Annotated in this window: 56 protein-coding genes and 1 pseudogene (2 of these 57 cut by a window edge); 30 read left to right on the forward strand and 27 right to left on the reverse strand. The window is 60.6% G+C overall.

The genetic code is table 11. The features are described 5' to 3' along the window. On the forward strand, positions 1-142 hold the end of the coding sequence (locus tag ACMXYJ_RS30020; RefSeq protein ID WP_140683271.1) for an ABC transporter permease. 785 nt of this gene lie to the left of the window's left edge; 142 of the gene's 927 nt are visible here — the last part of the coding sequence; its start codon lies off the left edge, out of view; the stop codon is at positions 140-142. 82 nt (positions 143-224) lie between these two features. Here ACMXYJ_RS30020 and ACMXYJ_RS30025 read toward each other — a convergent pair whose 3' ends face one another. After that, entirely contained in the window at positions 225-647 is a 423-nt protein-coding gene (locus ACMXYJ_RS30025) for a hypothetical protein (protein WP_415758043.1), read from the reverse strand. An 82-nt stretch (positions 648-729) separates the two neighbouring features. Here ACMXYJ_RS30025 and ACMXYJ_RS30030 point away from each other — a divergent pair, with 82 nt between their 5' ends. From ACMXYJ_RS30030 to ACMXYJ_RS30040, 3 genes are all read left to right on the forward strand, one after another. Further along, a complete protein-coding gene (locus ACMXYJ_RS30030) occupies positions 730-1,080 on the forward strand; it encodes a MerR family transcriptional regulator (protein ID WP_415760825.1) in 351 nt (116 codons plus the stop codon). Positions 1,081-1,105: 25 nt separating this feature from the next. Next, positions 1,106-1,792: an SDR family oxidoreductase gene (locus ACMXYJ_RS30035; protein ID WP_415758044.1), complete on the forward strand. Its 687-nt coding sequence runs from the start codon at positions 1,106-1,108 to the stop codon at positions 1,790-1,792. 301 nt (positions 1,793-2,093) lie between these two features. After that, entirely contained in the window at positions 2,094-3,452 is a 1,359-nt protein-coding gene (locus tag ACMXYJ_RS30040) for an 8-oxoguanine deaminase (protein WP_415758045.1), read from the forward strand. Positions 3,453-3,575: 123 nt separating this feature from the next. Here the strand turns inward: ACMXYJ_RS30040 and ACMXYJ_RS30045 are convergent, their stop codons facing one another. Continuing rightward, positions 3,576-4,664: a calcium:proton antiporter gene (locus tag ACMXYJ_RS30045; protein WP_415758046.1), complete on the reverse strand. Its 1,089-nt coding sequence runs from the start codon at positions 4,662-4,664 to the stop codon at positions 3,576-3,578. A 285-nt stretch (positions 4,665-4,949) separates the two neighbouring features. Here ACMXYJ_RS30045 and ACMXYJ_RS30050 point away from each other — a divergent pair, with 285 nt between their 5' ends. From ACMXYJ_RS30050 to ACMXYJ_RS30060, 3 genes are all read left to right on the forward strand, one after another. Next, a complete protein-coding gene (locus ACMXYJ_RS30050) occupies positions 4,950-6,032 on the forward strand; it encodes a BMP family ABC transporter substrate-binding protein (protein ID WP_415758047.1) in 1,083 nt (360 codons plus the stop codon). Positions 6,033-6,176: 144 nt separating this feature from the next. Further along, positions 6,177-7,142, forward strand: a complete 966-nt coding sequence (locus ACMXYJ_RS30055) for a 2-oxoglutarate and iron-dependent oxygenase domain-containing protein (protein ID WP_415758048.1) — start codon at positions 6,177-6,179, stop codon at positions 7,140-7,142. Between the two features lie 82 nt (positions 7,143-7,224). Next, positions 7,225-8,178, forward strand: a complete 954-nt coding sequence (locus ACMXYJ_RS30060) for an adenosine deaminase (RefSeq protein WP_415758049.1) — start codon at positions 7,225-7,227, stop codon at positions 8,176-8,178. Positions 8,179-8,230: 52 nt separating this feature from the next. On the opposite strand, the gene ACMXYJ_RS30065 is transcribed toward ACMXYJ_RS30060, so the two are convergent. From ACMXYJ_RS30065 to ACMXYJ_RS30075, 3 genes are all read right to left on the reverse strand, one after another. Further along, positions 8,231-9,613, reverse strand: a complete 1,383-nt coding sequence (locus ACMXYJ_RS30065) for an MFS transporter (protein ID WP_415758050.1) — start codon at positions 9,611-9,613, stop codon at positions 8,231-8,233. Between the two features lie 127 nt (positions 9,614-9,740). Then, positions 9,741-10,475: an ArsR/SmtB family transcription factor gene (locus ACMXYJ_RS30070; protein WP_415758051.1), complete on the reverse strand. Its 735-nt coding sequence runs from the start codon at positions 10,473-10,475 to the stop codon at positions 9,741-9,743. 316 nt (positions 10,476-10,791) lie between these two features. Continuing rightward, positions 10,792-11,721 carry a LysR family transcriptional regulator gene (locus ACMXYJ_RS30075; protein WP_033059503.1) on the reverse strand — a complete coding sequence of 310 codons (930 nt, stop codon included), beginning with the start codon at positions 11,719-11,721 and terminating at the stop codon, positions 10,792-10,794. 119 nt (positions 11,722-11,840) lie between these two features. On the opposite strand from ACMXYJ_RS30075, the gene ACMXYJ_RS30080 reads away from it, so the two are divergent. From ACMXYJ_RS30080 to ACMXYJ_RS30090, 3 genes are all read left to right on the forward strand, one after another. Next, positions 11,841-12,134: a putative quinol monooxygenase gene (locus ACMXYJ_RS30080; RefSeq protein WP_095127279.1), complete on the forward strand. Its 294-nt coding sequence runs from the start codon at positions 11,841-11,843 to the stop codon at positions 12,132-12,134. A gap of 34 nt (positions 12,135-12,168) precedes the next feature. Then, positions 12,169-13,182 (forward strand): zinc-binding alcohol dehydrogenase family protein, encoded by a 1,014-nt coding sequence (locus ACMXYJ_RS30085; protein ID WP_415758052.1) that lies wholly within the window; start codon positions 12,169-12,171, stop codon positions 13,180-13,182. A gap of 149 nt (positions 13,183-13,331) precedes the next feature. Then, positions 13,332-13,502, forward strand: a complete 171-nt coding sequence (locus tag ACMXYJ_RS30090) for a hypothetical protein (protein ID WP_415758053.1) — start codon at positions 13,332-13,334, stop codon at positions 13,500-13,502. A gap of 8 nt (positions 13,503-13,510) precedes the next feature. Here the strand turns inward: ACMXYJ_RS30090 and ACMXYJ_RS30095 are convergent, their stop codons facing one another. Together ACMXYJ_RS30095 and ACMXYJ_RS30100 are read right to left on the reverse strand one after the other, a co-directional pair. Then, positions 13,511-14,707 (reverse strand): multidrug effflux MFS transporter, encoded by a 1,197-nt coding sequence (locus ACMXYJ_RS30095; RefSeq protein ID WP_415758054.1) that lies wholly within the window; start codon positions 14,705-14,707, stop codon positions 13,511-13,513. A gap of 94 nt (positions 14,708-14,801) precedes the next feature. Then, positions 14,802-14,999: a heavy-metal-associated domain-containing protein gene (locus ACMXYJ_RS30100; RefSeq protein WP_046044719.1), complete on the reverse strand. Its 198-nt coding sequence runs from the start codon at positions 14,997-14,999 to the stop codon at positions 14,802-14,804. 147 nt (positions 15,000-15,146) lie between these two features. Here ACMXYJ_RS30100 and ACMXYJ_RS30105 point away from each other — a divergent pair, with 147 nt between their 5' ends. From ACMXYJ_RS30105 to cueR, 3 genes are all read left to right on the forward strand, one after another. Then, positions 15,147-15,530, forward strand: coding sequence for a hypothetical protein (locus tag ACMXYJ_RS30105; RefSeq protein WP_046044720.1), 384 nt, complete (start codon positions 15,147-15,149; stop codon positions 15,528-15,530). 184 nt (positions 15,531-15,714) lie between these two features. Continuing rightward, positions 15,715-18,108: a heavy metal translocating P-type ATPase gene (locus ACMXYJ_RS30110; RefSeq protein WP_415758055.1), complete on the forward strand. Its 2,394-nt coding sequence runs from the start codon at positions 15,715-15,717 to the stop codon at positions 18,106-18,108. Further along, a complete protein-coding gene (gene cueR / locus ACMXYJ_RS30115) occupies positions 18,105-18,518 on the forward strand; it encodes a Cu(I)-responsive transcriptional regulator (protein ID WP_415758056.1) in 414 nt (137 codons plus the stop codon). The genes ACMXYJ_RS30110 and cueR overlap by 4 nt, the downstream gene beginning before the upstream one ends. On the opposite strand, the gene ACMXYJ_RS30120 is transcribed toward cueR, so the two are convergent. Further along, positions 18,472-19,686 carry an MFS transporter gene (locus ACMXYJ_RS30120; protein WP_415758057.1) on the reverse strand — a complete coding sequence of 405 codons (1,215 nt, stop codon included), beginning with the start codon at positions 19,684-19,686 and terminating at the stop codon, positions 18,472-18,474. The two genes, cueR and ACMXYJ_RS30120, sit on opposite strands and share 47 nt — an antisense overlap. A 217-nt stretch (positions 19,687-19,903) precedes the next feature. Beyond that, entirely contained in the window at positions 19,904-20,797 is an 894-nt protein-coding gene (locus ACMXYJ_RS30125) for a PA4780 family RIO1-like protein kinase (protein ID WP_129438758.1), read from the reverse strand. 615 nt (positions 20,798-21,412) lie between these two features. On the opposite strand from ACMXYJ_RS30125, the pseudogene ACMXYJ_RS30130 reads away from it, so the two are divergent. Together ACMXYJ_RS30130 and ACMXYJ_RS30135 are read left to right on the forward strand one after the other, a co-directional pair. Continuing rightward, a pseudogene (locus ACMXYJ_RS30130) lies at positions 21,413-22,297 on the forward strand (cache domain-containing protein); the annotation flags it as partial. Positions 22,298-22,498: 201 nt separating this feature from the next. Next, positions 22,499-23,203, forward strand: coding sequence for a methyl-accepting chemotaxis protein (locus ACMXYJ_RS30135; protein WP_415760826.1), 705 nt, complete (start codon positions 22,499-22,501; stop codon positions 23,201-23,203). A gap of 192 nt (positions 23,204-23,395) precedes the next feature. On the opposite strand, the gene ACMXYJ_RS30140 is transcribed toward ACMXYJ_RS30135, so the two are convergent. After that, a complete protein-coding gene (locus ACMXYJ_RS30140; protein ID WP_415758058.1) occupies positions 23,396-24,187 on the reverse strand; it encodes an AraC family transcriptional regulator in 792 nt (263 codons plus the stop codon). An 84-nt stretch (positions 24,188-24,271) separates the two neighbouring features. On the opposite strand from ACMXYJ_RS30140, the gene ACMXYJ_RS30145 reads away from it, so the two are divergent. Beyond that, positions 24,272-25,300: a bile acid:sodium symporter family protein gene (locus tag ACMXYJ_RS30145; RefSeq protein ID WP_415758059.1), complete on the forward strand. Its 1,029-nt coding sequence runs from the start codon at positions 24,272-24,274 to the stop codon at positions 25,298-25,300. Here ACMXYJ_RS30145 and ACMXYJ_RS30150 read toward each other — a convergent pair. Further along, positions 25,287-26,564, reverse strand: coding sequence for an acetyl-CoA C-acetyltransferase (locus ACMXYJ_RS30150; protein WP_415758060.1), 1,278 nt, complete (start codon positions 26,562-26,564; stop codon positions 25,287-25,289). The genes ACMXYJ_RS30145 and ACMXYJ_RS30150 overlap by 14 nt on opposite strands. 202 nt (positions 26,565-26,766) lie before the next feature. On the opposite strand from ACMXYJ_RS30150, the gene ACMXYJ_RS30155 reads away from it, so the two are divergent. Next, entirely contained in the window at positions 26,767-28,119 is a 1,353-nt protein-coding gene (locus tag ACMXYJ_RS30155) for a 3-oxoacyl-ACP reductase (RefSeq protein ID WP_415758061.1), read from the forward strand. A 2-nt stretch (positions 28,120-28,121) separates the two neighbouring features. Next, entirely contained in the window at positions 28,122-28,976 is an 855-nt protein-coding gene (locus ACMXYJ_RS30160; RefSeq protein ID WP_415758062.1) for a MaoC family dehydratase, read from the forward strand. 46 nt (positions 28,977-29,022) lie between these two features. Here ACMXYJ_RS30160 and ACMXYJ_RS30165 read toward each other — a convergent pair whose 3' ends face one another. Both ACMXYJ_RS30165 and ACMXYJ_RS30170 read right to left on the reverse strand, forming a co-directional pair. Continuing rightward, entirely contained in the window at positions 29,023-29,436 is a 414-nt protein-coding gene (locus tag ACMXYJ_RS30165) for a response regulator (protein WP_095127291.1), read from the reverse strand. An 84-nt stretch (positions 29,437-29,520) separates the two neighbouring features. Next, complete coding sequence (locus ACMXYJ_RS30170; protein ID WP_415758063.1) at positions 29,521-29,718, reverse strand: Flp family type IVb pilin; 198 nt, start codon at positions 29,716-29,718, stop codon at positions 29,521-29,523. 324 nt (positions 29,719-30,042) lie between these two features. Here ACMXYJ_RS30170 and cpaB point away from each other — a divergent pair, with 324 nt between their 5' ends. The 8 genes from cpaB to ACMXYJ_RS30210 are packed head-to-tail and all read left to right on the forward strand — an operon-like array spanning position 30,043 to position 37,545. Then, complete coding sequence (cpaB, locus tag ACMXYJ_RS30175) at positions 30,043-30,990, forward strand: Flp pilus assembly protein CpaB (protein WP_415758064.1); 948 nt, start codon at positions 30,043-30,045, stop codon at positions 30,988-30,990. Between the two features lie 21 nt (positions 30,991-31,011). Further along, complete coding sequence (locus ACMXYJ_RS30180) at positions 31,012-32,283, forward strand: type II and III secretion system protein family protein (RefSeq protein WP_415758065.1); 1,272 nt, start codon at positions 31,012-31,014, stop codon at positions 32,281-32,283. Beyond that, positions 32,280-33,476 (forward strand): AAA family ATPase, encoded by a 1,197-nt coding sequence (locus ACMXYJ_RS30185; RefSeq protein WP_415758066.1) that lies wholly within the window; start codon positions 32,280-32,282, stop codon positions 33,474-33,476. Before ACMXYJ_RS30180 ends, ACMXYJ_RS30185 begins: the two co-directional genes overlap by 4 nt. Then, entirely contained in the window at positions 33,473-34,753 is a 1,281-nt protein-coding gene (locus ACMXYJ_RS30190; protein WP_415758067.1) for a CpaF family protein, read from the forward strand. Before ACMXYJ_RS30185 ends, ACMXYJ_RS30190 begins: the two co-directional genes overlap by 4 nt. A gap of 10 nt (positions 34,754-34,763) precedes the next feature. Then, complete coding sequence (locus ACMXYJ_RS30195; protein WP_415760827.1) at positions 34,764-35,648, forward strand: type II secretion system F family protein; 885 nt, start codon at positions 34,764-34,766, stop codon at positions 35,646-35,648. Then, positions 35,645-36,535, forward strand: coding sequence for a type II secretion system F family protein (locus ACMXYJ_RS30200; protein WP_415758068.1), 891 nt, complete (start codon positions 35,645-35,647; stop codon positions 36,533-36,535). Before ACMXYJ_RS30195 ends, ACMXYJ_RS30200 begins: the two co-directional genes overlap by 4 nt. A 10-nt stretch (positions 36,536-36,545) precedes the next feature. Next, positions 36,546-37,256 carry a hypothetical protein gene (locus ACMXYJ_RS30205; protein ID WP_415758069.1) on the forward strand — a complete coding sequence of 237 codons (711 nt, stop codon included), beginning with the start codon at positions 36,546-36,548 and terminating at the stop codon, positions 37,254-37,256. Between the two features lie 13 nt (positions 37,257-37,269). Next, positions 37,270-37,545 (forward strand): DUF3613 domain-containing protein, encoded by a 276-nt coding sequence (locus tag ACMXYJ_RS30210; RefSeq protein WP_415758070.1) that lies wholly within the window; start codon positions 37,270-37,272, stop codon positions 37,543-37,545. Between the two features lie 65 nt (positions 37,546-37,610). Here the strand turns inward: ACMXYJ_RS30210 and ACMXYJ_RS30215 are convergent, their stop codons facing one another. Continuing rightward, positions 37,611-38,393, reverse strand: a complete 783-nt coding sequence (locus tag ACMXYJ_RS30215; RefSeq protein WP_415758071.1) for a response regulator — start codon at positions 38,391-38,393, stop codon at positions 37,611-37,613. Between the two features lie 113 nt (positions 38,394-38,506). Then, complete coding sequence (locus tag ACMXYJ_RS30220) at positions 38,507-38,977, reverse strand: prepilin peptidase (RefSeq protein ID WP_415758072.1); 471 nt, start codon at positions 38,975-38,977, stop codon at positions 38,507-38,509. Positions 38,978-39,052: 75 nt separating this feature from the next. Between ACMXYJ_RS30220 and ACMXYJ_RS30225 the strand changes: the two genes are divergently transcribed. Together ACMXYJ_RS30225 and ACMXYJ_RS30230 are read left to right on the forward strand one after the other, a co-directional pair. Continuing rightward, on the forward strand, positions 39,053-39,493 hold the full coding sequence (locus ACMXYJ_RS30225) for a TadE/TadG family type IV pilus assembly protein (RefSeq protein ID WP_415758073.1): 441 nt from the start codon (positions 39,053-39,055) through the stop codon (positions 39,491-39,493). Further along, complete coding sequence (locus ACMXYJ_RS30230; RefSeq protein ID WP_415758074.1) at positions 39,490-42,243, forward strand: ATP-binding protein; 2,754 nt, start codon at positions 39,490-39,492, stop codon at positions 42,241-42,243. The genes ACMXYJ_RS30225 and ACMXYJ_RS30230 overlap by 4 nt, the downstream gene beginning before the upstream one ends. On the opposite strand, the gene ACMXYJ_RS30235 is transcribed toward ACMXYJ_RS30230, so the two are convergent. From ACMXYJ_RS30235 to ACMXYJ_RS30255, 5 genes are all read right to left on the reverse strand, one after another. Beyond that, positions 42,213-44,195, reverse strand: coding sequence for a pilus assembly protein TadG-related protein (locus ACMXYJ_RS30235; protein ID WP_415758075.1), 1,983 nt, complete (start codon positions 44,193-44,195; stop codon positions 42,213-42,215). The genes ACMXYJ_RS30230 and ACMXYJ_RS30235 overlap by 31 nt on opposite strands. A 156-nt stretch (positions 44,196-44,351) precedes the next feature. Beyond that, entirely contained in the window at positions 44,352-44,909 is a 558-nt protein-coding gene (locus tag ACMXYJ_RS30240) for a DUF4136 domain-containing protein (protein ID WP_415758076.1), read from the reverse strand. Between the two features lie 54 nt (positions 44,910-44,963). After that, on the reverse strand, positions 44,964-45,578 hold the full coding sequence (locus ACMXYJ_RS30245) for a DUF4136 domain-containing protein (protein ID WP_415758077.1): 615 nt from the start codon (positions 45,576-45,578) through the stop codon (positions 44,964-44,966). A 12-nt stretch (positions 45,579-45,590) separates the two neighbouring features. After that, a complete protein-coding gene (locus ACMXYJ_RS30250; protein ID WP_415758078.1) occupies positions 45,591-46,340 on the reverse strand; it encodes a methyltransferase in 750 nt (249 codons plus the stop codon). Further along, complete coding sequence (locus ACMXYJ_RS30255; RefSeq protein WP_129438809.1) at positions 46,340-46,642, reverse strand: MazG-like family protein; 303 nt, start codon at positions 46,640-46,642, stop codon at positions 46,340-46,342. Before ACMXYJ_RS30255 ends, ACMXYJ_RS30250 begins: the two co-directional genes overlap by 1 nt. Before the next feature lie 162 nt (positions 46,643-46,804). On the opposite strand from ACMXYJ_RS30255, the gene ACMXYJ_RS30260 reads away from it, so the two are divergent. Beyond that, the gene (locus ACMXYJ_RS30260; RefSeq protein WP_415758079.1) at positions 46,805-47,098 is read left to right on the forward strand and encodes a hypothetical protein; all 294 of its coding nucleotides are present in this window, start codon (positions 46,805-46,807) and stop codon (positions 47,096-47,098) included. 158 nt (positions 47,099-47,256) lie between these two features. Then, positions 47,257-48,606, forward strand: coding sequence for an MATE family efflux transporter (locus tag ACMXYJ_RS30265; RefSeq protein WP_415758080.1), 1,350 nt, complete (start codon positions 47,257-47,259; stop codon positions 48,604-48,606). Here ACMXYJ_RS30265 and ACMXYJ_RS30270 read toward each other — a convergent pair. From ACMXYJ_RS30270 to ACMXYJ_RS30300, 7 genes are all read right to left on the reverse strand, one after another. Then, entirely contained in the window at positions 48,600-49,475 is an 876-nt protein-coding gene (locus tag ACMXYJ_RS30270; protein ID WP_415758081.1) for an alpha/beta hydrolase, read from the reverse strand. The two genes, ACMXYJ_RS30265 and ACMXYJ_RS30270, sit on opposite strands and share 7 nt — an antisense overlap. An 18-nt stretch (positions 49,476-49,493) precedes the next feature. After that, entirely contained in the window at positions 49,494-50,276 is a 783-nt protein-coding gene (locus ACMXYJ_RS30275; RefSeq protein ID WP_415758082.1) for a DUF4123 domain-containing protein, read from the reverse strand. Further along, the gene (locus ACMXYJ_RS30280) at positions 50,273-51,601 is read right to left on the reverse strand and encodes a contractile injection system protein, VgrG/Pvc8 family (RefSeq protein WP_415758083.1); all 1,329 of its coding nucleotides are present in this window, start codon (positions 51,599-51,601) and stop codon (positions 50,273-50,275) included. Before ACMXYJ_RS30280 ends, ACMXYJ_RS30275 begins: the two co-directional genes overlap by 4 nt. Before the next feature lie 232 nt (positions 51,602-51,833). Next, positions 51,834-53,747 carry an arginine decarboxylase gene (speA, locus tag ACMXYJ_RS30285; RefSeq protein WP_415758084.1) on the reverse strand — a complete coding sequence of 638 codons (1,914 nt, stop codon included), beginning with the start codon at positions 53,745-53,747 and terminating at the stop codon, positions 51,834-51,836. A gap of 214 nt (positions 53,748-53,961) precedes the next feature. Beyond that, complete coding sequence (locus ACMXYJ_RS30290; protein WP_007907444.1) at positions 53,962-54,333, reverse strand: translation initiation factor Sui1; 372 nt, start codon at positions 54,331-54,333, stop codon at positions 53,962-53,964. 193 nt (positions 54,334-54,526) lie between these two features. Further along, entirely contained in the window at positions 54,527-55,084 is a 558-nt protein-coding gene (locus tag ACMXYJ_RS30295) for an NUDIX hydrolase (protein WP_415758085.1), read from the reverse strand. A 3-nt stretch (positions 55,085-55,087) separates the two neighbouring features. Then, a protein-coding gene (locus ACMXYJ_RS30300; protein ID WP_415758086.1) for a DUF2333 family protein crosses the window boundary here: on the reverse strand, positions 55,088-55,337 show its 3' end. It continues 818 nt past the right edge of the window; only the last 250 of its 1,068 coding nucleotides appear in the window; the start codon falls outside the window, past its right edge; its stop codon occupies positions 55,088-55,090.

The following is a 55,337-nucleotide window of genomic DNA, read 5'->3' on the forward strand; positions in this document are numbered from 1 at the left end:
GCTGGCGATTCCGTCGAGCCTGCTGGCGATGCTGCCGTATGTCGCGACCATTGTGGTGTTGGTGCTGCTGTCGCGGGATGCGGTGCGTACGCGGTTGTATGCGCCGGTGTCGTTGGGGCAGCCGTGGCAGGCCGGGCATTAGAGGTTGCCTGCGCTGGCCTCATCCCGAGCAAGCTCGGTCCCACAGGGTTCTGCGGCGACCAATAATCCTGCGGGCAACTCGGTCACTGTGGGAGCGAGCTTGCTCGCGATGACGCCTGCACTGGCAACACCTGAGCGACGCCCCACGCCAATTCAAAGAACAGGAAAATCACCAATAGCGAGTTCCCGCCATGGAGCAAGGCATACAGCTGCCAAGCCGAAAACAGAAATCTACCGACCGCGTCATACCGCCCAAACACCTGCTGCGGATCACGGATCCGCAGCACCGCCCACACGCAGACAATCGACCCCAACAGATTGGCCATCAGCATGTGCATCGGCTCAAACGGCGGCAGCTCGCCAGGCAAGTTGAACGCCTGACTGACACTCAACAAAACTCCATGCAACGCCGCAAAACTCCACGGCGTGACAAACGCCACCATGACGATCAAGTCATACCAGGCGCTACCCTTCACCAACCGGCGATATTGCGTTGAAGTCCACATCCGTTTTGCTCCATAAATTCAGGGAGCAACAAGGCTAAAGCCTGGAGTATGCTCCAGGGTCAAGCCCTCTCGAGATGTCATGATGCGCATCGGTGAATTAGCCCAGGCCAGCGCCGTCAGCCGCGACACGCTGCGCTTCTATGAGCAACGCGGGTTGATTGCGGCACAACGCAGCGCCAACGGTTATCGCGACTATCCGGCGGACATGGTGCAACTGGTGCAGTACATCAAGACCGCTCAGCGATTGGGCTTTACCCTCGGCGAGATCGGCAACAGCGTCGCCGCGATAGGGCAATCGCCCGATCCGGACAGCGCCGTCACGCAGTTGCTGCAAGACAAACTCAAACTGATCGAAACCCGAATGGAAGAACTCGGCGCGCTGCGTCAGGAGTTGCAGCAACGGCTCGGTCAACGTTGTCCATTAAATCCGTGATCCTCATTTTTCAAGGAAGCCACTTATGTCTACGGCAAAAACCGCACTCATCATCGGCGCCTCCCGAGGCTTGGGCCTCGGCCTGGTGAAAACCCTGCTGGCCGACGGTTGGCAGGTCACCGCCACCGTGCGCAACCCGCAGAACGCCGAAGCCTTGCAGGCCTTGGGCAAGGTGCGGATCGAAAAACTCGACATGGACGATCAGCAAGCGGTCATCGCTCTAAGCCAGCAGCTGAAGGGCGAAGTGTTCGACCTGCTGTTCGTGAATGCCGGGGTCAAAGGCCCGGAAGTTCAAACGCCGGGCGGCGCGACGCTGACCGAGGTCGGCCAACTGTTCTTCACCAATGCGGTGGCACCGATCAATCTGGCCCAGCGTTTTGTCGGGCAGATCCGTCCGGATACCGGCGTGCTGGCGTTCATGAGTTCGGTGCTGGGCAGCGTGACCATGCCGGACGCACCCGAGCTGGCGTTGTACAAGGCGAGTAAAGCGGCGCTGAACTCGATGACCAGCAGCTTCGTCACTCAGTTGGGCGAGCAGAAACTCACCGTGCTGTCGCTGCATCCGGGTTGGGTGAAGACCGACATGGGCGGTGAAGGCGCTGACATTGATGTGGAAACCAGTACGCGCGGGTTGGTCGATCAGGTGAAGGCGTATACCGGCAAGGGCGGGCATCATTTTGTGAATTACCGGGGTGAAACTATTCCCTGGTAAACCCCACCGTCCCCCTGTAGGAGTGAGCCGGCTCCGGGCGGCGTTCCGACGATAGCGGACTGTCAGTTGGCATTAGTGTTGTCTGACACACCGCTATCGTCGGAACGCCGCCCGGAGCCGGCTCACTCCCACAAGTGATCATTCCACACAGGGATTTTTGTTGTCCTGTCGGGCCGGGCTTGCCCACCGAGCTTTTTTGAATGAAACTCCGCACCTCGTCCCCGCGACGACCCTGGATCAGCAGACAGGGTAATCACTGAGCTGGCTAACCTGAACCCAACTTTCAGAGGAGCCGGCCAACATGCCTGCGACCCGTACCTGGTTAAAAAACCCCCTCGCGATCTTCACTGCCAATGGCCTCGATGCCCGTGGCGGCCTGGTGCTGCAAGACGGTTTGATCGTCGAAGTGCTCGCCGCCGGCCAGCAACCGTCCGCACCCTGTGGACACGTGTTCGATGCCCGCGAGCATGTGATCCTGCCGGGACTGATCAACACCCATCATCACTTCTATCAAACCCTGACCCGCGCCTGGGCGCCGGTGGTCAATCAGCCGTTGTTCCCGTGGCTGAAAACCCTCTACCCGGTCTGGGCTCGCCTCACCCCTGAAAAACTTGCCCTCGCCAGCAAAGTCGCGTTGGCCGAATTGCTGCTGTCTGGCTGCACGACCGCGGCCGATCACCATTACCTGTTTCCGCAGGGCCTGGAAAACGCGATCGACGTGCAAGTCGAAAGCGTCCGCGAACTGGGCATGCGCGCCATGCTGACGCGCGGTTCCATGAGCCTCGGCGAAAAGGACGGCGGCCTGCCGCCGCAGCAGACCGTGCAGGAAGGTGAAGTCATCCTCGCCGACAGCCAGCGCTTGATCGCCGAGTACCACGAGCGTGGCGACGGTGCGCAAATCCAGATCGCCCTGGCGCCCTGCTCACCGTTCTCGGTGACCCCGGAAATCATGTCCGCCAGCGCCGAACTGGCGAACAAACTCGACGTGCGCCTGCACACCCACCTGGCCGAAACCCTCGACGAAGAAGACTTCTGCCTGCAACGTTTCGGCTTGCGCACTGTGGATTACCTGGACAGCGTCGGCTGGCTCGGCCCGCGCACCTGGCTCGCTCATGGCATCCACTTCAACCCGGACGAAATCGCTCGCCTCGGCGCCGCCGGCACCGGCATTTGCCATTGCCCGAGTTCGAATATGCGCCTGGCTTCCGGCATTTGCCCGACACTGGACCTGACCGCCGCCGGCGCGTTGCTAGGCTTGGGCGTGGACGGTTCGGCGTCCAACGATGCGTCGAACATGATGCTGGAAACCCGTCAGGCGCTGTACATTCAGCGGCTGCGTTATGGCGCCGAAAAGATCACGCCGGAACTGGTTTTGGGGTGGGCGACCAAGGGTTCGGCGAGTTTGCTCGGGCGTACCGATATCGGCGAACTGGCGGTGGGCAAGCAGGCGGATCTGGCGCTGTTCAAGCTCGATGAGCTGCGGTTCTCCGGCAGTCATGATCCGGTGTCGGCGTTGCTGCTGTGCGGCGCTGATCGGGCGGATCGGGTGATGATCGGCGGCAAGTGGCGAGTGATCGATGGACAGGTTGAAGGGCTGGATCTGAAAGGCTTGATTGCCGATCACAGCCAGGCGGCTCGGCAGCTGATCGCCGGTACCTGACACACAAAATCTTTACTGTGGGAGTGAGCCTGCTCGCGATGACGGAGTGTCAGTCAACATTGATAGTGTCTGACGCACCGCTATCGCGAGCAGGCTCACTCCTACAGGGGTTTTGTGATGGGTTCAGAGGCCCAGCAGCGACAACATGATGAATGTCGCAAACAGCACAAAGTGGGTCATGCCTTCGATGGCATTGGTTTCGCCATCGTTGAGGTTGATCGCGCTGACGATCAGCGTGAGGAAGATCATCACGGTCTGCACCGGGGTCATCGCCATCTGGAACGGCTGACCGGTATAGAGCGCCATCGCTTCCATCACCGGCACCGTCAGAATCACCGTCGACAACGACGCGCCCATGGCGATGTTGACCACCGACTGCATGCGGTTCGCCAATGCCGCCCGCAACGCGGTCAGAATCTCCGGCGCCGCCGAGATTGCCGCCACCAGGATCGCCGTGATCACCGGCGGTGCGCCCGTCCCTTCCAGACCCAGGTCGAGGGTTTTGGACATCACTTCGGCCAAGGCGCCGATCACCACCACGCCAAACACCAATGTCCCGATACTCAGCCCCAGATTGACCGGTTCAGGTTCTTCCTCCGAGACTTTCTTGCGACGTTTTTCCGGGTAGCTGTAACTGAAAAAATAACTGTGCGGCCCGACCTGCATGCGCAGGAACAGGGTGTAGAGCACGACCATCGCTCCAATGGTGAACGCCGAATAGAGTTTCCAGCTGGCCTCGGGAATGAACTCCGGCACCACCATGGAAACGCCCATGGCGGTGAGGATCATCACGCTGTAGCTGCGCGCCGAGTCGTCGTTGTAGGACTGTTCGCCGTGCTTGAGCCCGCCCATCAATGCGGCGAGGCCGAGAATGCCGTTGATGTCGAGCATCACCGCCGAATAAATCGTGTCGCGCACCAGGGTCGGCGAGGCTTCGTTGCTCATCATGATCGCCAGAATCACCACTTCCACCAGCACCGCGGCCAGGGTCAGGATCATCGTGCCGTAGGGGTCACCGACTTTTTCGGCCAGCAGCTCGGCGTGATGGGCGACGCGCATGGAGGCAACGACGATGAAGGCGATCAGCACCAGACCGGCGGTCAACGCGATGGGCTGGCCGCTGTGCAGCATCCAGTGTTCCAGCGGATAGGCAACGACGGCGGCGAGCAGGGCCAGCAGCAGAAACTTTTCTTGCTTGAGGAGTGTGAGCATCGCGGGCCTTTTTTGCCGTGTGAAGCGAAACCAGGGGGATGAGCTACTGACTGTGGGGCGGCGCTAACGTTTCGTTACACCTTAGCGCACCAGTGGATGGCAGCCGTGTCAGGCCATGCACTTTTATCGGCCTCAAGGGACTCATCGCGAGCAAGCTCGCTCCCACATTGGAATGCGCACCCTTGCTCGCGATGGCCGTGACACGGTCTCAAGCCATTTGTTGTCTTGTTGGTCAGTAATTTGCATTGGCCTTACCAACCTCACAACAACATGGAGTTCGAATTCATGCACAAACGTCCGTTGAAGAAGCTGCTTTGCGCCGTCGCCGCAGCCATCGGTCTGAGCGCCAGCCTGACCGCCAGTGCCGCCGAACCGCTGAAAGTCGGCTTCGTCTACATCGGTCCGATTGGCGACCACGGCTGGACGTATCAGCATGAACAGGGGCGCAAGGCGCTGGCGGAAAAATTCGGCGACCAGATCACCACCAACTATGTGGAAAACGTCGCTGAAGGCGCCGACGCCGAGCGGGTGATCCGCAACATGGCCAAGGACAAGTACGACCTGATCTTCACCACCTCTTTCGGCTACATGAACCCGACCCTGAAAGTCGCCAAACAATTTCCCAAGGTGACCTTCGAACACGCCACCGGCTACAAGCAGGACAAGAACCTCGGCACCTACCTGGCGCGCACCTATGAAGGGCGCTATGTCGGCGGTTTTCTCGCGGCGAAGATGACCAGGACCAAGAAGATCGGTTACGTCGCGTCTTTCCCGATCCCGGAAGTCATCCGCGACATCAACGCCATTCAGCTGGCCCTGAACAAGTACAACCCCGGCACCGAAATCAAAGTGGTGTGGGTCAACTCCTGGTTCGATCCGGGCAAAGAAGCCGATGCCGCCAACGCGTTGATCGACCAGGGCGTGGATGTGGTATTCCAGCACACTGACAGCCCTGCACCGATCCAGGCCGCTGAACGTCGCGGCGTGTACGCCGTGGGTTACGCTTCGGACATGGCGCACTTCGGGCCGAAAGCGGTGCTGACGTCCATCGTCAACGACTGGGGCCCGCACTACATTCAGGCGACCCAAAGCGTGCTCGACCACACGTGGAAATCGCAGGATTACTGGGGTGGTTTGAAGGAAGGTACGGTTGAGTTGCCGATCAGCGATCTGGTGCCGGCACCGGTGAAAGCCGAGGCAGAGCAGATCATTGCTGACATCAAGAGCGGCGCATTCCACCCGTTCACCGGGCCGATCAAGGATCAGGCGGGCACAGAGAAAATCGCGGCAGGCGCGACGGCGAGCAATGCGGAGCTGGCATCGATGAACTACTACGTTGAAGGCATGAAGGCTGAGATACCGAAGTAATCCCCGAGCCAAACACAAATCCCCTGTGGGAGCGAGCTTGCTCGCGATAGCGGTGAGACAGGCACCAATGATGTCGACTGACACTCCGTCATCGCGAGCAAGCTCGCTCCCACAATGGATCTTCAGCGTTTTTGAGGACTGCGCATGAACCAACTCCCGATCATCGACATCAGCCCGCTCTACAGCGAAGACGCAAGTGACTGGCAATCAATCGCCACGCAAATCGACCACGCCTGCCGCGAGTGGGGCTTTTTCTACATCAAGGGTCACCCGATCAGCGCCGCACGCATTAACGCCGTGCTCGAAAACGCCCAACGTTTCTTCGCCCTGCCCGCCGCCGAAAAACTCAAGATCGACATCACCCAAACCCGCCACCACCGCGGTTATGGCGCCATCGCCACCGAACAACTCGACCCGGGCAAACCCAGCGATCTGAAAGAAACTTTCGACATGGGCCTGCACCTGCCGGCCGATCACCCTGAGGTGCTGGCGGAAAAACCGCTGCGCGGCCCCAACCGTCATCCGTCGATGCCCGGCTGGGAATCGCTGATGGAGCAGCACTACATCGACATGCAGGCCCTGGCACAAACCCTGTTGCGGGCCATGACCGTGGCGCTGGGTATCGAGCGCGACTTTTTCGACACCCGTTTCGTTGAGCCGGTCAGCGTGCTGCGGATGATTCATTACCCACCGCGCCACACCGCCAGTTCCGAAGAGCAGCAAGGCGCCGGCGCCCACACCGATTACGGCTGCGTCACCCTGCTGTATCAAGATGCCGCCGGCGGCCTGCAAGTGCGAAACGTTAAAGGCGAGTGGATCGATGCACCGCCGATCGACGGCACGTTCGTGGTCAACCTCGGCGACATGATGGCGCGCTGGAGCAACGACCGTTACCTGTCGACGCCGCACCGGGTGATCAGCCCGCTGGGCGTGGACCGTTACTCGATGCCGTTCTTCGCCGAGCCGCACCCTGACACGGTCATCGAATGCCTGCCCGGCTGTCAGGATGAACGGCACCCGGCAAAGTATCCGGGCACCACCTGCGCCGAATTCCTGCTCTCGCGCTTCGCCGATACCTACGCCTATCGACGGGAACAGGAAGCGCTGTGATGAACCGGCTGGTCAGGTTTTGCTAATTGTTTCCACGGGCATCTGTAGAATGCTCGCCATCTGCACCTGATGAGAAAAGACTATGTACGACTGGCTGAACGCCCTGCCCAAGGCAGAACTGCACCTGCACCTTGAGGGTTCGCTGGAGCCTGAGCTGCTGTTCGCCCTGGCCGAACGCAACAAGATCGCCCTGCCGTGGAGCGATGTCGAAACCCTGCGCAAGGCCTACGCCTTCAACAACCTGCAAGAGTTTCTCGACCTGTATTACCAGGGCGCCGACGTGTTGCGCACCTCTCAGGATTTCTACGACCTGACCTGGGCTTACCTGTTGCGCTGCAAGGCGCAGAACGTGATTCACACCGAACCGTTCTTCGACCCGCAGACTCACACCGACCGTGGCGTGCCGTTCGAAGTGGTGCTCAATGGCATCGCCGCCGCACTGAAAGATGGCGAGCAGCAACTGGGCATCACCAGCGGTTTGATCCTGAGCTTCCTGCGCCACTTGAGCGAAGAAGAAGCCGAGAAAACCCTTACCCAGGCGCTGCCGTTCCGTGACGCGTTTGTCGCCGTCGGTCTGGACAGTTCGGAAATGGGTCACCCGCCGAGCAAGTTCCAGCGCGTGTTTGACCGTGCCCGTCACGAAGGCTTCCTGACCGTCGCCCACGCCGGTGAAGAAGGCCCGCCCGAGTACATCTGGGAAGCCCTCGATTTGCTGAAAGTCCAGCGCATCGACCATGGCGTGCGCGCCATCGAAGACGAGCGCTTGATGCAGCGGATCATCGACGAACAAATCCCGTTGACCGTGTGCCCGTTGTCGAACACCAAACTCTGCGTGTTCGATCACATGTCTCAGCACAACATTCTCGACATGCTCGAGCGTGGCGTGAAAGTGACCGTGAATTCGGATGACCCGGCGTACTTCGGCGGTTACGTCACCGAGAACTTCCATGCGCTGTATACCCATTTGGGTATGACCCAGGATCAGGCCAAGCGATTGGCGCAGAACAGCCTGGATGCACGGCTTGTGAAACCGTAGGACTCACCACATAACCACTGTGGGAGCGAGCTTGCTCCCACAGGGTTTGTGTTTAGCCAACGGCTACCGGTTCAGTCAGCTCCTCCAGTGTCTTGCCCCGGGTCTCCATCCCGAACACCCACACCACCCCCGCCGCAATCGCAAAACACATCGCCCCCAACGCGAACACCCCGCCCTGCCCGGTTATCGGGAACACCAGCCCGGTCACCATTGGCCCGAGCAACGAACCCACGCGGCCAATCGCCGACGCGAAACCCGAGCCCGTGGCCCGCGCCGATGTCGGGTACAACTCCGGCGTGTAGGTGTAAAGCACCGCCCACATGCCGAACAGGAAAAACTGCATCAGCAGCCCCGACGTAATCAACAGGCTGACGTTGCCGCCAAACACTGCGCTCTGACCATAAAGAAACGCCATCACCCCGCCGCCGAGCAACGTCACCACGCACACCGGTTTACGTCCCCAACGCTCCACCAGCCAGGCGGCCATCAGGAAACCGGGAATCCCGCCAAGGGAAATCAACACCGTGTAATACACCGACTGAGTCACGGCAAAACCCGACTGCTGCAGCAAGGCACTGAGCCAGGACGTCAGGCCATAGAACCCCAGCAAGGCGAAGAACCAGACGCTCCAGATCATCATCGTGCGCTGGCGATACAGCGGCGACCAGATCTGCCGCAACGCGGAAAAGAAATGCCCCGGCGTACTCGCCACTCTCGGCAGGCGGATCGGCTCAGGCAGATCCGAACGTCCCAGAGATGCCTGGACCCGATCTTCGATGCGCAGCAAGACCTTGTCTGCCACGTCATGGTGCCCGGCCTGTTCCAGCCAGCGCGGTGATTCTGGAATGAAAAAGCGAATCGCCAGGACAAACACCGCCGGCACCGCCAACACCAGGAAGATGTCCCGCCAGCCAATCACCGGCAGCAGGAAGTACGACAGTACGCCGGCGGCGACGAAGCCCAGCGGCCAGAAACCGTCCATCAATGCAATGTAGCGCCCGCGTCGTTTGGCTGGAATCAGCTCCGAGAGCATCGACTGAGCAATGGGAAACTCCATGCCCATGCCGATCCCCAACAGGATTCGAAACAACGTCAGCGTTTCGACGTTCTGCGCCGTGGAGCACAGATAACTGGCGATCCCCCACAACACGATGCTCCACTGGAACACCGGTTTGCGCCCGAAGCGGTCGGCCAGCATGCCGGACAGCGACGCCCCCACGACCATGCCGAAAAAGCTCGAGCTGGCCAGCAACCCGGCCTGCGCCGTGCTCAGGCCAAACTCGGTTTTGATCGAGCCGAGCAGGAAAGTCATCATCGCCAGGTCCATGGAATCGAAGAAAAACGCCAGGGCAATGATGATGAAAATGATTCGGTGATAACCGCTGATGGGCAGCCGTTCCAGTCGTTCTGCCGCGCTGAAGCTTCGTGTTTCCATGCCACATTCCCCCAATCCGAAAGACCCTGGACGAGTGTGCGCGATAGCTGCTGGGGGTTACTGCTGGATGCGACCTGTTCGCAGCTCTGAACGACGCCCGAAGCTTCGGACGTCGATCTCGATGCGTCTACAACGCCATTTCCAGCTCGGTTTCTTTGGCGAATCGATGGATTTCACGCTGCCCCGTGGCGGTAATCTGCAAGGCTCGAGAATCGTTGGGCAGGCTCAGCCAACCTAATTGCATGAACAATTGCAGCAACGCCGCCCCCAGAGATCCGCCCATGTGCGGGCGTCTTTCGCTCCAGTCCGGACAAGCGCAGGCGACCCGGCTGTTGCGATGAGCCAGCGCCTGGATGAACACCCCCCGCGTCGCCAATTGCGTGGCGCCCTTGTGGGTGATCATGACCCGCTGATCGAACTGTTCGATCCAGCCCGCATCCAGCAACCGCTGGTAAAGATCGGCGGCAAGGGTGCCGCCCAAGTGGTCGTCGCAAAGCCTGGCGCGCAAGAGTGACGAAGGTGCCGTCTGAGGTTTGGCGAGGGGGGGCGTGCGCTTGAAAACGTCCGGGACTTCCCGAGGCTTACTGGCCAGGGTGGCGCTGGCCAGTGCCTCTATCGCGGCACCCACTTCAGGCGCGGCAAGACGGAAGAACCGCTTGCGGCCGCGGAACTCGACTTTCAACAGACCTCCGGCGGACAAACGCCCCAGATGCGCACTGGCCGAAGACGGTGACAGGCCGGCCAACAAGGCCAGCTCTTCGGTTTGCCGCGCCGAGCCGTCCATCAAGGCCCACATCATTGCGCTGCGCTTTGGGTCAGCCAGCAACGTGGCGATCTGGCTGATGCAAGGTGCATGTTCCATGTATTCACTCCCTGTTGAATCGTTTCGTCTACTGCTCAGAGACATCTTGACCAGTAATGTGTCGTCGGCCAAGGCGTGGAAACCGCCATAACCCGGGCAAAGCCGTCAATCGCATAGGCCATTGCTTCGCAGGTTTCGCAAAGCCGCGGCGATTGACCCTGGGGCCTGGCTGACTCGGACGTGGACTCGCCAATGCGAGATCGACGGTGCGTACATGAGGCGAGCGCTAGTATATGCAGGTTAACCGCCGGTTCCTGCCCTTGGGAAACCGTTGGTGGTGATAGTTCCTGAGTGAAATTTCGCTATTTGCCTGCGACTAATGATCGGTACCCGATAACGTCGGAAATTGACTACTCAACCGGGCGCATCGACTGGCGAGCATTTCCCGCAAAAGGTTCACTGGCTTACTCAATTGTGCGCGATGGGCGCACAACAAATTCAGCGGTGCGCGCTCACAGAGCAGTTCCGGCATGAGCACTTTCAATCGACCGGCCAGCACATCGGCCGCGACATCGAGCCAGGATTTGTAGGCGATTCCGGCACCCGCCACGGCCCACAACCGAACAACATCGGCGTCATCGCTGAAACGATCGCCGCTGACGGTCAGGCTGACCTCGCGTTTGCCGTCGTGGAAACTCCAATGGTCGTGGACCCGGCTGCCGAGCATAAATAGCAGGCAGTTGTGCTGAGCCAGTTGCTCCAGTTGCCGAGGCTCGCCATGCCGGGCCAGGTAACTCGGGGCGGCACAGAGCACGCGGCGGTTCTGCGGAGCAATGGGCAGCGCCACCAAGCTTGAGTCTTCCGGCTCGCCGTAACGCAGGGCGATGTCCACCGGTTGGCGGAACAGGTCGGCGATGCGGTCGCCCAGCAGCAAACGCACCGTAAGCTTCGGATGCTCTCGCTGAAACTCGTCCAGCCAGGGCAGCAGCAGGTTGCGGCCAAAGTCCGAAGGCGCCGACAGCTGCAAAATACCGCTGACCTGGTCCTGACCGCTGGCCAATAAACGGCGGCCCTCATCGAGATTGCTCAAGGCAGCCCGAGCGTATTCGAGAAATCCCTCGCCTTCAGCGGTCAGCCGCAGGCTACGGGTAGAACGGGCGAGCAACCGGGCGCCGAGTTGCTGTTCGATGCGCTTCAACGCCGCACTGGCTACCGCGGCCGACATGTCCATCCCGCGCGCCGCCGCTGACAGACTGCCCAGGTCAGCCGCCCGGACAAACAACTGCAAGTCATCGAAACGCAGCATTGTTCAGCCTCGATTATCAAAAAAATATTGAAAGAGACTGCTCTTTTAGCGGGTTTTATCTTGCAGAGAAATAGCCAATCATCCGTCCCATCGAATTCATCCCGTTCCCGGAGCCGAACATGTCCCAGCCTTTTACCGCTATCGCCACCCTCATCGCCAAAGCCGGCCAGCAAGACGCCCTCGAACAGCACCTGCGTGCGCTGCTGGAACCGACCCGCGCCGAGGCCGGTTGCGGTCAATACGACTTGCACCAGGACCTCGCCAATCCTCATGCCTTCTACATGATCGAAAAATGGAGCAGCGACGAAGCCCTGCAGGCCCATGACGCCAGCGCGCATGTGCAGAACTTCCGCGCCAAGGCTGGCGACTTTCTCGAACATTTCGACCTCAAGCGCCTGCGCTCCATCGTCTGATTTCTTCCTTCTTTATTACTTTTCAGGAGCTCCAATGAAAGCCATTGCCTACTACGCCTCGTTGCCAATCAGCGACTCAAACTCGCTGCAAGACATCGAACTGCCAGAACCGGTTGCCGGCCCGCGTGACCTGTTGGTGGAAGTCAAAGCCATCTCGGTCAACCCGGTGGACACCAAAGTCCGCCAGAACGTCCAGCCTGAAGCGGGCGCGCCGAAAGTACTGGGCTGGGATGTGGCCGGTGTGGTCAAGGCTGTCGGCAGTGAAGTCACGCTGTTCAAGGCCGGCGACAAAGTGTTCTACGCCGGCTCCATCGCCCGCGCTGGCGGTAACAGCGAACTGCACGTGATAGACGAGCGGATCGTCGGCCATATGCCGAAAACCCTCGGTTTCGCCGAAGCCGCTGCGCTGCCGCTGACCGCTATCACCGCGTGGGAACTGCTCTTCGAACGTCTGCAAGTGCGTGAAGGCACAACCGATGAAGGCCAGAGCCTTTTGATCGTCGGTGCCGCTGGCGGTGTGGGGTCGATTCTTACGCAACTGGCCAGCCAACTGACCGGGCTGAAAGTCATCGGCACCGCTTCCCGCCCGCAAACCCAGAGCTGGGTTCGTGAGCTGGGTGCCGACCTGGTGATCGATCACAGCCAGCCGTTGAGCGAAGAACTCAAACGCGCGGGTGTCGATCAGGTAACTCACGTCGCCAGCCTGACCCAGACCGATCAACACCTGGATCAGTTGGTCGAGGCTTTGGCGCCGCAAGGCAAACTGGCCCTGATCGATGATCCGAAGGCGCTGGACGTGACCAAGCTCAAGCGCAAGAGCCTGTCGCTGCACTGGGAGTTCATGTACACCCGCTCGCTGTTCGAAACCGCCGACATGATCGAGCAGCACAAATTGCTTAACCGTGTAGCTGAGCTGATCGACGCCGGGACGCTGAAGACCACGGTTGGCGAGCACTTCGGGACCATCAACGCGGCGAACCTGCGCCGTGCCCATGAGTTGCTGGAAAGTGGTAAGTCCAAGGGCAAAATAGTGCTCGAAGGGTTCTGAAACAAACTGACACAGTTGTCGCCCAGATGGGCGACACCGTCAGTCCGAGAATTGACCCTTGTCACAATTGCGATCGTATTCGGGTCTACAATCGAGGCTCTGCGGCACAGTCTTTTACGTAACATCTTTTACGAGAGGAGAGATCAGCAATGAAGATCCTGATAAAAGAAGTGGCTAAATCCCAGTGGCAAGTCCGTCTGGACCAACACGCCGTGACGTTCCGCAGCGAAGCCGAAGCCCGCGCCTTCACCCGCACCCTTGAAGCGCGACTACAAGCACCTCATCAAATTATTGACCGCCAGCAGCGTGCCGCTGGCTGAGTCCGTCCTCAGACCTGGGCTTGCGCCAGCGCCCGGGCATTTTGCAAACGCCGGGTGAGCATCGCCACGCTCACCACCAGAATTCCGCACAGGCTGATGACCATGGCCATCGGCATGGCGCTGCCGTCGTGTAAAACGCCCACCAGTGCCGCTGCCCCGGCGGCGACGCTGAATTGCAGACAACCGAGCATCGCCGACGCACTGCCGGCGCGAGCGCCCTGCCCGTTCATGGCGCAGGCCGAGGCGTTGGGCAGGATGCAACCGAGGCTGGCGATGCAGACAAACAGCGGAATCAGCAACGGCCATAGCTGCGCGGTGTGCAGCGAACTGACGGCCAGTAGCGCCAGCGCCGCGCCGACGTAGATCCACACGGTGCGCGACAGCAGAAACGCCGGGCCACGCTTGGCCAGCAGTCGCGCGTTGAGCTGCGCCACCAGAATGAAGCCCGCCGCGTTGGTACCGAACAGCCAGCCGAAATGCTCGGGCGGCACGCCATACAGCTTGATGAAGACGAACGGTGAGCCGGCGATGTAGGCAAACATCCCGGCGATGGCGATGCCACCGGTCAAGGCGTGGCCGAGGAACACCCGGTCCGACAACAGTCGACCGTACTGACGCAACGCCCCCGACAACGGTTGACGCGGCACATGCGCCGGCAGACTTTCCGGCAACCCGAGCGCCACGGCCAACCCTGCCAGGGCACTGAAACCGGTCAGCACGAGAAAGATTGACTGCCAGCCCGTGGTGTTGACCAACAGCCCGCCCAGCATCGGCGCAAGAATCGGCGCCAGGCCCATCACCAGCATCAGCTGCGAAAAGACCTTCGCCGAACCCACCGCATCGCATTTATCGCTGACAATCGCCCTCGCGATCACCATCCCCGCGCACCCGCCCAACGCCTGAACGAAACGTGCGCCGATCAGCCATTCGAGGTTCGGCGCATAGGCGCAGGCCAGGGAGGCTGCGGTAAACAGCCCGACACCGGTCAGCAAGGGAATGCGTCGCCCGAAGCGATCCGCCACCGGGCCATAAGCCAGTTGACCGATGGACAAGCCAAGGAAATACGCCGCCAGGGTCAGCTGAACGTGTTTTTCATCGGTGGCGAAGGCGAGCGCCATCGCCGGGAAGGCCGGCAGATAGAAATCAATCGCCAGCGGACCGAAGGCGCTCAAGGCGCCAAGAATCAAAATGGTACGGAAATTCATCAGGCATCCAGTTGGACAGGGGTCAGCAGCCCCACAGTCTAGCCGCGCATGGACGCCTTGAACATTCCGTTAGGTCGCTAACTATTAAAAACCTTCAGGCGACTTTCGCCTCGTAGCCCTCTTCGGTGATCACCGCGATTACCTGATCCGCCGACAAAGCGCTCTCGACGCCGACTTCTTTCGCGGCCAGATCGATACGCACGCTGGCCGCAGGATCCTTGGCTTGCAGCGCCTGAGTGATGGCTTTGACGCAGTGACCGCAGGACATGCCTTGAACGTTGAACACTTGCATGGGATGACTCCTTGAGTAAGGTTGCGTGCAGTCTTGAGCTTGCCACCGTGGCAAGGTCAAGTTCTGAAGTGAACTGCCGGGCTGGCAATCAGCGTCGCGCTCGGCCAAGCTGCGTCCATCAATGACTCGACATCAGGAGATTCAGCCATGCGCTGGTCAGCTCTCAGCCTGTTTGGCTTTCTCAGCCTATTTGCCGCGACACCTTCAGTTCAAGCCGCCGGGGAGGACTATGGCGTACTGATCATTTCCCGCGAGCGCCTGGAAGTCGCGACCTCCTGCGAGATCGGCGTGTACATTCACGATCAGTTGTCGGCGCGGTTGTTCCAGGAACAAAGCACCTCGTTCAACCTGCCCCCGGGCAATGTCTCCCTGCGCCTGAAGCTGCTGCCGGGGCAGGCGCCGGGTTGCAATCCGGGCATGCTCGCACCGGGTTCGCAGAACATCACGCTCAAGGCCGGTGACGTGTTGAAGTTCCGGATTGCGATGACGCAGGAAGGGATGTACCTGAAACCTGCCGCTCTCGAGTATTGAGTCGCCTGTAAAAAGATCGCAGCCTGCGGCAGCTCCTACGGGATCGGGTTACCACGCGGTCAATGTAGGAGCTGCCGAAGGTTCGGGCCGCGTTCGGACGATCTTTTGATCTGAGACATGGCGCTTGACCTTGCCCGCATGGCAAGGTTGATCCTGTAGATATCTTCTACAGGGAGCGTGACCGATGTCCGAATCCACCACTTTCGATCTGCCGATTGCCGGCATGACCTGCGCCAGTTGCGCCGGGCGTGTCGAGCGTGCCTTGAGCAAAGTCATCGGCGCCTCTGCCGTCAGCGTCAACCTGGCCACCGAACGGGCCCGGGTTCAAGCGCCCAGCGACAGCCTGCCGGCCTTGATGGACGCGGTGCAGCAGGCGGGTTATAGCGTGCCGCAACAGACTCTGGAATTGAGCATCGATGGCATGACCTGCGCCTCTTGCGTCGGCCGGGTCGAACGAGCGCTGGCCAAGGTGCCGGGGGTCAAGAACGTCAGCGTCAACCTGGCCAATGAACGCGCCCACCTTGAGCTGCTCGGCCAGATCGATGCGCAAACCTTGATCGCTGCCGTGACCAAGGCGGGCTATAGCGCCAGCGTCTGGGAAGTCGAACACCCGCAAACCGATAATCAACAACAACGCCTGCACCGCGAGCGTTGGGCCTTGATCATGGCGATCATCCTTGCCGCACCGTTGGTGCTACCGATGCTGCTGCAACCGTTCGGCGTGCACTGGATGCTCCCGGCCTGGGTGCAATTTGCGTTGGCCACGCCGGTGCAATTTATCTTCGGTGCGCGCTTTTACGTCGCTGCCTGGAAAGCTGTGCGCGCCGGTGCGGGCAACATGGATTTGCTGGTCGCGTTGGGCACCAGCGCCGGTTATGGCTTGAGTCTTTATGAATGGGCCACCGCCGCCGGGCGCATGCCGCACCTGTATTTCGAAGCCTCGGCGGTGGTGATTGCCTTGGTGCTGCTGGGCAAATACCTGGAAAGCCGCGCCAAGCGCCAGACCGCCAGTGCCATTCGCGCCCTCGAAGCCTTGCGCCCGGAGCGGGCGATTCAGGTGATCGACGGCCGCGAGCAGGACGTCGCCATCAGCGCCCTGCGTCTGAATGACCTGGTGATGGTCAAACCCGGCGAACGCTTCCCGGTCGACGGTGAAGTGGTCGAAGGTCAGAGCCACGCCGACGAAGCGCTGATCAGCGGCGAAAGCCTGCCGGTGCCCAAACAACCCGGCGACAAGGTCACCGGCGGCGCGATCAATGGTGAAGGCCGGTTGCTCGTTCGCACCCTGGCCTTGGGCGCGGAAACCGTGTTGGCGCGCATCATCCGCCTGGTCGAAGACGCTCAAGCGGCGAAAGCGCCGATCCAGAAACTGGTGGATAAAGTCAGTCAGGTGTTCGTGCCAACGGTCCTGTTGATTGCGTTGGCAACCTTGATCGGTTGGTGGTTGTACGGCGCGCCGATGGAAACGGCGCTGATCAATGCCGTGGCGGTATTGGTGATCGCTTGCCCTTGCGCGCTCGGGCTGGCCACACCGACAGCGATCATGGCCGGCACCGGCGTGGCGGCGCGCTACGGGATTCTGATCAAGGACGCCGAAGCGCTGGAGCGTGCCCATGAAGTCAGTGCGGTGGTGTTCGACAAGACCGGCACGCTGACTTCGGGCACTCCACGCATCGCTCATTTGAGCGCAATCAACCATGACGAAGCGGCGTTGCTGCAAATGGCCGGCGCCCTGCAACGCGGCAGCGAGCATCCGCTGGCCAAGGCGGTTCTGGACGCTTGCGCCGAACGCGGCTTGACCGTGGCCGATGTCAGCGACAGCCAGTCGCTGACCGGCCGTGGCATCGCGGGCACTCTGGACGGTCGTCGATTGGCGCTGGGCAATCGTCGTCTGTTGGAAGAGAGCGGCTTGAGTGCCGGTGAATGGGCCGACTCCGCCACCGCGTGGGAAACCGAAGGCCGGACCCTGTCCTGGCTGATCGAGCAAAGCCCCGAGCAACGAGTAATGGGCCTGTTCGCTTTCGGCGACACCCTCAAACCCGGCGCGCTGCAAGCGGTGCAACAACTCAACGCACGCAACATCAGTAGCCACCTGCTGACCGGCGATAATCGTGGCAGTGCCAAAGTGGTTGCCGAAGCGCTGGGCATCAAGGATGTCCACGCCGAAGTGCTGCCGGCGGACAAAGCCGCCACCGTCGCGGAACTGAAAAAAACCGGTGTGGTAGCGATGGTCGGCGACGGCATCAACGACGCACCCGCCCTGGCCGCCGCCGACATCGGTATCGCCATGGGCGGCGGCACCGACGTTGCGATGCATGCAGCCGGGATCACCCTGATGCGCGGCGACCCACGGCTGGTGCCGGCGGCGCTGGAGATCAGCCGCAAGACCTACGCGAAGATTCGTCAGAACCTGTTCTGGGCCTTCGTCTACAACCTGATCGGCATTCCGCTGGCAGCGTTCGGCTTCCTCAACCCGGTGCTGGCCGGTGCGGCCATGGCGTTGTCGAGCGTCAGCGTGGTGAGCAATGCGCTACTGTTGAAAACCTGGAAACCCAAGGATCTGGAGGACAACCGATGAACATCGGCCAAGCGGCCCGCCACAGCGGCCTGAGCGCGAAGATGATCCGTTATTACGAATCCATCGGCTTGCTCAAGGCCGCCCATCGCACTGACAGCGGTTACCGGGTTTACGGCGACGACGACCTGCACACCCTGGCGTTCATCAAGCGCTCCCGGGACCTGGGGTTCTCACTGGAAGAGGTCGGCAAACTGCTGACCCTCTGGCAGGACCGCCAGCGAGCCAGCGCCGACGTGAAGGCCCTGGCCCGTCAGCACATCGACGAGCTGAATCAGAAAATCCTCGAACTCGGTCAACTGCGCGACACCCTGCAGGACCTGGTCGAACACTGCCACGGTGATCACCGTCCTGACTGCCCGATCCTCAAGAACCTGGAGTCGGGCTGTTGCGCCCAACCCGCTCGCCCCTGATTGCCAGCCCTTTCACCACCAACAACGTGGTGAGTGGAATGCCGTGGAACAACAGCACCACGGCACCCGGCGTCCACCACGAATAGAACGGCGCGGCGATTAGCATGCCGACGCCGAACCCGGTCATTTGCAACAGCGTCAGAAAGCTGAAAATCGGCAGGCGCAGGCTGTCCGGCTCACGCTGCAGGCGCGACATCAGGCCGACTTCCGAGAAACCGTCGCCCAACCCCGCCGGCAGCGAGAACAACAGCAAACCGTAGAGTGTTTGCTGCTGAAACATGAGGATGAAGCCGCAGGACATCAGCAACACACCAAAGAAGAATCGCCGCTCCAGGTTCACGTTATCCGAGCCTTTCATCCGGCTGGCAATCCGCGCACCAATGAGTTTTCCGCAGGCCCAGACCGCCAGCATCAAGCCCAGCGTGGTGCTGGCCGACTCGGGCGTCAGCAGTCTGGAAATGATCGGAAACCCCACGTTATGCGCGGCACTGCCAAGGGTGTCAGTCATCGTCACCGCGAGCATCGCCGCCACCACCGGTGTACTGCGCAGCCCTTGGAGCAGGGACGCCCATTCACCACGTTCGTGGGTGGGTTCGGCGCTGGGCGCAGGTTTTGAAAAGCGCAGCGGCAAGATGAACAATGCGGCCAGCAGATAAGTAACCACATTCAATGCAAACACTGTTTCAAAGCCGAATGCCGCCACTAAAAGCCCCGACACCAGACTTCCGCCGACCATGGCTGCCGACGACGCCGAGGTGATCCAGGCATTGGTCTTGAGCAACTGCTCTGCCTCGATCAAGTGCGGTAACTGGCTGTTGAGGCCGATGGCAAACATCGAGTTGCCGAATCCCAGACCGAAAGCGATTAACGGTAAGAGCAGCATCTGCTGGGCGACCGGCAGCACCAGCAGCAGGCCCAGCAGCCCGGCGCGCAACAGGTCGAAGGCAATCAGCGGCAGGCGCCCGGCCCAGCGGCGATAAAACGTCGTACCGATTAGGCTGGCGAAGATCCCACCGGCCACGCGGCTGGCGAGAAAGATCCCGACGCTCATGGCGCTGTTGCTGAGCAGGTAGACGTAGGTGGCCAGGGCGACCATGTTGAGGAAGGCGCCGAAGTCCGAGACCAGACGGGCGGTGATGATCAGTTGGGCGTTGCGGGTGGAGTTCACATTCAGTCCTTGAGTGTGGGTGTCGCGATTTATCGAACTACGGATATCTATGTGGGAGCGAGGTTGCTCGCGATAGCGGTATGTCAGTCACATCAATTTTGGCTGTCACACCGCTATCGCGAGCAAGCTCGCTCCCACATTTAATCTCCAGTGTTTGGAGATACGGTGACAAGCATTTACAAAAAACCCGGCCGAAGCCGGGTTTTTCGTTAACCGATCACTGCATCCAGGGCGGAGGCGGCTCTTCGGTTTTGCCCGGTGGCGCATCATCTGCCGCGCGCACCGCTTGCTTGCGCTCTTCATCAAGGCGTGCCGCCTCGATCTCGCGCATGATCCCGCCAACGTCAGCCAACTCTTCCGGCTCATCGAACTCGCCGGTCAAGATGCTGGCCGGGTGCAAGGTGCCGGCTTCGAACAGGGCCCACATTTCCTTGGCGTACTTGGTCTTTTTCAACTCCGGCGCAAACCGCCCGAAATAGGACGCCATGTTGCCAACATCCCGCTCCAGCATGCTGAACGCGTGGTTGTTGCCCGCTGCGTCGACCGCTTGCGGCAGATCGATGATCACCGGGCCGGTCGGGGTCAGCAATACGTTGAACTCCGACAGGTCACCGTGCACCAGACCGGTACACAACATCAGCACGATCTGCGAAATCAGGAACGCGTGATACTCACGCGCCTGATCCGGTTCCAGCACCACGTCGTTCAGACGCGGCGCCGCATCACCGTACTCATCGGCCACCAGTTCCATCAACAGCACGCCTTCAAGGAAGTCGTAAGGCTGAGGAACCCGCACGCCAGCACCGGCCAGACGGAACAATGCCGCCACTTCGGCATTCTGCCAGGCGTCTTCGGTTTCTTTCTTGCCGAACTTGGAGCCCTTGGCCATCGCTCGAGCCTGACGGCTGTTGCGCACCTTGCGGCCTTCCTGATACTCGGCCGCCTGACGGAAACTGCGTTTATTCGCCTCCTTGTAGACCTTCGCGCAACGTAACTCGTTGCCGCAGCGCACCACATAAACAGCTGCTTCTTTACCACTCATGAGTGGGCGCAGCACCTCGTCGACCAGACCGTCCTCGATCAGGGGTTCAATGCGTTTTGGAGTCTTCATCAGCTTTTATTGGGGGTCCTTTATTACCAAACACGCGAAAGTCATTCGTTATACGGCAATCCACTCATTCGGGGGAGGGGTTGCCGACCTATGAACGCTCCAGTAACCGTCAAGATGCACACAATGTGCCGGATAAATCGGTCAACAACCGCCGGTCGTCATCGGCCGCCACAGATCATAGCTGACCCTGAGTCACTTGTTGCTGAAGGGCTAAGCGGGTATTTGCGACAGAAGCTGACATCTCGATTCATACCCTTCGTAGGATTTTTCTTAACAAGCCTCAATTTCCGCCTCGGCCAGCCGAAGTCATCAGAGACAAAGTGATTTGTCCGACAATCGTTTCGACTACAACAACGATGGCGCACTCACGGAACCGGGTCGATCAAAAACGTTTACGGCTGCCAATAATCCGCGAGTCATCTGCACTGCGTGGGCCTACAAGAAAAATCTGGAGCGCGGATGAACATCAAACAGAAGTTGACCTGGGCGTTTGCAATCATCGCCTGCTTGCCGGTGGTGCTGGTCGCTACCCTGGTTGTGCTGAACTTGCGCAGTGATGCCAAGGACAGTTTCGTCGACGGCAGTGGCCGCGAAATTCGTCAGGTCAGCAACGCCATGCAACTGTTCTTTGACGGCATCAGCCAGAACGTGGATTACCTGGCGACCCAACCGCTGATCAAGAATTCCGACGACAGCCTCAAGACGTACATGAGCGCCAACGCCGAAAGCATTCCCCAAGGCGAGATGGACAAGAAGGTCTTCGGCCTCCTTCAGGACCTGGGTAACAGTCACCCGTCCTACGCCTATGCCATCCTCGGCACCGCAGCGGGCGGTTATGTGTCCTGGCCGGACGATGCCAAGCTGAACAATTACGACCCGCGCCAACGCCCCTGGTACAAGGCTGCCCAGGCCAAACCAGGCAAACCGTTCCGCACCGAGGCCTATTACTGGGCCCAGGACGACGCGACGTACGTCAGTACCGTGCGCACCATCGACAACAAATTGGGCACCCATGGCGGCGTAGTCAGCATCGACGTGACGCTCAAGCAGCTCACCGAAATCGTCAAACAGATCAAGCTCGGTGAAACCGGCTACCTGATGCTGCTGGAAAACACCGGCACCGTGCTGGTCGATCCGAAGCAACCGGAACACAACTTCAAAGCCTTGAGCAGCCTCGGCGAAGGCTACGCGCAACTGGCCAAGGCCGGCAAAGGGCTGGTGGAAGTCGAGCTGAACGGCGAACGCTATATGGCCAACGTCTGGCCGTCGGAGCAGCTGGGCTGGACCTTTATCGGTCTGATCAAGCAGACCGACGTGATGAGTTCGGCCACCCAGCTGACCTGGCTGATCGCGATCATCGCCGCCGTGCTGGCTGTGTTCTTCGCCATCGTCGGCGCCAGTTTCGCCAGCCTCATCGTGCGGCCGATCCGCAGTGTGGCCAGCGGTCTGGAAGGCATTGCTCAAGGTGAAGGCGACTTGACCAAGAACCTGCAAATCCGTGGCAGCGACGAAACAGCGCAACTGGCCAACTGGTTCAACCAGTTCTTGGCAGCGATTCGCAACCTGATTCAGAGCATCGGCGGCGCCGCGACCAAGATCCTCGCCACCTCCAAGAGTTCGACCCAGGTCTCCAGCGACATGGCCGAAGCCGCAGGGCGTCAGCGTGAAGCGGTGGACATGGTTTCCACGGCGTTCCACGAAATGGTCGCCACCGCCAACGAAGTCGCGCGCTCTTGCAGCCAGGCGGCGGAATCGGCCGACAGCGGCCAGCGCCAGGCACGTGAAGGTCAGCAGCAGATTGATGCGGCCGTGACCAGCGTTGATCGCTTGAGCCAGGAAATCGAACAGTCGGCCCAGTCGATGCAACAGCTTGAGCGCGACAGCAACGACATTCAGTCAATCCTCGGGACCATTCGCTCGATTGCCGAGCAGACCAACCTGCTGGCACTGAACGCCGCTATCGAAGCAGCGCGGGCCGGTGAACAGGGTCGTGGGTTTGCGGTGGTCGCCGATGAAGTTCGGGCACTGGCCAAGCGCACGGCCGATTCCACGGCGGAAATCGACGGTTTGCTGGGCAACCTCGCCAAACGCACCAGTCAGGTGACTCAGCAAATGCACGCCAGCCTGGAAGTGTCCCAGCAATCGGTGACGCGGATCGGTGAAGCACGCAGCAGTTTCGGGCTGATTCGTGAGTCGGTGGACGTGATCCGCGACATGAACACCCAGATCGCTACCGCGGCGGAAGAACAGCATCAGGTGGCTGAAGACATCAATCGGCACATCAGCCAGATTCATGGTGATGCGCAGTTGGTGGCGGAACTGGCGAACTCGGCGCGGCTGGATTCGCAGAGTCTGGCGGGGTTGTCGAATGAGCTGGATGGGTTGGTGCGCCGCTTCAGGACTTGAGATTCGGGGTGGTTTTGAAATCCACCCCTCACCCTAACCCTCTCCCCAAGGGGTAGAGGGGACTGACCGAGTTGTTCTTGGAGCTACATCGACCTGATAAATCGAGTCGAACTCAGGATTTGAAGAACATGAGGATCGGCTCCCTTTCCCCCTCTCCCCCGTGGGGAGAGGGCTGGGGTGAGGGGCTGGATCTCACTGCCGAAACAACTCCCCCGGGGTAAACCCGAACAGGCTTTTGAACGCCGCAATAAACGCCGAAGTCGAGTCATACCCGCAAGACAGCGCGGCATTGGTCACGCTGTCGCCCTCCTCCAGCAAACTCAACGACGACAGCAACCGCATCCGCTGGCGCCACCCTCGAAAGCTCAACCCGGTTTCCCGCTGAAAGAGCCGCATCAAAGTCTTCTCCGACGTCCCCAACCGCTCGGCCCACGCCTGCAAGGTCACATTGCGCTCAGGGCTTTCGATCAGCTCGTTGCACAGCCCCAGCAACCGTTCATGGCGCGGTAACGGCAGCGAGAAGCCGACCTCCGGCAGATGCGCCAACTGATCCAGCAACACGCTCACTAGCCGCGCTTCCTGGCTGTCGCCCTGGGGATATTCAACCGGCAGCAAACAAAAACTCTTGATCAACTCCCGGGCCAACGGCGTCACTTCCAGCACCCGGCAACGCCCGTCCGCCCATTCACAATCCTCGCGACGCACATAGAGGCTGCGCATCTCGGCACGCATCGAAGTCACCACCTGGTGTTCGAGATCGGCCGGAATCCAGATGCCCCACTGCGGCGGCGCATAGAAACTGCCTTCGGCGGTGTGCACGCCGAGAACGCCGCTGATCGCGTAGGAAAACTGCACCCAATCGTGCCGATGCGGCGGCGTCCATGAGCCGGCGTTGAGACTTTCCGCACGGGCATACAGCGGACGTGGCAGCGCCGTCAGCGTCGGAATCGTCCGTTCGAGGGAAAGTTGTCCGTTAGTCGGCATTGAATGGCCTTATGTCGCAAGACGGCTGATGGAGCCGACGTTAGGCTAAGTCACCAATTCTTACAAATGTATTCGGTGCCTGTTATGCATGCCTTCAAACACCTCAAACGCGTGGTCACCGACTGGTTCTTGTGCGGCATGTTGATCGCCACGCTGCTGGCGTATTTCTTCCCGACCTTTGGTGCCACCGGCGGCGGAATGCACGCTGAATACGTGATCAACATCGGCGTGTTCCTGGTGTTCTTCCTGCACGGGGTCAACCTGTCCAGCGAGCAGATCACTCACGGCCTGAAAAACTGGAAGCTGCACGTGATGGTCCAGGGTTTCACCTTCGCGGTGTTTCCGCTGATCTGGCTGCTGAGCGACACGCTGTTGGGTTCGCACATTCCATCGCTGCTGATGCTGGGTTTCCTGTACCTCTGCGCCCTGCCCTCGACCATCTCCTCGTCCGTGGCCCTGACCGGCAGCGCGGGCGGCAACGTACCGGCGGCGATTCTCAACGCGAGCCTGTCCAGCGTGCTGGGGATTTTCCTGACACCGTTGCTGGTGAGTTTCGTGGTTGGCAGCGGCGCGGGCGGTATCGATCTGGGCTCAACCCTGGTCGACCTCTGCGCCATGTTGCTGTTGCCACTGGTACTCGGCCAATGGGTTCGGCCGTTCCTCGGCAAGTTCTTCGCCCGCCACAAGCGCTACACCAACATCGCCGACAAGCTGGTGATTCTGTTGCTGGTCTACGCGGCGTTCAGTAATTCAATGGTTTCGGGGATGTGGCAAAAACAGGGCAACAGCGTGATCCTCACGGCACTGATCGGCAGTGCGATCCTGCTGGCGATCATCCTGTGGATGACCACCCGCACCGCTCGCGCCTTGAAATTCAGCCCGGCCGATGAAATCGCCGCGGTCTTTTGCGCCAGCAAAAAATCCCTGGCCGCCGGTGCGCCAATGGCGGCGCTGATCTTCGGCGCCAACCCGGGGCTTGGGCTGATCCTGCTGCCGATCATGATCTACCACCCGTTGCAGCTGATCGTCTGCTCGGTCATGGCCGAGAGTTACGCCAATCGCAACCGGCAGCTGGCCGCACAGCAAAGCGCCGCGATCCTCAGCGCTCAATAATCACTGTAATGCCCTGGCCACCGGCGGCGCAGATCGAGATCAACCCTCGGCCCTTGCCCGCCGCATCCAGCAACTTCGCCAGATTGGCAACGATGCGCGCACCGGTGGCGGCAAACGGATGCCCGGCGGCCAGTGAACTGCCTTTGACGTTGAGGCGGCTGCGGTCGATGGAACCCAGTGGCGCATCGAGACCGAGGTGGGTTTTGCAATATTCCGGGTCCTCCCAGGACTTCAGCGTGCAGAGCACCTGCGCGGCGAAGGCTTCGTGGATTTCGTAGTAGTCGAAGTCCTGCAAGGTCAGGCCGTTGCGCGCCAGCAAACGCGGCACCGCATACACCGGCGCCATCAACAAGCCTTCCGCACCGTTGACGAAATCCACCGCCGCCGTCTCGCCATCGCGCAAATAGGCAAGGATCGGCAGGCCGCGTTCCTTGGCCCATTCTTCACTGCCCATCAGCACCAGCGATGCGCCGTCGGTGAGCGGCGTCGAGTTACCCGCCGTCAGGGTGCCCTTGGCGCTTTTTTCGAAGGCCGGTTTCAGTGAAGCGAGTTTTTCCAGGGTCAGGTCCGGGCGCAGATTGTCGTCGCGGGTCAGACCGAGGAACGGCGTCATCAAATCGTTGTGCCAGCCTTCGGTGTAGGACGCGGCCATTTTCTGGTGACTTTCCCAGGCCAGTTGGTCCTGTTCGTCGCGCGGAATGTTCCAGGCCTGGGCCATCAACTCGCAGTGCTCACCCATCGACAGGCCAGTGCGTGGCTCGTTGATGCGTGGCAGATCCGGGATCAGGTGACGGGGGCGCAGTTGCAGGAAGGATTTCAGTTTGTCGGCAGTGGTTTTGGCGCGGTTGGCTTGCAGGAGGATTTTGCGCAGGCCTTCGTTGACGCCGATCGGCACGTCAGAGGCGGTGTCTACGCCACCGGCAATGCCACATTCAATCTGACCCAGGGCGATTTTGTTCGCCACCAGCAACGTCGCTTCCAGACCGGTGCCGCAGGCTTGCTGAATATCGTAGGCCGGGGTGGCTGGCGACAGCGGCGAGCCGAGCACACATTCGCGGGTCAGGGCCATATCCCGGGAGTGCTTGGCCACCGCCCCCGCCGCCACCTCACCCAGGCGCACACCGTGCAGGTTGTAGCGTTCGATCAGGCCTTCGAGCGCGGCGGTGAGCATCGCCTTATTACTGGCGGTGGTGTACGGCCCGTTGGAACGGGCGAAGGGAATACGGTTACCCCCAATAATTGCAACGCGGCGCAATTGAGTCATGAAAAGCTCCTGATGAAATATTCAAATTGAGAACCGAGCCCTGTGGGAGCGAGCAAGTTCGCTCCCACAGGTTGTGCATTCCCCTGAAAGCCCCGGTACAAACTACTCTGCAATGATCTAGCGTAGGCCTTATCTCGCGGATCGAACGACTGATTGCCATTCATGGTCCACACTTTGAACCCCAGCAGCTGGAGTGCGTTACATGTCTGACCGATATATCGACTTCGCCAATTCGTCCATCGGCCATCGTCTGGTCGGGGCCATGGGACTGCCATCTCCGGTACGGCTGGAGCGCTGGCAAGCCGGCCGGCTGCGGCCTGTCGAGGGGGCGCTGTTGATAGGCGGTGGCCCGTTGACGGAGAAAATCGGCACCTTCGCCAACCGCCTGACCGACGCGATTTACAGCTACGGCACCGAGCCTTCGCTGGCCACTGCGTGGATTCCCGGCCACGGCCCCAAACTCAAAGCCGTGGTGTTCGACGCCAGTGACCTGGTGCAGACCGATCAACTCAAACAGCTGCGCGAGTTCTTCCAGCCGTTGATTAAAAACCTCGACCACAGCGCGCACCTGGTGATTCTGGGGCGCGCGCCGGAGACCTTGAGCGATCCGTTCGCCGCCAGTGCCCAGCGAGCGCTGGAAGGCTTCAGCCGTTCGCTGGCCAAGGAATTGCGCAGCGGCGGCACCTTGCAGCTGATCTATGTCGGCGAAGGGGCGGAGGATCAACTGGAAGGCCCGCTGAGGTTTTTCCTCTCGCCCAAAAGTGCATTCGTTTCCGGGCAAGTGATTCGCTTGAACGCCTGCGACACTCAGGTGACGGACTGGACTCGCCCATTGGCCGGCCGCAAGGCGCTGGTCACGGGTGCTGCGCGCGGCATCGGTGCCTCCATCGCCGAAACCCTGGCCCGTGACGGAGCCGATGTGATCCTGCTCGACGTAGCACCCGCCAAGACTGATCTCGAAGCCCTCGCCGCACGCCTCGGCGGGCGCAGCATCACCCTGGATATTTGCGCCGAAGACGCCGCCGCGCAGTTGATCGAGCAACTGCCCGACGGCATCGACATCGTGGTCCACAACGCCGGCATCACCCGGGATAAAACCCTGGCCAACATGACCCCGGAATTCTGGGACTCGGTGTTGGCGGTCAACCTCAATGCGCCGCAAGTGCTGACCAAGGCGCTGCTCGACCGCGGCACCCTGCACGACAACGGCCGGGTGATCCTGCTGGCGTCCATCAGCGGCATCGCCGGCAATCGCGGGCAAACCAATTACGCAGCGAGCAAGGCCGGGTTGATTGGCCTGGCCCAAGCCTGGGCGCCGCTGCTGAATGAACGCGGCATCAGCATCAATGCGGTAGCACCCGGCTTCATCGAAACCCAGATGACCGCACATCTTCCGTTCGGCGTTCGTGAGGGCGGGCGGCGCATGAGTTCGCTGGGCCAGGGCGGCCTGCCGCAAGACGTCGCCGAAGCGGTGGCATGGCTGGCTCAACCGGGCACCGGCGCGTTCACCGGGCAAGCGCTGCGGGTGTGCGGACAAAGTGTTTTGGGGGCTTAGGCATGATCATCGATTGGCACATACTCAACCGCGAACCCAGCCTGTCGGGACTTTACGTGCGGGCCGCAACGCGACGCAAAATCACCGGCACCACCCTGCCCGATTCGGGTTTGCGCTGCTGGATCAATGTCGATCCGAAGCGCCTGGCGGACTATCGCAAGGTCTGCGGTTTTGCCGAGAACGGTTTGTTGCCGCCAACCTATCCACACATCCTCGCGTTCGCCTTGCAGATGCAATTGCTGACGGCCAAGGAGTTTCCGTTCCCGCTGCTGGGGTTGATTCACCTGAGCAACCGCATTCGTATCTTTCGCCCAATGGGCGGTGTGAATCGTGTGCGGGTCAGCGTTCAGGTGCAAAACCTTCAGCCCCATGAAAAAGGCGCGACGTTCGATCTGGTGACCACGCTCGACGATCAACTGGGGGCGTTGTGGGAAGCTGAAAGCCAGATGTTGTGCCGCGGGGTCAAACTCGCAGGCGAACCCGTCGAGGACGTGTTGGCATCGACGCTGGAGATGTCAGAGGTGGCCCATTGGAAAGCGCCGTCGGACATTGGGCGGCAGTACGCCAAAGTGTCCGGCGATTACAACCCGATTCACCTGAGTGCCGTCAGCGCCAAACTCTTCGGTTTCCCGACAGCCATCGCCCATGGGTTGTGGAACAAGGCCCGAACCCTGGCGGCGCTTGCCGATCATCTGCCGGCGGCGAATGTCGAGATTGCGGTGCAATTTCGTAAACCGGTGCGGTTGCCCAGTGAGGTGACATTGCTGGCCAGTGCGGCGGGGGCGAGCGGGGATTTGCGGTTGGTGGGTGCGGGGGATCTTGAGCATATGGCGGGGCATTGGCGGCCGGTTGCCTGACCGATCGTTCCCACGCTCTGCGTTCGGCTCGCGTGGGAACGATCAATCACTGACTCACTAAATCCATGCGAGGCTGCGGAAACAAATTATTCAACGTCTCCAACAACCGCACGTGATAAATCGGTTTGCGAAACAGGTCGAGCACCTGCAACCGCAACATGTCACTGACATCCTCCATGTCCGCATGCCCCGACGTCACAATCACCGGCAAATGCTGGCGGGACGTATGCTCGCGCAACCGCTTGATCAACGACATGCCACTCTCCTCCGGCATCCGCAGATCAGTGATCACCAACGCAATATCAGGGTGGCGCGTCAGGTGTTGCAGCGCGAGTTTGACTGAGGTGGCGGTAAAGCAATTGAAGCCCTCGCCCTCCAGCAACTCCGCCAATTCCAGCAACGCATCCTCCTCATCATCGACCAGAAGAAGCTGTTGGCGTGGAAGTGAGGGAGCGTTCATGGGCAACACCTGCAATGGACTAAGCGCTGACGTTAGAAGCCCTTTGCGGGATTGGCAAGTAGCTGACCATTTACCGCAGGCAGGTCAAAGCGCGGCTTGAATAGTGTTAAACATGGTGGTGATAAGCCCGGAGATCGGCGTCACAAACGCCGCTAGAGCGATTGCCACCATGCCCGCAATAATGGCGTACTCAATACCCGAAGCACCCTCAGTATCCTTTGCCAGGTCCTTGTAAAAAACGATGTGGGATTTGATCTTCCGAGCAAGCGTTGAAAAGGACATGACGTTTCTCCTCGATGACGACGGGTGTTGCACGGCCGCAACATGATTCCCCTATGCCAGCATCAGCATTGTCGGCATTCCCCTAACCAACAACTGTAAGAACGAATTATCACTAAAGTATTAGTTGCTTCGTTGACGCCAAAAAAGTCACGTTTTCGCCCTAGCTACTTACTTTCGTTAGTTATTTTCAGTCCCGTAATGGCTTTTTGCTCTAGCTGGGCTACCGTCAAATAGCCAAATAGTTCCATGTTCATAGCTGCCTGATTGCGAAGTTTTCTCGTTGGATGCGACGAGGTCTCAAGCAGCAGGAAAGGGAGAGCCGTCATGAACAGTCGTATCACTCTGGGCCTCGCCGGATTGTTTCTGGTGGGCGCCATAATTGCCGGTTACTGGGGCCTCTCGCTGAGCCGCCAACCCTCTCCCGAGCCTATCGTGCAACCCGGAATCGTCACGCCTGCACCCATCGCCCAGACGCCTGCCCCCGTAGACGACCCCACCCGTCAATCGGTGGTGGTGTTGCTGCATGATGTGCCACCGTTCGTGCCGATCAGCGCAACCGACGTGACCCTGGAAAAACTCCGCACCGTCCCGGCCGGCAGCCTGAGCCGCCTCGATCAAGCAATTGGCCGAACGCCCTGGCGCGCCCTCAGCGCCGGCACCTGGCTCAATGATGAAAGCTTTGAAGCCGGCGGCAGACTGGCGCGGATGATTCGTCCCGATGAACGCGCCCTCGCCGTCGCGGTGGATGAAGTGATCAATGCCGGTGGGCAACTGACACCGGGGGACTATGTCGATGTGCTGCTGTTTCTGCGCATGGACAACAACAATCTTCAACCGTCGGCGCAATTGGTGGTGCCGGCCTTGCGGGTGCTCGGGGTGGGCGAACAGATGGGGATGACCAACGACGGTCAACCCGCCAGCCCGGTCCGCAGCATCGAAGAAAAACTCAGGCAGGAACAATTGCGCGCCAACGCCCGCAGCGTCTTGCTTGCCGTCCCCGAACAACTATTGAGTCGCCTGATGTTGGCGGCCCAGGCCGGCGTGTTGCGCCTGGCCGTACGCAGCGCCGATGAAAAACGTCTGGCGCGTTACTGGGCCGGCGAAAGCGATTCATCGGCCAACCTTGCCAGTGCCAATCGCGAGTTGATCCAGTTCAGCCAACTGGCCATGACGCCCCCACCCAGACCTGTCGCTACCCACGGCAGCACAGCACCGCGCAAGTCGAGCGTGGAAGTCATCCGCGGCAACGAAATAACCCAACAAACCCCCTGAGTCGAGCAAGGACGCATATAAATGCGCAGACGTTCCATGCCCCTTTTTCAAGGCCTGCTCTGGGTCTCTTTACTGAGCGGTGTTCCGCTCAGCGCAACGTTCGCAGCCGTCGGCAATTGCGCCGCGCTGGGTTCGTTGCCTGCGGTGCTGGAAGTCGGTGAAGGGCTGCAACAGGAGGTGCAATCGCCGGTGGCGATCACTCGGGTGGCGGTGGGTGACCCGAAAATCGCCGACGTGCGAGTCAACGGTAATCAAGCGTTTTTGCTGACCGGGATGGCCTCCGGCGCTACCAGCCTGATGATCTGGACCGCCTGCGCCAGTGCTCCACGCCAGAGCATGGTGTTCGTTCAGGGCAAGGCCACCGCGGCGATGACCAGCGCGACACGGTTACCCTCTGATGACCCACTGCTCCCGTCGCAAGTACAGACCGACATTCGTTTCGTCGAAGTCAGCCGGACCAAACTGAAAGAGGCCGGCACGTCGATTTTCGGCAAGGGCTCGAACAACTTCCTTTTCGGCGCACCCGGTACGGTGCCCAACACGGCCGTGACGCCGGGCGTGGTGCCGCTGTTCAACCTTGATCCACGGATCGCGGTGCCCAGCATTCCGCTGCTCAACGACAGTTTCAACATTGTCTGGGGCGGTGGCAGCAGCAAATTCCTCGGCATCGTCAACGCCCTGGAAGGCAGCGGCTTCGCCTACACCCTGGCACGGCCGAGCCTGGTGGCCCTCAGCGGGCAGAGCGCGAGCTTCCTGGCCGGTGGTGAAATTCCGATCCCGGTGCCCAGCGCCAACAGCGACAGCTACTCCATCGAATACAAGGAATTCGGCATCCGCCTGACGCTCACACCGACCGTGGTCAGCCACGACCGCATCACCCTCAAAGTGGCGCCGGAGGTCAGCGAACTCGACTACAACAATGGTGTGACCATCGGCGGCACCACCGTCCCGGCGTTCACCATTCGCCGCACCGATACCAGCGTCTCGCTGGCCGATGGAGAGAGTTTCGTCATCAGCGGTTTGATCAGCACTCACAACAGTTCGCAAGTCAGCAAGTTTCCAGGCCTGGGCGATATCCCGATTCTCGGTGCGTTTTTTCGCAACTCAGCGGTCAACCGCGAAGAACGTGAACTGCTGATGATCGTCACGCCGCACCTGGTCCAACCGTTGGCGGCCAACGCACAACTGCCATCGTTGCCGGGTGAAAAGCTGCGCAACTATGACCCGAACTGGTATCGCCTGTACTTCCTCGAAAACGGCAACTTCGATAAACGCAGCGGATTATCGCAATGAGCCAGAGCCAGAACCTGAGCCAGACCTTCCTCGCGATCACACGCAACAGCACCGACCTTGAGTGGCTGCAAGGCGCCCTCGCCCCGTTGGGCCAAGTGGTCAGCGCCGGCGGTGGCAGCCTCGACGAATTGCTGGCGCTGGTGGACGTGACCTTCGCCAGCCTGGTGTTCATCGGCCTGGACCGCGAACACGTGGTGGCCCAAAGCGCATTGATCGAAGGTGCCCTGGAAGCCAAACCGATGCTGGCGATCGTCGCGCTGGGCGATGGCATGGACAACCAACTCGTGCTCAATGCCATGCGCGCCGGTGCACGGGATTTCGTGGCCTATGGTTCACGCTCCAGTGAAGTCGCGGGGTTGGTGCGACGGCTGGGCAAACGCTTGCCGCCCGTGGCCCCAAACACCCAACTGGGCAGCCTGACGGTGCTTTACGGTGTGCAGATCAACGCCGACGGCGCGCTGCTCGCCACGCACATGGCGCAAGTGGTGCAGAAGAGCGGACAGCAAACGCTGTTGCTGGACCTGGGTCTGCCGCGCGGTGACAGCCTGGCCTTGCTCGGGCTGGAGAGTTCGTTCCATTTTGGCGATGCACTCCGGCACTTGCGGCGCCTCGACGCGACGCTGATCGACAGCGCGTTCACCAGCTGCGCCGCCGGGTTGCGGATCCTCGCCTACGCCCACCACGATGAGCCGCTGGAACACACCAGCACCGCCGAGTTGTACATGCTGCTCAGCGCCCTGCGCCAACACTTCCAGCACATCGTGGTGAACCTGACGGGCCAGCCGGACAGCGAAGCGCTACGCACCTTCGTCACCCATTGCGACAAGTTGCTGTGGTACACCGACCAGAACGTACTCGACTGCCGTCGCAACCTGGCGGTACTCAACCTGTGGCGTGAAAAAGGCATGAAGCTCGATCACGCCAGACTGCTGGTGGACCGCTACCTGCGCAACGTCGCACCCGACTCCGACACCCTGAGCAAAAGCTTCGGCATGGAGATCATCGCGACCCTCGTCTACAGCCCGGAAGTTCGGCTTAACGCCAAAAACCAAGGTGTGACGCTGTTTGAACTGGCCCCCCGCGAAGGCCTGACTCAAAGCCTGCGCGCCCTCGGTGATCGGTTGGCCAAGCGCTCCGAGGACCTTGCCAAGCCCAAGTCTGGCTGGTTCAACCGGTTGAGGGGTGCGCAATGAGCGGTGAAAAACTCTTCGGTGCCCCTGTGCGCACCACCAGCGGCAACACCGACCACGAAGGTCTGAAACTGGTGCTGCACCGCTACATCATCGATGCCATCGAGGAGTCCGGCAAAAACCTGCTGGAGGGTTCGCGGCAGGTGCTCTCGCAGTTCGTCATCGACAAGGTTGCCGAGTACATCGCCCGGCTGCACCTGGCGATTTCCCGCTATGAAATGGAGCGCCTGGCCGAAGAAATCGTCGACGAGCTCACCGGCTTCGGCCCCCTGGAAGTGCTGCTGCGGGACCCGGCGGTGACGGAGATTCTGGTCAACGGCCCGCACCGCGTGTTCATTGAACGCGACGGCGTACTGCATCAAAGCGACCTGCGCTTCATCGATGCGCATCACGTCGAACGGGTCATGCAACGGATCCTCGCGCCCCTCGGTCGACGGCTCGATGAGTCGTCGCCAATGGTCGACGCACGACTGCCCGACGGTAGCCGGGTCAACGCGATCATTCCGCCGATTGCGCTCGATGGCCCCTGCCTGTCGATACGTAAATTTCGCAAGGACATGCTCAAAAGCTCGGACCTGATGGCGATGCAAACCATCGATCAGGCGATCTTCGACTTTCTTCAGGAGGCCGTGGGCAAGCGCTGCAACATCCTGATCAGTGGTGGCACCGGCACTGGCAAGACCACGCTGTTGAACATTCTCAGCCAGTTGATCAACCCTCACGAGCGACTCGTCACCATCGAAGACGTCGCCGAACTGCACCTGGGCCACCCTCACGTGGTGCGTCTGGAAACCCGACCGCCGAATACCGAAGGCCACGGCGAAGTGAAAGCCAGTGACCTGATCCGCAACGCCCTGCGGATGCGCCCGGACCGAATCATCCTCGGCGAGATTCGTGGCGTCGAAGTGGTGGACGTACTCACCGCAATGAACACCGGCCACGACGGTTCCATGAGCACCGTGCACGCCAACAACGCCCAGGATGCGCTGTTGCGCCTGGAGACATTGGTGGGCCTGACCGGCCGCACCATCGCCGAACGGACCTTGCGGCAAATGATCTGCGCCGCACTGGACGTCGTGATCCAGCTGACGCGCATGCCCGACGGTCGTCGCTGCGTCAGCGAAGTGGTGGAGGTGATCGGCTTGCGTGATGACGTGTATGTCACCAACACGTTGTTCCGGCTCGACCGGCGCAGCGGTTTCGGATTCATGCGCGAGGCGGTCAACCCCGCCGGCGACAAACTGCGCCGTGAGTTGGCGCTCTCTCCCTCTGCGTACTGAAGGCCACGGCATGCTCAAACCGGTGCTGCTCATCCTCGTTTGTCTGGTCTTGCTCGGACTGTCGATCCGCCTGTTTTATCGCGGTTTGCGCCAGACCGGCACCGAGCGGGTGCTGGGACGTCTGACCCAGGGGCAACCGCAGCCGGTGCCGACGAAAACCTCCTGGGTCGGTCTGGATCGAGCCTTTCTGCGGGCCGGCCTTGGGCGTCCCTCCGAGCGTCTGGGGGTGTGGCTGCTGCTCTGGGCCTTTGGCATGTTGCTCGGATTTGTTACCGGTGGCTGGGGCGGCTTGCTGGTTCTGTTACTGCTACCGCCGCTGATGCTGCGTCTGTATGTCAATTGGCGTTATCAGCGCCGACTCCAGCGCATGATTGAACAACTGCCACAAATGCTCGATCACACCGTGCGCAGTCTGAAGTCCGGGCGCACCCTGGCCGATGCGGTGCTGGGCGCCATCGACGCCGCTGAAGACCCGCTGAAAAATGCCATGGGGCGGATTCAGCGCAACGTGCAGCTGGGGGTCAGCCTGCCGGATGCCGCGGCTGACCTCGCCGAGCTGTATGAGAAAGACGAGCTTCGCCTGTTCGCACTCGGGTTGAAGGTCAATCACCGCTATGGCGGCAATGCCAGCGAATTGCTGGAAAACCTGATCAAGATGATCCGGGAGCGCGAGCAGGCTTCGCGCCAGCTCAGGGCCATGACCGGTGAAACCCGGGTGACCGCTTGGGTCCTGGGCTGTTTGCCGATTGGCCTGGCCGGCTATTTCCTCGCGACCAACCCTCATTACCTGCTCGCCATGTGGCACGACGACTCGGGGCAAATCATGCTCGCGTCCGCGTTCGGCTTGCAGGTGGTCGGCAGCCTGGCGCTCTGGCATATGTTGCGCAGCGTATGAAAGTGCCATTGCTGATCTGCGCATTGCTGTTTCTGGGGGCAACGTTGTTGCTGCTCAGCGGCTTGCTGGAACACCGTCGACGGGCACGCCAGGTGGCGCAACGACTCGACGGCAAACTGGCGAGCGACAACCGTGTGGATCAGTGGCTGCAGGTACTGGGCAGTAGCCGGATTGGTCAGCGCTCGGTCAACCTGGATAACGAAACTCTGGCATTGCTTAACCGTCTCGGCTGGCGCAGTGCCCGACGACGCTCACTGTTCGCGGCGTTCCAGGTCGGCGCCCCGGTGCTTGCGCTGGCCCTGACCTTGCTGATCCAGGGCGTGTTCTTCCCTCATGTAGACAACCACTGGATGGCCCCGGTGTTCGCCACCGGCATCGGCTATCTGTTGCCCAAACGGTTGCTGGTCGCTGCCGCGCAGCGTCGGCAAAAACAACTGGCGAGCGAGATTTCCACCTTCATTCCGCTGCTGCGCATCCTGTTCGAATCGGGCATGGCGGTGGAGCAGTCGCTGCGCGTGTTGAGCAATGAAGGCAAACAATTATTGCCGGCCCTGACCCATGAATTGCGTCTGGTATTGGCCCGGGTCGATTCCGGTCTGGAGCTGGGCGAAGAACTGCACAAAGCCACCCGATTGCTGGCCGTCGACGAGTTCACCGACACCTGCGTCATCCTTGAGCAGTTGATCCATCAGGGGGGCGGTGCGATGAAATCTCTGTTGTCCCTCAAGCAATTGCTCGATGACCGGCGCCTGACGCGCTTGCAGGAATACATCTCCAAGCTGTCCGCCAAAATGTCCGTCGTGATGATGCTGTTTCTCTTCCCGGCGTTATTGATCGTACTGGCCGGCCCGGGCTTCACCGCCCTGTCCCATGCCTTTGGTTCTTAGAGGGATCGCTATGAAAGCAATAATTGCCGGTTTGACGCTGCTGTTGTTAGGCGGTTGCGCGAGCAACGGTGCGACGCCCTGGAGCGCCCTGACCAATACGGCCAGTTGCGCCAAGCTGTCCTCCGAGGACCAGCTGTCGCTGAACCTCGCCGATGACATGGCCAATGACGGCAAACTGCACGCCAGCCTCGCCAACCTGCAAAGCCTGCCAGACAACCTGGCCGACGTGCGCCTGCGCAAGGCCAAGGTCTATCGACTGCTGGGCCGCAGCGAAGCCGAGCCGTTATACCGCAGCCTGCTCGGCAGTTGCCTGGCCGCCGAAGCCGAACACGGCCTGGGCCAACTCGCCGCCGCCAAGGGCGACAACGGCCTGGCACAAGCCCACTTGCAACGGGCCGCACGGCTAGCGCCGACCGACGAGAAAATCCGCAACGACCTCGGCGTGGTGTACCTCAACCAATTACGCGTCGAGGATGCGCGTTTTGAATTTCTGACGGCCATGGAGCTCAAGCAAAGCGATCAACTGGCCGCGTTGAATCTGGTCACGCTGCTGATCTACCAGGATGACTGGAGCCGCGCGGCCGAACTCGTCAGCCGTCTCGGCCTGAGCCCCGCCCAAGTCACCGAAGCCCAGGCCCGCGCGCAAAGACTCAAGACACCGAGCAAGTCCGGCCCGACCGCCGTAAACCAGGTCGCTGTCGCCACACCGACGCTTCAATAAGGAGAGGCTTTTGATGAAACCGACCATCCTCTGCTGCATCGGCCTGCTGGCCTTGCCCCTCACCGCTCATGCCATCGACCCCGGCCCCGCCTCGGCCCAACAACAGGAAACCGAAGGCTGGCTGCAACTGCAACGCAGCAACAAGGCGGCGTCCCAGAAACCGCAAACCTCAACCGCGACCGAGCGCGAGCTGAGCATGCAGCGTTGGTTGAAAAGCTATCAGCATGAGATCCCGGAATACTTTGATCAGTATGAGAGCGGGCAGGTGGACGCGGGGTCGGGGGGGTAGTCTTGATCAGGGAATTGGACGTTTGGGGCTAGCGTTTTTCGGGCCGACTGCACACCAACAAAAACCTAATGTGCAGTCACCCCCTGACGCAATCCAGAATGACCGGGTAACAAAGCCAGCGCCAACTGCGTTCGATTATGCATATGCGTCAACCGCAAAACCTGCGACACATAAAGCTTCACCGTGTTCTCGGTAATTCCCAACTCACAGGCAATCTGATAATTCGTCTGCCCCTTCCCCACCAACCGGGCCACTTCCCACTGCCTTGGCGACAGCTGACTGAAAATCGCCGGAATCTCAACCCGATCCACAGCACTGACATCCTCATCAGTGGAAACCGATAACCGCGGCCCACGCCGAACTTTATCCAGATCCTGATACAGATCATCGATCGACTCGGCAAGGTACTGCAGCTTCTGATCCAGATGCCCCAGCTGCACACTCTTCTGCCGTTCCTGCAACACCACTGCCTGACGCGCAATCCCTTCGAGCAACTCACCCAGATTAATCGGCTTCTGGTAGTAATCGGCAAACCCGGCCCGCAAGGCCTTGATCACATCCTGCTTGTCCGCACGCCCAGTGAGCATGATTGCTTCAAACACACGGTGCTTGCCGGATAACCGTTGCAGCTCCTGAACCAGTTGAATCCCGTCCAGACCGGGCATGTGCAAATCGCAAAGCACCAGGCCAATCGCTTCGTCTTCATTGAAAAGCTCGACGGCCTGTTTGCCAGACTCGCAAGAAACGCAACGGTAACCGCGGCCTTCAAGAAACTCACAGAGCTCTGCGGCAATCAACGGCTGGTCGTCGACCACAAGGATTTTTACAGCCGAAGAAAGCTTGTTCACGTGCGACTCCCTGCCGGGTCAAAGTTGTCCGTTCCTCTACAAGCAGCCACAGACTGTACAAATGCTGAATTGAAAGTAGTCGTACTTTCCGACTCTGTACATAGAACAGGCGACTAGTGAAACCAGGCGAGTGTGAGCAACAGGCCCACCAATACGAAGGGTGCAAAGGGTTGTTTCTTTGACATTCCAGGCTCCAGATATCGAAGATGATTTCTAAGCCCTTGGCCCATATGAAGCCAGACTCTTGGCGCCAGCAGCAGCCACAGCACACTGGCCAATCCGGCACCGATGAACACGCCGAGCAGGTGCATGCCGTCCGTCGCCAGCCCCAGGCCGGTCATCAATTTCACATCGCCTGCGCCCAAGCGTTTCAGTGCATAACCGGGCAAGGTAAAAGCCAGCGCCAGCAAAAAAGCCCAGCCGCCCTGCACTGCCTCGGCCCCCAGCCAAGTAGTGCCCGTCCACAGCAGATACGCCAGCGCCAACACCGCTGCGCCAAGGGTCAGGCCATTGGCGATGTGCCGTTCTCGAGCATCCTGTGCTGCGCATAGCGTCAGCCAGATCAGTAATACAAAGCTCTGCATCCGGTAAAAAACGTCCGTTTTGGCTGAATGATTCTATGCTGATATCACGTCGTGAATATCAGGGTAGACGCAGTCATGAAAATAGGCCTCCCCCGTAAGCAAAAAGGCGCTGTAGCGATTGAATTCGCTTTGGTGTTTCTGATCTTTTTCGCCGTGTTCTATGGAATCGTCACTTACAGCTTGCCGCTGTTGCTGATGCAATCGTTTACCCAGTCGACCGCCGAAGCGGTGCGCCGAAGCGTGGCGCTGGATCCGAGCACCCCCGGATACGACACCGCGATAAAAACCATTGCCACGACAGAACTGAGCCGACAGCTCGCCTGGATTCCTGCCGCACTGAATTTCAATGTCGCCACCGACGCCAGCGCCACCTACGTGGGCGGGGTGTTGAAGGTCAGCATCAACTACCCCACCAGCAAACTGCAGCAGGTCATCCCGCTTCTGACCTTGCCGGGAATTGGCCGAGTGCCCAATCTGCCGGTAAACCTCAGCGCCAGTTCGAGCCTGCAATTTTGAGTTCCGCAGACAAACTCTTCGGGCGCCTGCTCAACCGCCATCCGCCTCAGCCCGTGGACACGCCAGACACCCTGAGCGTGCAAAGTGTCGGCTTGCAGATGCATCTGGATGCCGACGGTCGAGTGACTCACCTGACCGGCCCGCTGCGGCACGTGCTGGCCCAGCAGACACCCGCGGCACAAGCACCGCACCTGCTCGATTTCCTCATGCCTCACAGCTGCCTCGCCGTTGAAGGCTCGCCCGTCGACTGGCAGGGACAGAGTCTGGACCTGGACTTTTACAGCCTCAACGGACAACCCCTGCACCTGCGCGGCTGGGTCCAGCCATTGGCCGATGCCTGGCTGTTGCAGTTGCTGGATATCGGCGACTTGTTGCTCGATCGCCGGCAATCACGCAGCCGCGAGCAATGCCAATTACTCGCCGCGCAGATCGGCGAACAGTTGCGCCGGTGCAACCTGACGCGCCTGCCCGAGGTGTTGGCGGAACAGCTGCAAGGCCTGGCCCAGCGTTTCCACATGCCATGCATTGCGGTGGCGCTGCTCGATGAACAGGAAGAAGGCTGGCAGATTCACCAGCAATACACGGCCTTCGATGCGCCCCACCTGTGGCAAAACGCTCAGCGCCTGGGCACGGTGCTCGACAGCCTGAACGGCTCTGCGCCGCAATGCCTGACGCCCGCTGAACATCCCCGTTTGCAAGGCATCTTCGGTAATGCCGAAGGGTTCGCGGTGCCCTATCACGATGCTCAGGGTGTGGTCGCCTGGTTGCTGTGTGGCCTTTATCCGGTGCAGCAACAGGCACCCGACCTGAATGATCGCGACTGGTTACAACTGACCGCCGCGCTGGCAGGCCCGTTGCTTGAGCGCTTGCGCGAACACCGACACCATCTGCAACTGGAACGGCTGGAGTCGCTGCAAGCCTTGCTCGGCACCGGATGGTGGGAGGTGTTCAGCGACAGTCGCGAGGTGCAATTGGCGCCGTCGCTGGCCAGTCACCTGAACCTTGCGATCGATCGTTTGCCGCTGCACGACTGGCTTGATCGGGTGCACCCCGCCGACCGTGAAGAGCTGAGCAGTCGTCTGCAAGCCTTGCAAGACGACGGCATTCCACTGCTGCTGTGCGTGCGTTTGGCACAAACGCCGAACTGGTATCGCCTGCAGGGCCAGGTCCTGGGCATCGGTAAAAACCGGCGGTTGGTGGGTTTCATGCTCGACATCAGCGACATCAAAAACCAGGAGCAAAACGCGGCGGCGGCCCATGCCCGACTGGACAACCTGATCGCCAGCTCGCCGGCGGTGATCTACGTGCAACGCTATGTCGAAGGTGCGCTGCAACCAACGTTTTTCAGTGACAGCCTACTGCCGCTGCTCGGCTGGACACTGGCTGATTGCGCGACAGGGACCTTGGTTGAAAGGGTGCACCCGGATGACCGCGATCGGTACTTCGAACGTACCCGACATTTGCTGCGGGAAGGTTCGGTGCGCGCCCGCTATCGGCTGCGCGACAGTCGCGGCGAATACCACTGGCTACTCGATGAAGCCAAGCTACTGCGCGACGACCTTGGCTTGCCGGTGGAAGCCGTCGGCCTGTGGCTGGATGTCACCGAAGCAACCCTGGCCGCCGAACAGGTGAAGCAAAGTGAAGAACGTTACCGGATCCTGGTGGAAGACTCTCCGGCAATGATCTGCCGCTACCGCCCGGACCTGACCCTGACCTTCGGCAACCGCCCGCTGGCGACTTACCTGGAGTGCCAACCCGAGCAACTGCCCGGGGTGAATCTGGGCAGCTGGATGTCGCAGGAACAGCGCGAAGCGTTTCTCCAGCGGCTCAGCCGACTCAGCCCGGAATTCCCGGTCAGCACCGCGGAAATCAACCTGCAACTGCCGGGACGGGAACATGCCTGGTGGGTGTGGTCGGATCGCGGGGTGTTCGATGAACACGGCCATTTGCTGGAGATTCAGGCGGTGGGTCGCGACAACACCGAGGTCCGCCGCGCCCAGCAGCAGCTCACCCAAAGTGCAAAAATGGCCACCCTCGGCGAAATGGCCACAGGGCTGGCCCATGAAATCAATCAGCCGTTGAATGTGATGCGCATGGCCATCGTCAACGTGCTCAAGCGTCTGAGCAACGGCGATGCGCAGATCGACTACCTGACCGACAAGCTCAACCGCATCGATGCACAGGTCCAGCGCGCCGCGCGGGTGGTGGATCACATGCGGGTGTTTGGCCGCCGCTCGGAGATCGAGCAACATCCGTTTAATCCGGCACAAGCCATCGAAGGCACGCTGTCGCTGCTGGCCGAAGGGATGCGCGGAAAAGGGGTCGATCTGCGGGTCAGCGAGACCGGGTTTGACGTGCAAGTGCGCGGTTACGTCGATCAGCTCGAACAGGTGTTGATCAATCTGATGGTCAACGCTCGGGATGCGCTGCTCGGCAAACGCGAGGCCGACCGCGAGTTCAAACCGTGGATTTCGGTGTACGCCGAACGTGATGAGTATTCGGTGCGACTGTGGGTCGAGGACAACGGCGGCGGTATCGATCCGCGGTTGCTGGAGCGGATTTTCGAGCCGTTTTTCACCACCAAACCCGTGGGTGTCGGCACCGGGCTCGGGTTGTCGGTGAGTTACGGCATCGTCGAGAACATGGGCGGAAAACTGAGCGTCAGAAACTCGGTCGAGGGCGCACGGTTTTGTATCGAGCTGCCGATTGCCGCCGACGATCAGATCACCAGTGTCGCTCGTCCTGAGTGACAACTGAGGTTGGCGCCGACATCGACCTTGTTCAGATCGATCCCCAGACTGAGCAGCAGCGTGTTGATCAAAGTGTCGAGCAACGGGCTGAGCACGCTGTTGATCGCGTTGACCAGCAACGTGGTGACACTGTTGAGGATGGCCCCCAGACCACCGACCAGACTGCCCGTCGGGCCGTACATGTTGACCTTGATATTGGTCGCCGTGTCGGTAAGGCTGCTGACGATATTGCTGGTGGAATAGGAATAGTAGAACGGTGGCTGGTTGATCTCCGGCAGGCTGGTGGCCGGCGGTGCGGAATAGACGTGCGGCATGTTGGCGCTCTGTGCCACGGTGGTGTCGGCCATGATACTGATGCCGCCGCCGACGCCTGGAATCCGTGGGTCGCAGGAGATGGGCAGGAACAGAATCCTCATACAGGTTTTCACCCCGATATCGATCACCTTCAACGGCTGCACCACTACCGCCGGTGGCGTGGTGTTGCTGCCGAAAGCGGTGGCTGGATCGATCTTGCCGATCTTCAGATTTACCAGCGAAGTGCTGGTGTTGGTGGTCAGGGTTTTGTTGGTGGTACTGACGCAACTGTAGGCAGTGACATAGCTGTTGGCGCTGGCAACGTCCAGCGCCACGTCGATACGTATCGGTGGCGGCAGCACGATGATGTCGGGTGTCTGACAGGGCACGAGCAAGGCACAGGTCAGTGAGTTGAGCACTCCCACCAGGTTGAGATTGAGCAAGGCGTTGAGTGTGTTGGTCAGCGGGCCTGCCAGATCAGCCGCCGCATTGATCAGCGCCACGATGGAATCGAGCACCGGCAAGTCGATCGACAGCAATGTACGCACCTGAGCGGTTTTCACATAGATCCGGTTGGGCCCCAAAGGCGCGAGCGCGGCGCTTTTCGGATTGCCGATGGCCGAGAGCTGTGGCGGCTCCAGTATCTGCACCCGAGCGGTGATTTGCGCCAGCCCCGCAAGGTTGATCGGCAGGGTCGCCACCAGGCCGTTTTTCTTGTTGGCCAGTTGCACGACCGCCTCGATCAGGTCGAACACTTTCAGGTTGGTCCCCAGCGCCGTCACGGTGCTGCCAGCCTCGACGTGCAGCACGTTGCCGAGTACGACGGTGGTTGCGCCTGCCGCGACTTTCAGCGCTTGAAGACTCGTAATGGTTGCGGTCGCGCCGAGTGTGCCGCCGGGGTCCAGTACATTGACGGCGGTCTGGATCAGCTGGCTGACGGCAATCGTATTGCCCAATACCTGGTCATACCCGGCAGCGCTGAGGTTAAGGTCGACCTTCAATCGATCGAGGTAGCCGAGCAGGCTGATGTTGGTGTTCACCAGTCCGTTCCAGCCCGCCGCATTGATGTTCAGGTTACCCCCGAGCAAACCGCCGAACAGCGCGTTGAGCGTGGCCGATTTGCTGGTGTCGACGCTCAGCGTCGTGCTGCGCAGGGTCAGCGAAGCCAGCGGTGGCGGTAATGCGGCGACAGCGCTGGCCGTCAGGTTGATGGTCGCCGCGCGTGGAGCGCCACCGAACAGGGCGCCGATACCGCCGGCGACACTCTGCGGGACCGAATGGCTGGCGATCACCCGAATGGCTTCGCTCTTGCTCGGGTCGGCGCCAAACACTCGAAGGTTATTGGCATCCAGGGTCAAGGCGCCGCAAGCGACCAGCAGAGTGTGATTGGGGTCAGGAAGGGTGAAGCCGTTACGGTTTGCGCTGGCGGTGGCATAGACGGTGGCGGTGTTGCCAGCGGCGCAATCACCCCCTCGGGTGGAAGCTTCAAGTGCGGCCATGTCCGCTACGCGCTGCAGGTCACGTTTTTTCAGGTACAAACGACCGCTGTCGACCACGACCAGCAAGAACACCAGAGCCATGCCCAATGTCAGCGCCGCCATCAAACCGATCGCCCCCCGTTGCCGGGACGGGCTGCGAAACTGCAAACGGGGAGACATCGAACACTCCTTTGCCGGTGCACAGCTGAGGGCTACCTCCTTGGGTGAACAGCAGTGTAGACAAGACTTGGCGGGGTTGCTGGCAACATGCCAGTGCCGACAACAAAAACCACTGTGGGACCAAGCTCGCTCCCACAGGTTTTTTTGTTGTAGAGTTTATTTGGGTGGATAGTTGGCGAGAATTCGCCCCACCGTTTCACGTATCGCCGTGCTGCGGTCCGACGGGTTCGTTGTGCGGCTAAGAATCTGCTCGTCACTGCCGCGCCACACCAGTTTGCCGTCCTTGCCGTCGAGCAGGTCGATCTGGATGATCGCCACTTTGTAGCTGACGTTACGGGTTTCGTTGTACATCGGCCCGCCCCAGTAGCCGTTCCATGGATTACCCCAAGCGCCGCCGTAGTTGGTGGTCACTTGTTGCTGGCGCTGCTCGACGATCAGATAGGTCTGCACACTCAAATCGCCCTTTTGGCTACCCGCAGCCGGACGCAGGCCACGTTGATCCAGCTGTTCGGTCACCGATTGGCGGATGCGTTGTTCAGTCAGGTCGCTCTTGATCCGAGGGTCATCGGGCCGATATTGCAGGGCGGGTTCTTTCCAGCTCCAGCTGCGATAGGCGGCGAAGTCGCGGCTGGCATCGAAGTCATGATTGACCTGGCTGCCGGCGCAGGCAGTGAGCAGCACGGCCACAGCCAGTAAAGCGAGACGGCGGAACATGATATTTCTCCGGTTGAAGACATGAACCTGCGCAATGCTTCTTAACGACAGAAGCTAACCAGGAGGATACGCCGACATCGCCTTTTCCACAGCTTCGCGTATTGCATCGGCACGCTCGCTCTGGCTGCCGCGATTGCTGGTTTCGGCGCTGGCACTCCACACCGGTTGACCACTCTGGGCGTCAAACAAATCTACCCGCACCACCACGACCTGTTCCTGATAAGTCCGAACGATCGGCACGGTGTTGTACATGCCGTAACCGCTGCCGTAGCGGTTGTAACCGCCATAACCGCCGCCGTAGTAACCATAGTCGTCCCGAACCTGACGCAGGCGGGTTTCCAGGTGCAAGTCGGCGCTGACAAACAGGTCGGCCGGGCGGTTATCGTGCAGCGGGCGCAAGCCACGTTGATCGAGCGCATTGCTGACGGCTTCGGCGACCTGCGCCGAATCCGCCCAGGCGCTGCCCGGCGGCAGCTGCCCGTTGAGCCAGGCCCAGCTGCGGTAACGCCCGTAGTCGCGCGGCGGGGCCGGATAGGCGCTGCGGTCAAAGGTGTTGGCCGCCTGAGGCGGCGCGGGTGGCAAGGGGTTGGATGACGCCACATAAGGATTGCTGCCCTGACAGGCCGCCAACCCGAGACAGATCACCAATAACCCCGAACGACTGTTCATTTCGCGCTCCGATCAGACCGGCCGACAGATCCAGTGCAAGTAACGCCCAAGCCCGGCAAAGCTTGGGTGACGACGGTGGGCCAGTTCCATTTCCAACAAGTCCACCAGTTCGACGCGGGCCTGGAATTCCACCGGCATGTAGTCGTGAAAAACTCGCACCCCGCTCTGGGTTTCGACCTGCCACAGGCCTTCAAGTTGCGCCGCCAGTTCCCGTGGATCAAGGGGCTGCTGCGGCGTCAGGCTCTGTTTCTCGCCGGCCATGTCGTTCTTGCGCATCTTGCGGAAATGGCCTTTGAGCAGGTTGCGATAGATCAACGCATCGCGATTGTAGAAGGCCAGGGACAACCAGCCATCCGGCTTGGTCAATTGATGCAGCACCGGCAGGATCGCATGAGGTTCGGCCAGCCATTCCAACACGGCGTGGCACAGCACCAGGTCGTAGGGTTCGGTGAGTTGGCCGAGCAGATCCTGCCATGGCGCCTGAATGAACGTCGCTGTTTGCCCGGCGTCGGCAAAGCGTTGGCGGGCGCCTTCGAGCATTGGCTCGGCGGGCTCGGCCAGCGTGACCTCATGACCACGCTCGGCCAGCCACAACGACATGTGGCCCAGGCCGGCGCCGATGTCCAGTACGCGCAACGGCCGGTCCGGCAGGGTTTCGGCCAGGTCGGCCTGAAGCACCGCCAGACGGATCGCGCCTTTGGCACCGCCGTAGATTTTTTCGGCGAAGCGGGTTGCCAGTTGATCGAAATGACGGTCGGTCATCAGCTGAACCTCCGTTCACTGTCCGCGAGTTTGCTGCGCACGACTTCATTCATGTCCAACCCCAACTCGCTGCACAGCAGCAGTAGATAGAGCACGATGTCGCCGATTTCCTGCCCGGCATGGGCGAGTGTGTCCGCCGGCAACTGGCGCGACTGGTCTTCGGTCAGCCACTGGAAAATCTCCACCAGCTCGGACATTTCCACGCTCGCGGCCATGGCCAGGTTTTTCGGGCTGTGAAATTGCCGCCAGTCATTGCGGTCACGGATGGCGTGCAGGCGTTCGGTCAGTTCAACAAGGTTCATCGGGCTCTCCTGAAGGCGTATAGCTTCGGGGGGATAAGGAATGAAGGCAAGCGGCAAGCGCTGCAAAACCACTATGCTTGGAGGGAACTCGGCACCCTGCTCGATAGCCCAAGGCTCAAGTCCGGCAACCATGCCACCACTTTCATCAAGGACGCTCATGACATGCAGGTAGAAAGTTTTTTCGAATGGCTCGGCCAGGCACTCGGTTCGGTTATCCGCTTCATCGTTGACGGCCTCAGCGGCTTGTTCAATCTGTTGAGCCATGCCGGCAGCAACTTTGTCGAAGGGCTGTCCCGTGCGCTGGGCATGGACGCATCGATCATCAGCATCGTTGCGCTGATTTTGGGGTTGATGCTGTTGTGGTCGGCGATTCGGGCGTTCATGAATGCGTCGATCATCATGGGGATTATCTGGTTGATGCTGGGGTTGTGGTTGTTGAGCTGGATAATCCACTAGCAACCTGATCGTTCCCACGCTCTGCGTGGGAATGCAGCCCGGGACGCTCCGCGTCCCTGACGGCGTGACGCAGAGCGTCACAGGAGGCATTCCCACGCAGAGCATGGGAACGATCACCGCAAACTGTCGCTACAATGCCGCTCCCCCAAGGAGCCTGCATGTCCAACCTGATCACCGACTGGCGCGACCGCCCTACCCATCGTCGAGTGTGGGCACTCGCCGCGCCGATGATTCTCTCGAACATTTCCGTCCCGCTGGTGGCGCTGGTCGACAGTACCGTCATCGGGCACTTGCCCCACGCCCATCAGTTGGGCGCCGTCGCGGTCGGGGCCAGCCTGTATACCTTTCTCGCCTGGGCCATGGGGTTTCTGCGCATGGGCACCACCGGGTTCGCCGCACAGGCCGCCGGGCGTGGGGACGGCGCGGCATTGCGGCAGATCTTGCTGCAGGGTCTGTTGCTGGCCATGGGCCTGGCCATTGTCCTGGGAGCACTGGGTGTGCCGTTGAGTGGGGTCGCGCTGCATTTCATGCAGCCGTCGGCGGAGCTGGATCAGCTGACCCGCGAATTTTTCCACACCCGCCTTTTCGGCCTGCCGGCAGCGTTGGCCAGTTATGCGCTGGTCGGCTGGTTCCTCGGCACTCAGAACGCCCGGGCGCCGCTGGCCATTCTACTGAGCACCAACCTGGTGAATATCGCGCTGAACCTGTGGTTCGTCCTCGGGCTGGAATGGGGTGTGGTCGGTGCCGCCCGAGCATCGGTGATCGCCGAATGGACCGGCGCGCTGATCGGCCTGCTGATGACCCGCAACGCCCTGCGCGCCTACCCCGGCCACATCGCCTGGGCCGCGCTGGCGCTGTGGCAGAGCTGGCGCCCGCTATTGGCGGTCAACCGCGACATTTTCATCCGCAGCCTGGCGCTGCAATCGGTGTTTTTCCTGATCACCGTGCAAGGCGCGCGGCTGGGTGATGCCACCGTCGCCGCCAACGCGCTGCTGCTCAATGGTTTGCTGCTGACCGCCCATGCGCTGGACGGCCTGGCCCACGCGGTGGAAGCTCTGTGTGGGCATGCCATTGGTGCTCGTGATCGGGAGGCCCTGCGCCGCTCATTGGTGGTGGCTTGCGGCTGGTCGTTGCTGGCGAGCCTGGGTTTTGCCGTGCTGTTCCTGTTCGCCGGGCATCTGTTTATCGAGATGCAGACCAACATTCAGAGCGTGCGCGACACGGCGTTCATCTACCTGCCCTACCTCGCCGCGCTGCCGCTGATTGCGGTCGGGAGTTACCTGCTCGACGGGTTGTTTATCGGCGCCACCCGGGCCCGGGAAATGCGCAACGGCATGCTGCTGACGGTGGTTTTGTTGCTGCCGTTCGCTTGGGCGCTGCAAGGTTTTGGCAACCATGGACTGTGGATAACCTTTCTATTGTTCATGGTGCTGCGCAGCCTGACCCTCGGTGCGTTTGCCTGGTACCTGCACAAAAACGACGGCTGGTTCGCCGGCAAAGCTCACTGAGTCGGCGTTGCTTTGACGAAGGCCGTGACCACATCCAGCACCGGAGCCAAACCGCGCATCGGCCGGGACAACGTCGCCACCAGCGTGGCGTGGCTGGTGCGCGAGAAATACAGGTCCTGCACCGGCACGCCCGCCTCGCGCAGTTTGCGTGCCAGACCACCGGTGTTGCGGGCCGGGTTGACCAGTTCATCGTCGCTCGCCGCGATCAACAAGGCCGGTGGTGCACCGCGACTGACATGATTGATTGGCTGCGACCGCGGCGGTGAGTCCGGCCAGAAAAACACCGGGCGCACCTGCGGATTCTTGATCGGCAGAAAATCATAAGGCCCGGCCAGACCGATCCAGCCGCTGAGGTTGTGCGGTGACAGCCCCACCGCCCCCAGTAACCCGGGGTCCAACGCCAGCATCGCGACGTTGTAGGCCCCGGAACTGTGGCCCATCAGGTACAACCGCTGTGGGCTCCCGGAGTATTGACGAATGTGTTCATGGGTCCAGGCCACGGCCCGGGCGCCATCTTCAAGGAACAGCGGATAATGCACCTGCGGATACAACCGATAGTCCGCCAGCACCGCAATAATTCCTCGGGACGCCAAGGCCTCGCCAACAAAAGCGTAATCGCTGCGTGAACCGCTGTTCCAGCTGCCGCCGTAGAAAAACACCACCACCGGGGCGTTTTTCATGGGAGGGCGCGGTACATACACATCGAGTTTTTGCCGCGGGTCAGGGCCATAGGCAATGCCCTCGGTCTTGTCGCAGGTTGCGTCGGGGGTCAGCGCATTGAGCAACTTCAGCGGCGAGCACGCCGTCATCACAACCAGCATTACGCCGCCGATTATCAGGCTGAACAACCGCCGTGTGGTGCTCGCCATCGATGTTGAACCTCGTGTTCAGGGTTGATCGTTCTGCCACCGGTTGCGCAGGTTATCGAGACGCTCCTGCTGGGTGAGTCCCGGCAATGCGTACCCAGGCAAAGCGCCGGGGTACTGCAAGCGTAGCCATAACCAGTCATCGAGTACCGGGCGCTCGGTAAATTCCAGCGCCAGCCCTTCCTGCACGTGGGACCACAGCGTGTTGTAGTCCGTCCCCGTGGACCGACTCCAGTGCCAGGCATGCTGCTCCAGCAGGCAGGTTTGCAGTTTTTCCTGCTGTCGAGGACTGAGGTTTTCTTCAACCGCCAAAGGGCTGACGGCAAGTCCCGGATTGACCAGCTGCTGCCAGCCCTGACTGCCGATCGCGCGGTCGGCCCACGTCCCGCCGAACCAGCGCAAATGGCTGATAGGACCCAGCCAGCGACTCAGCTCCTGCGCATCGCAGGCATCGAACAAGTAACTGGCCGTTTGTGGGTTGTAGTAACTCAACAAGGCTCGATGATGCACACCGACAGTGACCGTGAGCATGCGGCGCAGATGCTCCAGCAACAGAGGCGAAGACGCTTCACTGGCGATCAGCAAGCCACGCCAGAGGGGCACTTCGCTGTGGCACAACCCAGCCAGCACAGGGCATGTTCGAAGGTCGATCAGGGCCGGACCGTGTTCACGCAACGCCTGCCACTCAGTGCCTTCAAACAACCAGAACCACCGGGCATGCGCAAACTGCTGTTGCAGCATCGCCCCCGCCTGTGGCGCGCCCGGCACATCCAGCAATAGCCATTGCGGGGTCGCGACGATCATGCCGCACCGCTCTGGCCAAATCGCTTCGCCGCCCGACAGGTGCAGAGGGCCTGCTTGCAATGGTTGTAACTGCCGCCACCGGGCAGCAGACATAGCAACATCAATGGTTCGCTCGATTGCAGAAGCTCCAGCATGCCCTCGACATCATCTGTCGCTGATGTGCGCGGCGGGCCGACCTCCTCAACCTCTTCAACGGGCGAAGGGACGTTAAGAAACCCGGTAATCAGGGGCTGATCCGGATCCCCCTCGATAAAGCTCACCACCACCTCGGCCCCCTCACTCAACTGCGTGACTGCCGCGTCGCCCAGTTCAGCGGCCACCGGCAGCCAACTGTGGCTGGGCACCGCGCCCTCGCCCTGATAGAGCCAGTCAAATTGCACGGCAACCGGTCTGGACGGATCGGGGCATGCCTCATCAATGTTGACCACCCAGGCCCGTTGCAGGCTGTGCATCCTGGGTTTCACTGCGCAATGAGGCGCTACAAAAGGCACCTGCCAGTGAATCGCGCGGATCTGGTTGCTGTAGGACGCCGTTAAATCCTGGCTGCCCTGATGCTCCACATGGGTCAGCAGCCAGAGATGATTCCAGTCGGCAATCGGATGACCGGACAGCGGCATCAACTGACCGCTGCGCAGCGCCGTCAGGTCCGTCCGGCCTTCGGCAATCGGCGCGGTTCGTTGCCCAGCGCAGCCTAGAAGCTCGAATTCACGTACCGCTGATTGCTCACTCTCGACTTGGAAGAGCGCATTTTCGCCGAGGCAAAAATGACCCTGACCATCACCGAAAACCACGCAATGCCCGCGCTCGCCGTGTTCGAAATGGTAGTGAAGCCGTTCCTGGGCACACAGCCGCTGGATAAATTGCAGGTCTGATTCCCGGTACTGCGTACAGAATTCACGGACTGGGTAATCGCCACTCAGCTCAAAGCGCCGATGCTTGCCGGCAATACCATGTTCCTTTAGCACCTGGCTGAGGATTTGCGGCACCGAGCGCGCGCTGAAAATTCGCTGGCTAAAGCGCAGGGAAAGGCACGCCAGCTTCGGCCCCAGACGTACGCGACAGAGCCTGACAGCCGGGTCATGATCACGCTGGACGAGTTCATGCAATTGTCCGTGAAAGCCGTTTCCCGCAGGCCCGACATGCAAAAAGGCCGGACGGTACAGCAGGCTTGCAAGGTCGAGTGTCGGGTCATCGACCAGCAGATCCACGTCGAACACAAATGGCTCGCTGATGGCTTCTTTACCGGTAAAGGCCAAGACCTCAAAGGGGTCGGGCAGACCCTCTACATCCAGACGAAATGACGGCTCGTTGACTGGATCGAACATCGGCGATTCTCTACAGGAGGGGCGGCCGGGGATTCTCTCCGAGAGAGTTGGCCGAGTAGAGTGCCGAAGTACAACTTAGGAAATGACCTACGCGAAAAGAAGACCACATCGCCTGGATGGCCAGGAATGTAAGTCATTTCGCTTGAAATCAGAGAGGCATCCCACCAAGTCATCTGAAATTTCCGCTACGTGCGGAACATTTTCAGACAACCTGATGAGAGCAGTGCTTACCTCAAGAAGACAGGTAAGAGGAACGGGTCAGGCCCAGACGCAGCGCGTCGAGGAACTGGGTACGCTCGGCGGCGGTGATGCGGGCACTGGCGCATTTGTCGCGGTAGTGGGTCATCAACTCTTCCGGCGACAAGTGCACGTAACGCAGCATGTCTTCGATAGTGTCGTGGGTTTCGATACCCGCGTGGTACACGCTGCCGTCAGCGTTCTGATAGATGTTCACCGAGTCGGTGTCACCGAACAGGTTGTGCATGTCGCCGAGGATCTCCTGGTAGGCACCGACCAGGAAGATACCCAGCAGGTAGTCTTCACCGTCGTTCAAACCGTGAACCGGCAGGCTGGTTTCGATGCTCTGCTCGTCGACGTATTGCTTGATCTTGCCGTCGGAGTCGCAGGTCAGGTCTTGCAGCACGGCACGGCGCAGCGGCTCTTCGTCGAGACGGTGCAGCGGCAGGATCGGCAGGACCTGGCCGATGGCCCAAGTGTCCGGCAGGCTCTGGAATACCGAGAAGTTGCAGATGTACTTGTCGGCCAGCTTGTCGTTGAGTTCGTCGAGCACCTGACGGTGCGAACGCTGACGAGCCTTCAACGAGTTGTGCAGGCGACGGCACACCGCGAAGTAGCATTGCTCGGCCAGGGCTTTCTCGGCCAGGGTCAGCTTGCCATCGGCGTACTGGGTCGCGATGTCGCTCATGTAGTGAGTGGCGCGCCAGTAGGTTTCGGTGACCATCTCGATGTCGGTCGGGCCCAGCAGGTCAACCAGCCACTGCACGGTTTCCGGCAGTTCTTCCTTGTTGTCGATCTGCGGCACGTCGTCGTTGTGTTTCTCGACGTCGGTCACTTGCACCACCAGCATCGCGTGGTGAGCGGTCAGGGAACGACCGCTTTCGGAGAAGATGTTCGGGTGCGGCAGGTTCTGCGCGTCGCAGAATTCCTTGAGCATCCCGACCACAACACCGGCGTAATCGTCCATGTCGTAGTTGATCGAGCTGGCGTTACGCGAGTGCGTACCATCGTAGTCCACGCCCAAACCGCCACCGACGTCGATGTGATCCACCGGCAGGCCGAGGTTGCGTAGTTCGCCGTAGTAACGAATCGCTTCCTTGAAGCCGTGCTGGTAGTCCGCCAGGTTGGCGATCTGCGAACCCATGTGGAAGTGCAACAGGCGAATGCCCTGATCCAGGCCAGCCGCGCGGAACCGCTCGACCACCGACAGCAGTTGCGCCGCCGACAGGCCGAACTTGGATTTCTCGCCACCGGTGTCGGCCCACTTGCTCGACGCCAGGGACGACAGACGCACGCGCAGGCCAACCTGTGGTTTGACCTTGAGCGAAGCAGCTTCTTCGATCACCAGCGCGACTTCGGATTCTTTCTCGATCACGATGAACACGTTGTGGCCGAGCTTCTGGCCCATCAGCGCCAGACGAATGAATTCGCGGTCCTTGTAGCCGTTGCAGACGATGGTGCCGCCCTTCGGCGCCAGGGCCAGCACGGCCAGCAGTTCAGGCTTGGAGCCGGCTTCAAGACCAATGGACACGTCTTGGGTGGCAATGATGTTCTCGATCACCGCTTCTTGCTGGTTAACCTTGATCGGGTACAGCGCGGTGTACTTGCTCTGGTATTCCAGACGCTCGATGTTGGCGTCGAACGCGCCGGTCAGCTGACGCACGCGGTCTTGAAGAATGTCAGGAAAACGCACCAGCAACGGCAAGGACAGGCCGCTTTGGCGCAGCTGGTCGACTTGCTCGAACAGGTCGATAGGCGAACTGGTCGGACCGTTCGGACGAACTTCGACGCGACCGGCGTCATTGATCGCGAAGTACCCGGCCCCCCAATGGCGAATCCCGTAAACACTGCGGCTGTCCGCAACTGTCCATTGGCTGCCATCGTCTTTGCGTGTGCGTCGTACGGACATTGAAGTCCCCTATAAAGAAGTCATAGAGCGTCGCCTGGGTTCAGGCCGGCGCAGTCTAAAGAATGAAAATGACGGTTCGTCAACGAGGGGATAGACCTCGCTGACCGCAGTGAGTTTAGAAACCGGTCAGAACAGGCTCTGTGAAAACCATGTAGACGACGCCAGACCTGCTGTCAGGACTGGATCAAGCCGAGGGTGGTTTTCACAGAGGCTGCTAGCCGCCGGACTTCTTCGCTTTGAAACCGTGTTTGATCAGCTCGGCCAAGAGTAGCTCGACATGATCGCCCTGGATTTCAATGATTCCGTCTTTCAACGCACCACCGGTCCCGCAACGTTTCTTCAACGTGGTCGCCAGGTCCTTGAGTGCGTCTTCGGCCAACGGCACGCCGGTGATGGTGGTCACCGTCTTGCCGCCACGGCCCTTGCTTTCGCGACGCACGCGAGCGATGCCGTCGCCGGCCGGGATAACGGTCTGTTTGCAGATGCAGGCATCCACCGGTTGACTGCAATCCGGGCAATGACGACCTGCGTCGGTGGAAAATACCAGGCCACCAAGGGCGGCGAAGGATGCGGCTTTTTTGGCCACCGGCAATCCTCTTGGGAGGACAAAGACTGGTCGCGGCAACTTGGGCAAGTGCCATCGACCGCGAAGCCCCACTCAGGCAGGGGCAGCGCTACTGAGCCAGACGCACTTATAAAAAGGAGTGCCGGTTCAGCTTGAAAAGGTCGCGCAGTGTAACGGCAAAAAGCCGACTTGCTAAGAGCCAATCAGCGCCAATTTATGCCTCTTTTGCGACGTCCGACCCACGGGCCCGAAGATACCGCTTCAACGCAGCCAGAGAGTCCGGGCAATAAGGCTTTTGCTGGATTTCCAGCAGGACCTGATCGATGGGGATGAAGCGCGCTTCCAGCACCTCTTCCGGTTGAAGGATCAACGGGCCGTCCCACACCGCCGAAAACGCCGAACACCAGAGCCGATTGCCGGTGTCTTCGAAGAAAAAGTGATCATGGGCAGTCAGTTCCACACCGCTCACACCCAGCTCTTCCTCCAGCTCGCGGGCCGCCGATTCGGCGTAGGTTTCGGTCGCTAGCACCATGCCCCCCGCCGCCACGTCCCAGAAACCTGGATAAATGGCTTTGCTCAGCGTGCGTCGATGCACGCAGAGTTCACCGGCGGAATTGAACAGCATGATGTAAGTGCCACGTCCGATCAGCCCGCGTTCACGCAGGTCGGAGCGGACCAGGGTGCCGAGCAGGTTGTCCTGCTCGTCAACCCAGGCGATCTGTTCGGCATCCGAGGCCGCGCGGTGCGCGACCTCTCTGGCGCTATCGACCATGACTTAGCCCTGATTGAGCAATTGACGCAAATCGATCACTGCGGCGTTGGCCCGGGAGATGTAGTTGGCCATGACCAGCGAGTGGTTGGCCAGCACCCCGAAACCGCTGCCATTAAGGATCATAGGACTCCAGACCGGTTCCTGCGAGGCTTCCAGTTCACGAATGATCTGACGCACGCTGACCGTGGCGTTCTTCTTGGCCAGCACATCGGCGAAGTCGACTTCGATGGCGCGCAGCAGATGGGACAAGGCC

Origin of the sequence: Pseudomonas arabinosi, from assembly GCF_047758675.1 — a bacterium.
Classification (GTDB): Bacteria; Pseudomonadota; Gammaproteobacteria; order Pseudomonadales; family Pseudomonadaceae; genus Aquipseudomonas; species Aquipseudomonas arabinosi.

What these genes read in the sequence shown, in the direction of transcription:
- ACMXYJ_RS30035 (WP_415758044.1), top strand. Translation starts at nt 1,106, where the DNA reads ATGTCTACGGCAAAAACCGCACTCATCATCGGCGCCTCCCGAGGCTTG.
- ACMXYJ_RS30160 (WP_415758062.1), top strand. Translation starts at nt 28,122, where the DNA reads ATGATCATCGATTGGCACATACTCAACCGCGAACCCAGCCTGTCGGGA.
- ACMXYJ_RS30295 (WP_415758085.1), bottom strand. Translation starts at nt 55,084, where the DNA reads ATGGTCGATAGCGCCAGAGAGGTCGCGCACCGCGCGGCCTCGGATGCC.
- ACMXYJ_RS30235 (WP_415758075.1), bottom strand. Translation starts at nt 44,195, where the DNA reads ATGTCTCCCCGTTTGCAGTTTCGCAGCCCGTCCCGGCAACGGGGGGCG.
- ACMXYJ_RS30280 (WP_415758083.1), bottom strand. Translation starts at nt 51,601, where the DNA reads ATGTTCGATCCAGTCAACGAGCCGTCATTTCGTCTGGATGTAGAGGGT.
- ACMXYJ_RS30270 (WP_415758081.1), bottom strand. Translation starts at nt 49,475, where the DNA reads ATGGCGAGCACCACACGGCGGTTGTTCAGCCTGATAATCGGCGGCGTA.
- ACMXYJ_RS30195 (WP_415760827.1), top strand. Translation starts at nt 34,764, where the DNA reads ATGCTCAAACCGGTGCTGCTCATCCTCGTTTGTCTGGTCTTGCTCGGA.
- ACMXYJ_RS30245 (WP_415758077.1), bottom strand. Translation starts at nt 45,578, where the DNA reads ATGAACAGTCGTTCGGGGTTATTGGTGATCTGTCTCGGGTTGGCGGCC.
- ACMXYJ_RS30240 (WP_415758076.1), bottom strand. Translation starts at nt 44,909, where the DNA reads ATGTTCCGCCGTCTCGCTTTACTGGCTGTGGCCGTGCTGCTCACTGCC.
- ACMXYJ_RS30275 (WP_415758082.1), bottom strand. Translation starts at nt 50,276, where the DNA reads ATGATCGTCGCGACCCCGCAATGGCTATTGCTGGATGTGCCGGGCGCG.
- ACMXYJ_RS30070 (WP_415758051.1), bottom strand. Translation starts at nt 10,475, where the DNA reads ATGGAACATGCACCTTGCATCAGCCAGATCGCCACGTTGCTGGCTGAC.
- ACMXYJ_RS30170 (WP_415758063.1), bottom strand. Translation starts at nt 29,718, where the DNA reads ATGTCCTTTTCAACGCTTGCTCGGAAGATCAAATCCCACATCGTTTTT.
- speA (WP_415758084.1), bottom strand. Translation starts at nt 53,747, where the DNA reads ATGTCCGTACGACGCACACGCAAAGACGATGGCAGCCAATGGACAGTT.
- ACMXYJ_RS30150 (WP_415758060.1), bottom strand. Translation starts at nt 26,564, where the DNA reads ATGACTCAATTGCGCCGCGTTGCAATTATTGGGGGTAACCGTATTCCC.
- ACMXYJ_RS30200 (WP_415758068.1), top strand. Translation starts at nt 35,645, where the DNA reads ATGAAAGTGCCATTGCTGATCTGCGCATTGCTGTTTCTGGGGGCAACG.
- ACMXYJ_RS30185 (WP_415758066.1), top strand. Translation starts at nt 32,280, where the DNA reads ATGAGCCAGAGCCAGAACCTGAGCCAGACCTTCCTCGCGATCACACGC.
- ACMXYJ_RS30250 (WP_415758078.1), bottom strand. Translation starts at nt 46,340, where the DNA reads ATGACCGACCGTCATTTCGATCAACTGGCAACCCGCTTCGCCGAAAAA.
- ACMXYJ_RS30100 (WP_046044719.1), bottom strand. Translation starts at nt 14,999, where the DNA reads ATGCAAGTGTTCAACGTTCAAGGCATGTCCTGCGGTCACTGCGTCAAA.
- ACMXYJ_RS30090 (WP_415758053.1), top strand. Translation starts at nt 13,332, where the DNA reads ATGAAGATCCTGATAAAAGAAGTGGCTAAATCCCAGTGGCAAGTCCGT.
- ACMXYJ_RS30205 (WP_415758069.1), top strand. Translation starts at nt 36,546, where the DNA reads ATGAAAGCAATAATTGCCGGTTTGACGCTGCTGTTGTTAGGCGGTTGC.
- ACMXYJ_RS30060 (WP_415758049.1), top strand. Translation starts at nt 7,225, where the DNA reads ATGTACGACTGGCTGAACGCCCTGCCCAAGGCAGAACTGCACCTGCAC.
- ACMXYJ_RS30220 (WP_415758072.1), bottom strand. Translation starts at nt 38,977, where the DNA reads ATGCAGAGCTTTGTATTACTGATCTGGCTGACGCTATGCGCAGCACAG.
- ACMXYJ_RS30140 (WP_415758058.1), bottom strand. Translation starts at nt 24,187, where the DNA reads ATGCCGACTAACGGACAACTTTCCCTCGAACGGACGATTCCGACGCTG.
- ACMXYJ_RS30030 (WP_415760825.1), top strand. Translation starts at nt 730, where the DNA reads ATGCGCATCGGTGAATTAGCCCAGGCCAGCGCCGTCAGCCGCGACACG.
- ACMXYJ_RS30260 (WP_415758079.1), top strand. Translation starts at nt 46,805, where the DNA reads ATGCAGGTAGAAAGTTTTTTCGAATGGCTCGGCCAGGCACTCGGTTCG.
- ACMXYJ_RS30165 (WP_095127291.1), bottom strand. Translation starts at nt 29,436, where the DNA reads ATGAACGCTCCCTCACTTCCACGCCAACAGCTTCTTCTGGTCGATGAT.
- cpaB (WP_415758064.1), top strand. Translation starts at nt 30,043, where the DNA reads ATGAACAGTCGTATCACTCTGGGCCTCGCCGGATTGTTTCTGGTGGGC.
- ACMXYJ_RS30190 (WP_415758067.1), top strand. Translation starts at nt 33,473, where the DNA reads ATGAGCGGTGAAAAACTCTTCGGTGCCCCTGTGCGCACCACCAGCGGC.
- ACMXYJ_RS30135 (WP_415760826.1), top strand. Translation starts at nt 22,499, where the DNA reads ATGGTCGCCACCGCCAACGAAGTCGCGCGCTCTTGCAGCCAGGCGGCG.
- ACMXYJ_RS30045 (WP_415758046.1), bottom strand. Translation starts at nt 4,664, where the DNA reads ATGCTCACACTCCTCAAGCAAGAAAAGTTTCTGCTGCTGGCCCTGCTC.
- ACMXYJ_RS30095 (WP_415758054.1), bottom strand. Translation starts at nt 14,707, where the DNA reads ATGAATTTCCGTACCATTTTGATTCTTGGCGCCTTGAGCGCCTTCGGT.
- ACMXYJ_RS30145 (WP_415758059.1), top strand. Translation starts at nt 24,272, where the DNA reads ATGCATGCCTTCAAACACCTCAAACGCGTGGTCACCGACTGGTTCTTG.
- ACMXYJ_RS30050 (WP_415758047.1), top strand. Translation starts at nt 4,950, where the DNA reads ATGCACAAACGTCCGTTGAAGAAGCTGCTTTGCGCCGTCGCCGCAGCC.
- ACMXYJ_RS30105 (WP_046044720.1), top strand. Translation starts at nt 15,147, where the DNA reads ATGCGCTGGTCAGCTCTCAGCCTGTTTGGCTTTCTCAGCCTATTTGCC.
- ACMXYJ_RS30040 (WP_415758045.1), top strand. Translation starts at nt 2,094, where the DNA reads ATGCCTGCGACCCGTACCTGGTTAAAAAACCCCCTCGCGATCTTCACT.
- ACMXYJ_RS30125 (WP_129438758.1), bottom strand. Translation starts at nt 20,797, where the DNA reads ATGAAGACTCCAAAACGCATTGAACCCCTGATCGAGGACGGTCTGGTC.
- ACMXYJ_RS30080 (WP_095127279.1), top strand. Translation starts at nt 11,841, where the DNA reads ATGTCCCAGCCTTTTACCGCTATCGCCACCCTCATCGCCAAAGCCGGC.
- ACMXYJ_RS30180 (WP_415758065.1), top strand. Translation starts at nt 31,012, where the DNA reads ATGCGCAGACGTTCCATGCCCCTTTTTCAAGGCCTGCTCTGGGTCTCT.
- cueR (WP_415758056.1), top strand. Translation starts at nt 18,105, where the DNA reads ATGAACATCGGCCAAGCGGCCCGCCACAGCGGCCTGAGCGCGAAGATG.
- ACMXYJ_RS30210 (WP_415758070.1), top strand. Translation starts at nt 37,270, where the DNA reads ATGAAACCGACCATCCTCTGCTGCATCGGCCTGCTGGCCTTGCCCCTC.
- ACMXYJ_RS30025 (WP_415758043.1), bottom strand. Translation starts at nt 647, where the DNA reads ATGTGGACTTCAACGCAATATCGCCGGTTGGTGAAGGGTAGCGCCTGG.
- ACMXYJ_RS30225 (WP_415758073.1), top strand. Translation starts at nt 39,053, where the DNA reads ATGAAAATAGGCCTCCCCCGTAAGCAAAAAGGCGCTGTAGCGATTGAA.
- ACMXYJ_RS30110 (WP_415758055.1), top strand. Translation starts at nt 15,715, where the DNA reads ATGTCCGAATCCACCACTTTCGATCTGCCGATTGCCGGCATGACCTGC.
- ACMXYJ_RS30075 (WP_033059503.1), bottom strand. Translation starts at nt 11,721, where the DNA reads ATGCTGCGTTTCGATGACTTGCAGTTGTTTGTCCGGGCGGCTGACCTG.
- ACMXYJ_RS30055 (WP_415758048.1), top strand. Translation starts at nt 6,177, where the DNA reads ATGAACCAACTCCCGATCATCGACATCAGCCCGCTCTACAGCGAAGAC.
- ACMXYJ_RS30265 (WP_415758080.1), top strand. Translation starts at nt 47,257, where the DNA reads ATGTCCAACCTGATCACCGACTGGCGCGACCGCCCTACCCATCGTCGA.
- ACMXYJ_RS30255 (WP_129438809.1), bottom strand. Translation starts at nt 46,642, where the DNA reads ATGAACCTTGTTGAACTGACCGAACGCCTGCACGCCATCCGTGACCGC.
- ACMXYJ_RS30085 (WP_415758052.1), top strand. Translation starts at nt 12,169, where the DNA reads ATGAAAGCCATTGCCTACTACGCCTCGTTGCCAATCAGCGACTCAAAC.
- ACMXYJ_RS30155 (WP_415758061.1), top strand. Translation starts at nt 26,767, where the DNA reads ATGTCTGACCGATATATCGACTTCGCCAATTCGTCCATCGGCCATCGT.
- ACMXYJ_RS30065 (WP_415758050.1), bottom strand. Translation starts at nt 9,613, where the DNA reads ATGGAAACACGAAGCTTCAGCGCGGCAGAACGACTGGAACGGCTGCCC.